Raw genomic sequence first — 55,333 nt, 5'->3', positions numbered from 1 at the left:
GGGTGCGTGCTCGACGAGTGGGTGGTCTCGACAGGCTCGACCAGCGGTGGGGGCTCGATCAGCGGTGGGAGCTCGACCAGCGGTGGGGCTCTCGACCAGCGGTGGGGTGGTCTCGACAGGCTCGACCAGCGGTGGGGCGCTCGATCAGCGGGTGGGCTCAGCCGAGTTGCGGCGCTTGCGCTCGTAGGAGGAGCCGGCGATCCAGAATGCGACCAGCGACAGCAGATCGGACTCGGTGACGCCGTGTCGCGAGGAGAATGCGATCAGGGTGGCTCCCTCGATGGGGCCGTTCCAGATAATCCAGGCGACCGCGACGCCTGCCAGCACCAGCGACGCACGCCCCGATGGCCTCATGAGCGCCCACAACCCGCAGGCGAACAGAAGATTGAGAAGGACAAGGGCGTGGAAGAAGTCGGGGACGCGCACTCGATAGATTCTGCCGCGTAATGATAACGACGAGCCGATCTGACGTCGGTAAATGCTGTGAATCCCCTATGTGTCTCACATAGTCGATAGTCTGAGCGCGTTGCACCGCCGATACGCATGGGGAGAGTGAATGGCACGCATTACGCGACCAGTTCCGATGATCCGTGCGGCGGTCGTTGCCCTGATTACGGCGGGAGCCTTGGTCGGCGTCATGCCTGCACATGCTGACGCCGCGGTGCGCACCTTGACGGTCGCGCAACCCGGCGGAACCGGTAAATACGGCGCGGGTTGCACCTACACACTCACCGCGCGGGTGACAAACGATGACCCGGTGACATTCTCTGTCCGGCAACCGACGCGGTTGGCCAATGGAAAGCTATTGCGATTCACCTTCGACGTCGTGCCGCGCAAACACGTCGCGATTTTCCACTGGAGTCCTGTTGTGGAAGGACGCTTCGTACTCGGTGCGCGGCAAGGGAATTCGCCTTGGAAACTGCGCGGTGCCGACGTCGGACGGCGGTTGGATCTGGGGAGTTCGTGCTCGGGGATCTGAGCTGATCCCCGAGCGTGGTGGCTCAGTGAGCGGCTTCGAACGCTTCTACGATTTCCTTGGGAAGCCGTCCACGCGGGCCCACCTCGTAGCCTTCTTCGATTGCCCACTCCCGAATATCGCTCGTCGACGCCGCCGACTTGGACGAGCCGGATGACTTCTTGGTGGTCACCCGAGGCGCCGTGGACTGCTTGCGGCCGCCGATCCTGGTGGAAGCCTCAAGGAGTTTGGCGACAGTGACACGGCCGTTCTCGACCTTGTCGAGATTTGCGCTGGAAATATCGAGCTGATATTCAACGCCGAGCCAGGACCAGAGAACCGTGTGGACGTCGTCGAGGTCGATCTCCCGACCGTCCAGATCATCAACAAATGCGACTGAGCGGATGGTTGCCATGTGTTGAGGTTAACTGATGCTGTCGGACGTTCGAGCGACAGACACGTGACTCGCGCACAAATCTGCGGGAGTAATCGTCCGAGAGATCCGAGTTTACCGACGACTGCGCGAGGAAATTCACGATCAAAAACCCCGTATGCGGAGGCGATAGGCTGAGCGCATGGACGCGCTTTTCGTATGCACCGGCAACATCTGTCGTTCGCCGATGGCGGAGCGGATCTGCCGTGCTGTGGCCGCAGAACAAGGGGTCGAGTTGACGGCTTCGAGCGCAGGAGTCGGAGCACTCAACGGCCAGACGATGCACCCCTTCGCCAGCGAAGTACTCGCCGAAAATCGCGTCGATGCAACAGGTTTCGAGTCGAGGTATCTGCAACCGCGCATACTGGCGCCCGCAGACATCGTGCTCTGCATGACTCGCGAGCATCGTGCCGCCTGTCAACGAATGCTGCCGGTCCGTTGGAAGCGGATGTTCACGCTCATCGAGTTCGTCGAATTGGTGTCGACGCTCGACGGCGACACCCCGACGACCGACGCGTCGCCGAGTATCGACGCGATCATGGCGGCACGTGGGCGAATCGACACCAACTCCGCGCACCTCGACATCCTCGACCCGATGGGCCGACCGAAAGCCGATTTCGAGCGTGTCTATCGTGAACTGTCGCCGCAAGTCGGTGCCCTTGTGCAGTGGGCTCGGCGGTCCGTCGTAGGTCAGTAAGCTCCATCGCCACGGGCAACCGTGACGACGGTACGCAAGAGAATTCGGACGTCTTGCTCGATCGACCAGTTCTCGACGTAGTACATATCCAACTCGACGCGCTGCTCGTCGGTGGTGTCCGAGCGGCCGGAGACCTGCCACAAGCCGGTCATTCCGGGTTTCACGAGTTGGCGTCGCTCGACGAACCCAGGGAACGTGTGTCCTTCGCCGTGCACGAGTGGCCGCGGCCCGACAAGACTCATCTCGCCGAGGATCACGTTGATCAGTTGTGGGAACTCGTCGATACTCGTTCTGCGGATGATGCGGCCGACCGGGGTGATCCGCGGGTCCTTCTTCATCTTGAAGAACATGTCATCCGCTTGGGGGCCGCTGCCGCGCAACTCGGCCAGCCGCTTATCGGCGTCCTGATACATCGAACGGAACTTCCACATTCGGAACGACTCGCCATCACGGCCGATCCGTTCCGGACGGTAGAAGACAGGGCCGCGATCGGAGACCTTGATAGCGATCGCAATGACCAGCAGTATCGGCGAGAGGAGCAGAAGTCCGGTCGCGGCGACGAATCGATCGAACAGCGCTTTACCCCACCCGGAACGACTGCTGTAGCCAGGCTCGTCGACGTGGATGAGCGGGACGTCGGCGATGGATTCCAAGGTGATCTTGGGACGTGCAAGTCCGACCAATGACGGAGCAATCAACAGGCCGATACCGGCTTGGGACAAGCCAAAACGCAGCGCGCGCAACCATTCTGCTTCAAGCGGGGTGGACGAGGCGATGACGATGTAGTCTGCTGCGGCACTCAGGGCGGCATCGACGATATAGCCGGGATCCTCGATCATCGTCGGATCCTGGATGGCGGGAGCGGGCGGCTCGACAGTTCCGACCGGAATGTAGCCCAACGACGGGTTCTTCGTCATCGTGTCGCTCATTCGAACCGCGGACTCCGGGCCGCCGACAATCAACACACGCGTCGACGACGCCCCGTCGCGTCGGCGCCGCGAAGCGATGTACAGCGAGCTCACTGCGTGCGCGGTCATACACCCCACGAAGCCGGTGATGATGGCGATCAGAAGCGTCTGGCGAGGAATCGGAACCCCGAGTACGAGCACGACCACGGCGACGACCGCCAATAGTTTGGCGGTGGCCACGAACACGCGAACGAACTCTTCGAGACCACGCCCGAGTATCCGTTGGTTGGTCGAATCCTCGCGTGCCATCAGCAGCACCCAGCAGGCCCCCATGCCGATACCGAACACCACGCGCTCGACGACGGACTTCGCCACCGGAACGTCGTTGCTGATCGCGACGGCGAAGGCGATACCCCCAGCGATGGAGAGTATCTCGGCGGCTCTCACTACGCGTGCGTGAAAGCGGGTGGTGACGTTACCGCGTGCCGACCGAGACTGCGGCCGTTGCGACTCGTCGCGCGACGCTCTCGGCAAGGCGAGTCGAAGAGTTCCAGCTCGTGACGTCTGGATAGAGCTGAGTGGTTGTGGCGATACTGAGTCTTGTGTTTGGTACATGGCCATCCGAAATCTGTTGTGACTGACCGACAAACGGGATCGGCTCTACGAAGGGGGCGGCGAAGACCTTGGCTGCCAGGACGTCGTCGCTGGCGATACGGTCTGGGTATAGGGCGCATAGCTGGCTTGTCCAGCGGGCCGCAATCGCATCGGAATCCTCGCTGAAGAGAGGCGAGTCCCGAGTGGTGTACTTCATTGTGTAAACCAGCGAATGGTCGCCGTAGCGATGGGTTCCAGACAGCGCGGACATCTCGATGACGCCGTCGAACTCTGTGTCGCAACCGATCACAGGGCTCCAGTAGTGTCCGTCGAGCGGCTTGCGAAGCAGGAACGCAGCGTTGACGACGCCCTGATAAGTGTGCTCGGCCGGGGGAAGAGCTGCTCGGAGGCTCTCGTCAGCGAGCTGATGGAGCACCGGAATCGGAACGGTCGACACCAGGAAGTCGCTGGTGATCACGCGGTCATCCAGCGCTACCTCGACGCCGCTGGAGGTCTCTGTCACGGCGGTTACCCGAGCGGAGGTCTCGACGATGCCTCCGCGGTCGCGTATCGCCTGACAGAGCGCTTCAACGATTGATCGGTATCCGCCACTCGGATAGCCGCGAACGGCTACGTTCTTCTCTCTGCCCAGGCGCTCGTAGATGTAGCGAGCCGGCACGAGTGAGAACGCATCCCCGAACTTTGCGCCGAGCATGGGCTTGAGCAGCTTGGCCCAGACAGCGGGACCGTACAGTTCCGATAGCCATGCCTCGGTGGTCATGTGGTCAAGGTCTTTGCCTCGCCCGAGGTACCGGAGCGTCACCGACACCGCACCGAACCTGACTCTCTCGAGAATGCTCAAGGCGCGGAACCTGAGCAGATCGAGCGGAGTATTGAACGGGTAACGGTGACGATCTACCAGCATTCCCATGGTGGTGGAGCGCCATTCGATCGATTCGCGAAGGCCCAGGTCGTCGAGGAGCTCGAGCAACGCGTCGTCGCTGGGCATGATGCAGTGGTAGAAGCGCTCGATCGGATGACCTCCGATTTCGCCCTCGACGCCGAGTCCGCCGAGCTGCGTGCCCTGTTCGAGCACGGTCACCGGAACGTTGCGTTGGGCCAACCGGTACGCGACAACCAGACCGGCGATGCCTCCGCCGATGACGGTGACGCCGGTCGAACTCTGGGAGATCAATTTCGTGCTGCCAGATCAGGCACAGGCGTGATCTGTTCGCGCAGTACGAGTTTCGCGTACTGTCGCAGCGTCAGCGCGAGTTTGAGTTTGGAGGCGCCCTGTTTGAGGTCGTACTGCAACACCATCGGGACCTCGACGACGCGTGGCTGGAGATGCCGGAGTTTCATCAGCAACTCCACCATGCAGGCGAAACCTTGCTCGGTGACAAGACTGTCGCCCCAGTACTCAGTTGCACGGCGCAGCAGTGAAACTCGATAGGCCCGGTACCCGCAGGTGAAGTCGTGGAGATCTTCGATCGCGATCAACCGGGAGAACACGGTCGCAGCTCCGCGCGAAAGCAGACGCCTGAAAGGGGGTGCTGTGGTGTCGTCGCCGCCGGGGGTGAACCTCGATGAAACGGCCAGGTCGGCACCGGCGTCGATCGCTGTGATCATGGCATCGAGCAGCGCAGGATCGTGAGTGTTGTCGGCATCCATGATCGCGATGATGTCGTCCGACGAGGCGACCCGGAGTGCTGCACGGATGCCCGTCTGGACTGCCCGCCCCAAACCTTGATTGACCGGGTGCTTTACGAGCTGAACATCGAGTCCTTCGAGCCCTTCGGAGGCGATGGCGGCTGTTTGATCGATCGATCCGTCGTCAATCACCCACGCCTTCAGGTGGATTGGCAACTCCGTTCGGCGTAGCCGCTCGAAAAGTGGTCGAAGAGAGTCTTCTTCGTTGTAGGCCGGAAGGACCAGATGGAGCGTTCGTGTCTGAACCAGGCTCTTCGGGCCACGGCTCTTGAGACCCACGCTCTGGGCGCTGTTCGAATGAATGTCATCCGAATGAATGACACTCGTGGTCTGATCCGGAAAGGATTCAATGACCATACTTCCCCCCAAGGAATGATCCGACTTCCCCGTGTCGGATAACGAATGGTGGATTCACATTAACACCACTCTGTCCGGAATGCCATGGCGGCGTCTATTAGCCGATCGACGAGTGATGTACGTTTCTTCGGTTTGCGAAGAGTTATGTGGCCTGTTGCGCGTTCATCGAAAACTCGGGTGGGAGCTCGACCCGTGCATCGAATAACTGCGCGATCGCCTTCGCGCTCCGGAATGCTGCCAGTCCGTCGCCGAAGGGGTTTCCGCGAGATGCCATGGAGGAGCGCAAGTCTGGGCTGTCCAGCAGCTTGCGCGCGGTCGCGAGGATCGTGTTCGTGTCAGTTCCCACCGAGATGGCGCACCCGTGCTCGATCGCTTCGATTCGTTCCGTAACCGTCCGTGCCACCAGGACGGGCACACCGAACGTGGGTGCCTCTTCTTGGATTCCGCCGGAGTCGGAGAGGATGACCGTAGCAGCTTTCATCACTCCTACGAGCGCCTCGTAGGGGAGGGGATCGGTGAGCGTGACACGGTCGTGTCCGCCAAGTACCTGGTGAACCTGTTGCCGGACAGAGGGGTTGGGATGCGTTGGGCAGATCACTTCCAGGTCGGGGTACTCGGTCAGCAGCTGCGCAACCGCCCTCAGTACCTGGTCGAGGGGCGAGCCCCAGGACTCGCGGCGGTGCATTGTCAGCAGAACCACGGGCCCAGTGGTTGCGCTGGCCTCCGGAAGATCTGCCGCGATGCGGATCACGGCGTCGACGACTGTGTTGCCGGTCACGTAGATCCGGGCTTCGGGGACTCCGTCGGAAATGAGATTGTCTTTTGCTCGCTGCGTCGGCGCCAGGTGCAGATCGGCGACTTGTCCGATCAGCTTGCGGTTTGCCTCTTCGGGAAACGGCGAGTGGAGATCATGTGACCGCAGACCTGCCTCCAGGTGTGCAACCGGGATCTTTGCCCAGAACGCTGCAAGTGCTCCGGCCAAGGCTGTCGTGGTGTCGCCCTGTACCACAACAAGATCGGGACGCTTCGCCGCCCACAGTTCGGAGAGGCCGGTGATCAACGCCGCGGTCAGGGTCGGTAGACCGCCGTCACCACGGTCGATCTCGAGTGCGAGGTCGGGGGTGATCCCGAATGCCTGCAGTGAGTCCCTCACCATTGTCGGATGCTGCCCACTTGCGACGAACTGCACATCGAACGATAGTTCGCGGAGCTCACTATAAAGAGGAGCCAGTTTGATGGCTTCCGGGCGGGTTCCGGCAACTAGATGAACGGTCGGCACGCGCGCTAGACTACCCACATTCCCGAGTTCGGGATAGTGAACGGGGCGGATTCGAGTTGACGTGATAATCGACTATTTCTACCTTGCTGCAGCGGTGGGGGCCTATGCAGCCGGGTTGCTTTGTCAGAGTGTGGGCGCAAGACGTTCCGCTCCTTCCGGAGCGGGCGTTCGTGGGCTCACCCGTCTGATTGGTGATCCGGTGTACATCGTCGGATTCGCCTGTCAGGTAACGGGTTTTACACTTGCCTTTCTCGCTCGAGCGCATTTGCCCCTGTACCTCGTCCAGGGTGCCGTGTGCGCGTCTGTGGCGCTAACGTCGCTCCTGGGATTCGTGCTTTTGCGGCGGCGAACCTCCGCAAGCGAGTTGGCGGTATTCGGCGTCATGGCGAGCGCGATCGTTCTGTTGTTGGTTGTCTCGCGTCCGTCGAACAGTTACGAGATCGGCGGTCTGGCACTTGTCGGTCTCGTGACGGTTGCGTTTGTAGTTGCTGGAGCGACGTGGTTTGCATCACGGAGTGCCGGCGCGGTTCCGCTTGCGTGTCTGGCCGGTGTGAGCTTTGCGATTCTGGCGGTGGCGGGGAGACCCGTCGCGTCGCACGTCGGCTTCGGGCTCCTCGCTGATCCGCTCGCGTGGCTTGTGGTGGTGACCGCAGTGGTCGGGCAACTGCAGATGGGGCTCGCGCTGGCGCGGGGTTCGACGACCCTCGTCGGCTCGGTGATGGATGCGGTGACCCTTCTGGCTGCGTCGAGCGTCGGATTTCTGCTGCTCGGCGACCGTGTAGGCGATGGTTTGGCGGTGTGGGTGATCGTCGGTCTTGCGGCCTGTGTCGGTGGGGTCATAGCCATGGCAGCAATTGAGAAGAGCCAGGTACGCGCGATGTCGAAAGACGTTGCGGCGCGCGCTGGTCGACTTCAGACCTATGTGCCGGAAGGATGACATGAACTCGACAACCCTCGCGAGTGTGTCGGTCGATCTTGACAACGTGTGGTCGTACTTGAAGACACACGGAGATCCCGAGTGGGAAGCCCGACCGAGCTATCTTCACGTGGCGGTGCCGCGGATCGTCGAGCTATTCGGTGAACTCAACCAGAGCACAACGGTTTTCGTCATCGGCGCAGATGCAGCTCGCGATGACGGCGCAGAAGCTGTCTCGTCGTTTGCTCGTTGTGGACACGAAGTGGGAAACCATTCGTACGAACATGAGCCGTGGCTGCAGAGGTACGACGCGCAGCGGCTTGCCGCAGAGGTCGATAGGACGCACGAAGCCATCGTGGCAGCAGGAGCCCCTGCGCCAGTTGGTTTTCGAGCCCCTGGCTACAGCCACACTCCGGAGTTGTTCAAGCTGCTCATAGAGCGGGGCTACCAGTACGACGCGAGTGTGCTGCCGACGTGGATCGGTCCACTCGCGCGGTATCAGCACTTCCGCAGTACCGAATTGTCAGACGAACAACGAGATGATCGTGCCGACCTGTTCGGCGGATTCGGGCAGGCGCGATGGAGCCTGCATCCCCAGCGGCTGCGGGCCGAGGGCGGTCAGATCGTAGAACTGCCGGTCACAACCCTTCCGGTTGCTCGTGTGCCCATGCACGGTTCGTACCTCATTCAGCTGTACTCGATTTCGCCGAGACTTGCGCGCGGCTATTTTCGTGCCGCGGTGCGCCTATGTAGGGCGCGCGGGGTCGGTATGTCGATGCTCATTCATCCCACCGACATCCTCGACCGGCGGGACGCACCCGCGATGGAGTTCTTTCCCGGCATGGGCGTCGCGGCGTCGGACAAGGTCGCGTTCATCACCTGGGTGGTCCAAACGATGCAGGCGAATTTCGACGTGGTGGGTACCGGCGATCACGTGGCGGCGATGTCGGCGCCCGGGGTATCGCTTGCCTCCGCGGAGATCGGGCGAGCATGCGTCGAATGAACCCGAGGATCGACGTCATGCGGCGACAAGTGCGGGTGTTGCCGGGTCCGGAATACTGTCCACAGTCCGGCGATCAGCAGTACCGTGCCCGCGTACAACGTCACGCGCATCAGCCAGATGGAGAAGTGCGCGACACCGAGCTCGTTACCGAGTCGATCGAAAATGTAGTAGTGCGAAATGGCTGCACCGAAGAACAACAGGGCCAATCCCGGTGCAAGTCGTTTGCGCAGTCGGGGATCGGACGCTACTTCGAGAGAACCGAGCACGATCGGCGCGATCAGCCACGCTGCGTCGTAGCTGAGGTGGTAGAGCGTCACCGTGACAAGTGTCAGACCCAGCAGGACGGAAATCGATTCGAAACGGTACGACGTTCGTCGAACCAAGAAGTACGCGGCAACAACACCTGCGATGGCGATGGCGACTGTGGTCGCGGTCGAAATGCCCAATCCGGCGTGCTGGAGGCTCCCGACGATATCGATTCGCTCATCGAGCCAATCCGCCGTTCGTCTCGACGACGACTCGCTGATGTTTCCGATGAGGCTGTCGACCCAGCGGGGCACTCCGGAGACACCGCCGGCCATCACCAAAACTGCGGCGAGGGAGAGGGCTGCGCTCAATCCGACGCCGAGCAATGCTCGTCGCCATCTGCTTTGCGCAATCAGAACGACGACCACGGCCAGCCCGATATGTGGCTTCATGCAACACAATGCGACGAGTATCACGCCGATGTACTTGTTGCGCACCATGATTGCAGGGACTGCAAGCAAGACGTAGACGATACTGGGCTGACCGAGGTAGTAGGCCAGGCTCACCGGACGGGAGAGCAGAAGAAGAATCACTCCCCACGTCGCCAGCATCCCGCGCCTGATGGCGCCCTCGCGTCCGGCCGGGATCAGCGTCGCGGGGATGTTCTCGGCCACGCGCAATCCGAGCCAGCAACCGGTCGCGATGATCACGGTCATCCCGATTATGGCAGCGACGACGCTGGCGGTATTCCAATCGGCCCATCCAAGGGGAGCCCAGAGCAACAGATGGCCCGGTGCGTACGTCGGGTAATCGAGAGAGTGGGGGAAATTTTGAAGGTACGTCTGAGTGTCATAGGGATTATTGCCCATGACGAACCAGGAAACGGGGCGCCACGTAGCGTCGCGGAAATCGACGAAGGACAGATGGCAGAGGTTTTTCCCGCAATCGACAGCGCCGTCGGCGTCGATCCGGTCTGCCAGCGCCTTCCTCATGAGCGAAACGGCGAGCGCAATCATTGCGGCGATGGAGACTACGAAGAGAGGGATCTCCCAGCGGGCGTCGAATCGGCGTTTCAGCGGCATCGGGTCACCTCCGTCCGATCAGGGCGCAGAACTGCGTGCTCACTTTACACAGCGAATCCGCTCATGCACCTGTCTGGCTATACATGGTGACCGCCGCCGAGAAGCCCACGACCGAGGTGCGCCGTAGTTTCAGCCTCCGGTTCGTAGCCGCCGGCGCAGGTTTGTTATGCACCTTCTTGATGACCATCGTTGCGTATCGAGCGCTCGATGCAAGGCAGGCCGCCGTCTTCTTCGCGATCCTCGCAGCTTTGTCGATCGGCCCCATGGTCGGTCGATTGGGGTTGGGGCCAAACGTTATACGGCTACTACCGGCGGCAAAGACAGCAGATGAGGCCAAACAAATCGCCTCCGACCACTTGCGGGCAACCGCGGTGCTGTCGCTGATCACGGCACCCTTCATCGGACTGATCGCGACGTGGCCACTACGCGGTGATTCGCAATACTGGCCGGTGCTGCTACTCACGGTAGCGGTGGTGGTCGTCGAGTCGATGCGGCTGACCCTCAGCGATATCTTCGCTGCTCACGGGCGGGTGGGAATGGCCGTGTTGACCACTCACCATATTCGCAGCACGATCGTGCTTCCCGCGGTGGCCTTGCTGCTTTTCGCGTTCGACAAATCATCGCTGACGGAGGTTCTCGGCGTATATACCGCCGTGGCCACGATCCAGTTGGCAATTGCGCTGACCGTGGGTCGCGCAGAAGTGTCGTTGACGACGCGTGGTCATTTGCGCGCCCTGCGCGATCCGATACGTCATGGCGCCAAACTCTTCGTTCTCGACCTCTCCGCATTCGTGTGTCTTCCGGCTACGATTTGGCTCGCTAACTTCGCGTTCGCACCGCACGACGCGGCAATCTATGCGGCCGCAGCCACTTTGGCCCTGCAGGTGACGATCCTGGAGAGTCTCGCATCCCTCGCCGTGACGCCGGCTGTCGCGCGGGAGTGGGTCTTGGGGAATCGTGAGCGAGTGGTGTCGATACTTGCGGCGGTGGCCACACTCGGTTCACTCGTGACGCTCGTGATCGTGGCATTTCTGGCGATTCTCGGAGAGACCGTTGTCTCGTGGGCTTACGGCCCCTCGATGGCCGCTGCGGGACCGTTGCTCCTGGTCCTCGCCGCAGGTGGGATCGCGAAAACAGCGTTGGGCGGGAACATTACGATGCTGGTCATCAGTGACAACATCGATCGTGCCGCGTGGTCGGCGTTCGCCGTGCTGGTAGTGGCCGTGCCCGCAGGCATCGCGGCGGCGTTCGCGGGTGGCCCGATGGCTTTGGCGATCGTCTCGGCGTGCGCGGTGACGTTGACCGCCGTAGTCCAATGGCTCAGCGCGCGTAGCGTTCTCGACGACACGCCACGACCGAGCCTCGACGTACGCGCATCATTGGCGACGTTCCGCTGACGGGTTGCCGGCTTGGCCGGTCAGCCGCGCTGATGTCAGCGGGACGAAGGCGAAATGGCCTCTAGTACGCGCTCTGCGGAGAGGTGCCACGAGAATCGCTGCGTGTTCTCGTGCCCCATGCGAATCAGCTTCGCGCGCAAGCCACTGTCTTCTGAGATGCGGCGCACACCGTCAAGCATGGCCTGGGTGTCGTTGGGAGCGAAGTAGATTGCAGCGTCACTCGCGACCTCGGGGATCGCGGCGGCGTCACTGCAGATCACGGGACATCCCGAAGTCTGCGCCTCGATAACGGGGAGACCGAAGCCCTCGTATCGGGAGGGGAAGACCAATGCGCGGCAGTGGCGATACAGGTATGCGAGCTCGGCGTCGTCAAGACGACCGGCGACTGTCGCGCCGGTCGCGAGTGGAGAAGCATCGCTGAAGACCTGGGGATTTCCGGACGCTCCCACGACGATGGTCGAATAGCCTTCGGAGACAAGCGCATTGACCGGGTCGGAAAGGTTCTTGTGTTGCGCCAGCGTACCGACGACGACGAAAGAACTGCTCACGTCCGTTGTGTCCGCCAGCTCAGGCGCCCGCTCTGCGACTGTGTCGAAACCGTCGGCGGCACAGTGCGCCACAGTAAAGCGCTCGGCAGGAACGCGAAGGTACTCGGCGAGTTCGCCCGCGCTGAACCGGGACACCGTGACGAGATGTGCTGCTGTGCGTGACAGCAGGAAGTACATCACGGCGTAGAAGGCCACAAAGGACCGCCGGAAGGTGGCCGAAAACCGGAACGGCGTGGCGTCGTGCATCGTCACCAACTGCTTACGTTTGAGCAGCGGTGCAGGACCGGCGAAGTTGAGCAGAAGCGCGCCGCGACTGGCGATCGGCAGATGAAGCTGTTCGAAAGCGACGCCGCTCCAGCGAGAGCGATCCACCCGGGCACCGCTGTCTGTCAGCCACTGCGGAACCGATGCGTCGGCGGGAACGTCGACGACGAATCGGCGTTCTGGCGCAAGCGTCAAGAGCGCACGGACCATCTCATTGGCATACCGCTGAGTACCCGTCAACGATTGCGCGAGCCACTTGCCGTTGATGTGAATCTCGTTCATGTCATGTTTTCAAATAGCGGATCGTAGAGTCGACGCAGTGCTGTGCGTTGCGCGTCGTCGGTGTTGTCGGCGATTGCACGTCGCGTCAATTCGGTCTGCTCGGTGTAGGTTTCGGGATCGCCAAGAGCTTTCAGCAGAGGTCCGAGTTGCGACGGGCGTTCGATCGTCATCGGCATGTCGAATCCATGGATATACGGCTGAGCACGTGCGATCACCGGAAGCCCGGCCGCCGCTGCCTCGAGGATGGAGATCGGAAATCCCTCCCATCGAGCGGTGTGGAGATAGACATCACCCGAGGCAAGCGTCTTCAGCGCCTGTTCACGATTGAGCCATCCCGTCACATCGACCTCGGCTGCGCGCAGCAGGTCGACGTGCTCCTCGTCGCCGCCGCCGATCCACGTAGCCTCGACGTCGGCACCCGTCTCGCGAGCGGCTTTCACCGCTTCCGCGAAGAAGCGCGCGTCTTTCTGCGGACCCAGCCTCCCGTTGCCGATGATGCGCAGGCGTTCCGCGGACGTTCGTTGATGACGTGGGATGTGCGCGGGCGTCACATTCGGCACCATGACGGCTCGCGGCCGCGAGATCGGCCATTGTGACAATTCGCGTTCGCGCGGCGAACATGCGCCTATTGCGGAGGTGTTGAAGGACAGAAGCCATTCGGCGAACCGGAATCCGGATCGAACAACGGTGGGTACGTCGCGTCGCTCGAACGCGTAGCAATGTGGTGTGTAGACGATGGGTGAGCGAGGTGAGTTGCGCAGCGCCAACCGGACATACACCCCCGCCTTACTGGAGTGAGCATGAACGGCAGCTGGGCGCCCCTCGCGCAAGGTGCGGTTGAGGAACCGGATTCGGTTCGGGGTGCCCGCCGGAAGCTCTGTCGCTGAGGCGAACTGGGTCAACGACGCCGTGTCGACTGTTGCTTCGGCGCGTGTGGAGTACAGGAGGTGGTGCTCGATATCGGGATAGTTGCGCACGTAGTCGCCGATGGCGGCTGCCGTCCCGCTCGCGAACGACTCGGTGACGTGGAAGAGTCGCGCGTTGCTCGTGCTACCGGTCACGGAACCTCGATCGGGGTGCCGTTGCGCGTCCAGCCAGAGGTGGATGTGGCTGAACGGGGTGCATTGGTCACGAAGGGCTGAACCGAATCATTGACCAGCGTGATCTGAGTGAAAGAGATGTTGCTGACGGTTCCGCCACTGTCTGCGAGCACAGCGACGTCGCGTCCCGCTTTTGCCGGTGTCGACGTCACTGTCACACCGGACACCCGCACATTGCTCACACTGCGGCCGGCATTTCCCGAATAGACAAGGATCGAACCGTGCACAACGGTTCCGATATTGGCGGACGTTATCCGTCCGTTCGATGCAGACACCTGTGAAACCGACTGGGTGTAGTAGGGGTTGCCTTCGCTCGCGATATACAGGCCCGCGCCGGAGGTGTTGGACACGTTGAAACCGGTGATCGCGACGCGGGTGCCTCCGACAACTGTGATTCCTCGACCCCAGCGGTTTCCGTTGACGGTGATGTTCGATTCCTTGATGTCCGAACACAGGCCGTTGTCGCCGTAGCTCACTACGGCGACCCCGTCATCGCCGGTGCCCGAGGTCGTCACGTTACTCACAGAGCCGCCACTCGCTCCGTTGGTCATGTGGACGCCGTCGGCGAGTGTGTCCGACACGTTCACCCGGTCGATGGTGAATCCCTTTGCACCGTCGACGAAGAGTCCGGCCGCTGCGGAGCCGCGGATGTTCACGTCGCGGACGGTGTCATTCGTGCCACTTATCACGAGCTTGTGCTGATCGAGTCCGGACTGGCGTGTGCCACTGGTCGCGCCGGCGAATGTGATTCCTGAGATGGACACGCCGTCGGCAGTCACCTGGACTGACGAAGTCAGATCATTCGTGGCGGCAAGGGTTGTGCCGTTACCTTTGATCGTCACGTTGGGCACTCGGATCTTGAGCACTCCGGAATGGCGATACGTTCCGCTGTCCAATTGGAGTGTCGAACCGGGGGCCAGCGCGTCGAACCTGCTCTGCAGTTCCTGGGTGTGGTCAGTATTCGGTGGCGCAGTGGCAGCCGAACCGCATCCCGTAATCATGAAGAGCACCGCCAAACCTACTGGTAGGACGGCACGCCGCCACGAAGCCCTCATCTCGTCACCCCTCCTGGCTGAGAAACGGTCAGATAGGTTGACGAATCCGGGGCGTCAGATGGTCCCGGCTTTCTCGACTTGTTTACCCTCGTCGCGAGATACGCGACCAAAAGCAATCCCACCCAAGCGGGCGCCGCTCGGCCTTGAGCCCAGTAGAGGTAGCGGGGCATTTCGAGCAATCCTGTGAACATCACCGGGTACATGAGCATGCCAATCAAAGATCCGTTGCAGAAGGCGCGATATGTGACGCCGACAATTATGCCAGCGATCGCGAAATAAACGAGGCCTCCGAAATGTCCGTAATCGGTAAATGGTCCGGTATATCCACTGGGATTGTTGAACTCTGGATTGCCGTGCTGTGCGAGGAGGGGCCTGTAATCGGACGGACCGAGAGGGAAGGCGCTGCGGTGTGGAGGCAGCGTGCTGTACACGTGTTGGATACCAGGTGCCGTCCACACGACCTCGAGTGTGTCGTAGGGCACCCGCCCTGGCCACCGCATGTTGTCGTAGATGATCTGACCGTTGTTGATCGCGGTGGCGTAGTACCCGGCGAGTCGATCGGCGGCGAACTGGACGAAGCTGTTCGAGGTGCGTGTGCGATAGAACGACCACGATCGGAAATATTCGAACAATCCGAAAACGAGAAGCAGCACGGGAAGTGAGGCGAGCGGAATCCACTGGGCGAGGACATTTCCGCGCCGGCTTCGGTTCCCGAGATACGCACTACCGATGACAGCCAGCGGGACAACCAGCTCGAGCACGGCGAGTCTCTCGGAGAAAACGTAGGCGCGTCCGATCGCGAGAAGCATCACAGCCGTGATGATGCCGATCTGCCGTCTGCTCTTTCCCTGTGTCAGTACGAGTGCGGCCACGACCACCGCGGGCACGCCGAACTGGGTGAGAGTCGTGACCCCAGCAATTGTTCCGATCGCATCTTTTGTGGGTGTTCCGTCTGCTGCTGTCGCGTTCAGGAGTTCTGCAGGCGTGATGCCCGATTTGGCGATCAGATAGCCGAAACCGAGATACCCGAACACTGTTAATCCGAACATCACCGAACTCGCTCGAACCAACAGAGCAAGTGTGTTCGGCTGCATCGGGGGCCACTCACCGCGCGCCACGGGCCGGCGCCGTACGAGTGTCATCCCGATCAATGCGGCCAAAGCCAACACGAGGACGCCCGAGCCGAACATCGCCACCGTTGCGTTATCGAGCGTCCGTGCAGACCGCCAGAGGGCACGAAACTCCTGATCGCTGATGAATACGGTCGGTATCAGTGAAAGCGAACCAACCACCAGCGCGATGGCTGTCGGCGATATCCACCAGACTGCCCGCGAACTCTGCGAACTCACCTGTCCCTACCGAAGTAGCCGACGAGTTCGCCCCTGAGATAGGCGAGATCGGCTCGCGCGTGGACTCGGTCACCCCGAACGTCGCGAACCGCGCTGCCCACCACTTTGCGCGCGCCGTGGTATCCGAACTGGGCAAGCGACAGCCGATGACGACGCCAGAGGTGGCCGTTGCCGACGCCGTATTTGAACATCTTGTCGACGAATGCCTCGGTGATCGCGTGACGATCATCGTCCTGCAGGATCTGTACCGACGGCTCATAGGAGAGCGAGTGCCCGGCGGCGATGAGGCGAAGGACGAGGTCTGAGTCTTCACCTGCGCCGCGGAGACCGGGTGCACCGACGCCGATGCTCTCATCGAAGGGAGCGCGTGACGGCAGCGCCTCCGTGCGGAAAAAAAGGGTGCTCGAAATGCTGGTGCGTGGAAAATTCAGCCGTGTGACAGTCGTCGGTCGTCGAAGCCACCGCTGCATCGACGGCTGACCATCTTCGGTGACCTGCATGCCACTGACCCCTGCGAGTTCGGGCTGCTCGTCGAGAATCCGAGCCACGGCTTCCAACGTGTCCGGCTTGTACCAACAGTTGTCGTCCGGGTACGCGACCACGGGCGCGGTGACAACTTGGGTACCTGCGTTGCGTCCGGTGGAAACTCCGCGTGGGCTTCGCGCGGCATGGACAGGGCCCGGGAGCCCCGCAGATGTCAGCATGGCTGCGCATTCCTGCGCATCGCTTTGATCGACGACGATGAACTCTACGTCTTCGGCAATCGTCGAGTTGGCGACGGAGTCGAGTAATCGACCGAATTCACGCGGTCGACCAATCGTGCTGCACACGAGTGAAATTCTTGGCGAAGTCATTGCGATCAGATCGAATCTGCAGCTGCGACTTCAGTGCGGACACGGTCACGCAACGTGCGCACACCGGCCCCGTTGGAGCCTTCTCCGTCCCCGTTGGACGTGTCGCGGGGATCTGCGTCGTCGTCGTTGTTGTTGTCGCCGTCCGCGTGGGGCGAGACCTTTTCTTCGTGTGGGCCTTCTTCGTGCGGATCGATGTCGCTCTGGTCAGAAGTGACGTGGTCCTGTGACACCGCAGAGTCTGCCGACGCGGATGGTGCGGATACGACGCCGCTCGTCGTGGCATCGGTCGCAGTCTGGAACTGCTCGCCGTCGACGACCGCCGGCGGACGCGCGGTGGTCTCGTCGGTCCGCGTATCGGACTTTCGCGGCCACCATCGGTGGCGCGTGATGGCGATGAATCCTCGCGAGGGGTCGGGCAACAAACTCAAAGTGGATGCCAGCGTCGGGAGGCGGTCGAGATACTGCTGGGCGACGACTACGACGTAGTCGGCATGGCTGAGGTGATCGGCGAGGTCGGGGTCGGTGCCGAGCGGTAGACACTCGAGTACCTGCACGGCGTCGTGATGCGCAGATGCGCCCGCGAGCAGTTCGCCAACGCGACGTGCTCCTGACCCGGTTGATAGCCCAACCACGGCAATTGTGCCGCTGTCGGGTGAGCCCAATTGTGCGAAGAGGCTTCTGGCCGCCTCTTTCTCAGCGTCCGAGGGAACACTTCCAGATCGCTGCGGCACGATCACGGGAGTCATCGTCTTGGCGTTATCGCTGACGTCAGACGCCGACGTGATGAAGCGCTTTCGGTTGCGCCAGATCAGTGCGCTGCCCAGCCCGAGGATGGCGCCGACTACACCGCCGATGATGGCCATGACCGACCAGTTCGACGCTTTTCCTTCGGTTTCGGTCGCAGGCTGAACGACGGAAGCGGGAGCGCCTGCTGCCATCTGCAGTTGCAGCGCTGAGGCTTGGGTCCGCAATTCTGGGATGCCTGCGGTACGACCGGCGTCTTGCTGTTGGGTGATCAGCGCATTGATCGAGTTCAGTGCCGCAGTATTGCGATCTCGCAGCTGCTGTGACGTGTGATCCAGGTAGGTCGAGATCGCGGTGTCGACGGTGCGTTGGGCTTCGCTTTCAGTCGGCGACGACGACGAGATGGTCACCACGGCAGAATTACTGTTCTGCACCGCGCTGATCGTCGGATTGGTCGCTGTTCCCAGCTTCGCTTTCACGCTGTCGCGGAATCCCGAACCCGAAAGATACGCGATCTCGCCACTGACATAGCTCTGCAGATCGTCGGTGGAAGTCGGCTGTCCGCTGATCACAGCTGACACGCTCGCAGGCTGTTCTAGTCGAACCATTGCCTCCGCCGACTGCGTGGTGTCCCCCGTCTGCGACAACGCTCCCACCAGCGCACCTAGCACGGCGCACACCAGAGTTATCGGCCACAGTGCGACGACCCCACGCGTCAACTGGGCACGATTTAATACGTGCATCAAACTAACTCCCCCTATTTACTCGATGCTACCTTATCCGAGATCGCCAACTACACCGAGAATAATCCCCCCAGGCGACGAAACTCACATCGATTCCCCAGGATTCCGTCGGATTCGTCGTTTTTGAAAGTGGGGGTTAAGGACCTCAGTCTCCGCGTGTGAGGCTTGTTGTGTCCAGGCTTGGCACAACGGAGGGCGTCAAGGACTTCACCGGGAAAGGGTAAAGGCGAAGGCGACGAGTCGCGGGCTGGGATGTCACGCCTGAACCCAGGTCAACTAAAGCGAGCGCGCAATGCGCGTCGGTCGATCTTGCCCGGACCGCGCAGCGGAAGTTCGTCGACTTCGATGATGTCGCGGGGAGCGGCGTAGCGGTCGAGTCGTTCGACGACGGCGCCGCGGATGCGCTCAGCGTCGAATCTGCTTGTGTCAGAGGGGATGACGAAGGCGACGACCTTCTCGCCGAGACGGTCGTCGGGTAGTCCGACGACTGCGCACTCGCGTACGGAGTCGTCGTCGAGGATCACGGCCTCGACCACCTGAGGTACCACCGTGAGTCCGCCGGTGGTGATGGCTTCGTCGGCGCGGCCGATGATGCTCAGGACCCCGTCGTCGAGGCGGCCGAGGTCGTCGGTGATGAAAGTCCGTGCGCCGGGCGTGAGTGTGAAGGCCGGGTGGTCGGGGAGGTTGCGGTATCCGTGGGCGACCATCGGACCCGAGAGTACAACGCGCCCAACGCCTTCGGGGTTCGGATTGATGAGGGTGATGGTGACGCCGTCGAGCGGGATGCCGTCGTAGACGCAGCCGCCGCCGGTCTCGCTCATGCCGTAGGTGCGCACGATGGGTAGCCCGGCGTCGAGGGCGCGGCGCAGGAGCGGTGCGGGAGTCGCCGCGCCGCCGACGAGAAGCGCGTCGGCGGTTCGGAGCGCTGCGGTGGCACGTGGGGAGTCGAGGACTTTGATCAGCTGGGTGGGGACCAGCGAGGTGTAGCGGCGCGGACCGTCGAGGGCGTCGAGGGCGTCGGCGAAGGCGTCGGGGTCGAAACCGGACGAGACGTCGAGGACGCCCGGCGTGAAACCTGCTGCGAGTGCGCGGAGCAGGACTTGGAGTCCGGCGATGTGGTGCGGCGCGAGCGCGAGGAGCCAATTGCCTTGCCCGCCAAGGTAATTGTGCGTCGCTGCCGCAGATGCGGCAAGGGTGTGGGGCGTGTGTTGCGCGCCCTTGGGGGTGCCGGTGGTGCCCGAGGTGGAGATGACGAGCGAGATGGCGTCGTCGATGGGGGTGTCGGCGGCGAGAGCGTCCGCGAGGCGCTTCGCGTGGGCGGGGTCTGCGGTTGGCACTGGCAGGGCGGCGGGGGTGGTCTCGACAAGCTCGACCAGCGGGTTGAGCTCGACCAGCGGTTGGGGCTCGACCGGCGGTGGGGTGGTCTCGACAAGCTCGACCAGCGGTTGGGGCTCGACCAGCGAAGCCGGCGGGGAGGGGAGCTCGACCAGCGCGAGCAGCTCGTCGCGGAGGTCCAGGACCGTCGCGTCGGCGGGCAGGGGGAGTGGTCGCAGGATGCGGGTCACCGCAGCAAAACTACTCCGGCTCGGGGGCGTCGGGCGGTGGCGGGTCGAGGGGGTGGTCGTCGAACGGCCAGCCGCGTGACTCGAGGTAGGTGCGGACGCGATCGATGTCGGCCTCGTGGGGCAGCTCGTGGGTGACCTTGGAGATCTTGACCCCGGCGTCGATCTTGGAGATCGGTTCGGGCGGAGGCGCGGACTCGCGGATGAGCTCGCCCGAGACCTCGTCGACTTCTTCCTCACTGAGCTGTCGGCGTAGGAGAGCGACGAGGGGGATGTAGTCATCGGTGGGTACGCCGTCGGGATAGCCGGCGCGCAACCAGTCGATGATCTTCTTCAGAAATTGCGGCCGATCGGCCACGCGGTCCCCCTCTCGCACACGCAGACGCCTTACGCGTTCTGGTCTGCGATTCTAAGCGGTCCGCGCCTGCTCGGGGCAGGCGCGGACCGGTGTGGCTTGTGATGGCTGAGCAGCCTCAGCTCACCGTGATCTCAGTTGGGTCAGTTCAGATCGTGAACCTGATCCTTTGACTCCGCTGCCAACGGCCAGCCAACCGCGGCAAGTCGAGACGCGACCTGGTTGACCTCGTATTCGGTTGGCGGTTGGTCGGAGACCTTCGCGATTGCGTTAGAGATCTGCTCTTCGGTGAGCGGAGTTCCGATTCCCTGCTCGGCGGCGAGCTCCATGCAGATGCGCATGATCTGATCTTCGTCGAGCACCTTGGTCAGCAGTGCGAGCAACGGCGGGAAATCGGTGGCTGGGATGCCTTCGGGGTAGCCCTTGCGAATCCAATTGACGGCGGACTCGAACAGCGAGGTGTTGGCCATGATGCCTTTCGGTTCGAAATCGAAGTGTCGCGTTGCGCGGGGGCTACTTCTTATATGCCCACGAGGGGAAGATCTTGATATCGAAGTAGTAGTTGAGCGTCTGGCGGCAAATCCACAGCAGGCCGATCACGATCACGGCCGCGACGATCGCGAACAAGACGTAGCCGAGTGCACGTAGTGCCGGATTGGGTGCCGAGGTGGTGCCGTCGGCGTTGAGTCCGCCTTCGCCGCGCGACTCGCACACCATGCCGACAGCGAACAGAGCGGGCAGACCTGCGCCGAGAACCAGACCGATCGCGAAGACCTTGAAGATCGATTCGAGGATGTCCATGAGATTCAGCTTTTCCTTTTGTCGTCCGTCGTCGTCTCTGGTTGCCTACGTCATTGCTGTCGGATCGGGGAGCTGACGAGGTCCGTCCTGGCCTGCCGGCGGGATGATCGAGTTGGTCTCTTCGTCCCAATCGTCGTTCACGTTGTTGGAATCGACCTTGTTCTGCTGTGCGCGCCAGTACATGTAGGCCGACGCCGCGACGAGGACGAGGAAGATGACGACTGCGCCGAGGACGTCGCCGAGCAGGTGGCCGAGGCCGTAGCAGATCGCACCGATGAGTCCGGCTGCCGGAAGGGTGGTTACCCATGCGATCACCATGCGTCCGGCGACGGCCCAGCGAACCTGTGCGCCCTTCTTGCCGACGCCGGAACCGAGGATCGAGCCGGTGGCGACCTGAGTCGTCGACAGCGCCATGCCTGCTGCCGAACTGGTGAGAATGATTGCGGCGGAGCTGGCTTCAGCAGCCATGCCCTGCGGCGAGCTGATTTCGACAAGGCCCTTGCCCAGCGTGCGGATGATGCGCCAGCCACCGAGGTAGGTACCCAGTGCGATGGCTCCGGCGCAGCTGACGACGACCCAGATCGGCAGGCCGTGTGTCACCGACGACGCGCTCAGGTGACCGGTGCTGATCAGGGCGAGTGCGATGACACCCATCGTCTTCTGTGCGTCGCCGGTGCCGTGGGCGAGCGACACCAGGGAGGCGGTGACGATCTGGCCGCTGCGGAAGCCCTTCTCCTGCTTGGAGACGAGGACCGATGCGGTGATCTTGAAGATCAGCCAGGTGCCGACCGCGGCAACCGCGCAAGCGATGAACGGCGATGCGAGCGCGGGGATGATGACCTTCGACAGCACGCCGTGCCAGTCGATTCCGCTCATGCCGAGCGCCGCGATGCCCGACCCGATGAGTCCGCCGAACAATGCGTGGCTCGAGCTCGACGGTAGGCCGAAGAGCCAGGTGAAGAGGTTCCAGAGGATACCGCCAACGAGGCCGGCGAAGATGATCAGCAGCGCTTGGTTGACGTCGATGCCGGGGATCAGATTTCCGGACTTGTCTTGTAGGTGAAGGATGTTCTTGGTGATTGTCGCCGCGACCTCGACCGAGAGGAACGCGCCGACAAGGTTGAGGATGGCCGCGATTGTGACCGCAACCTTGGGCTTGAGGGCGCCGGTGGCGATGGACGTCGCCATGGCGTTTCCGGTGTCGTGAAATCCGTTAGTGAAGTCGAAGCCAAGTGCTGTGATGACCAGCAACACGAGGACAAGCATCTCTCCGCTCATGGGCAATATCATGCGACCCGCCTTAAGGTTTCGCATAAATTACGTTCGACTGCCGTAAGTTTGTGACCTGCGGGTTTGCCTACCCGCACACTGTGTTCACCTAGTGTTCACCGAACCGACCGTGGGCAGACACCATTTGCGCAGCTAATGTCCGATTTTTGTGTGTCGGGGGTCTCGACCAGCGGAGGGCGCTCGACCGCGGGCGGGGTGGTCTCGACAAGCTCGACCAGCGGGCAGGGCGCTCGACCAGCGGGCGGGACGCTCGACCGCGGGGCAGGTGGTCTCGACAAGCTCGACCAGCGGAAGCCGCGCTCGACCAGCGGTGAGTGCGGCCGACCAGCGAAACCTCACCCCGCTGGTCGAGCGGGCGCGAGCGCAGCGAGCACCCGAGTCGAGACCACTCCCAGTGCCGGGGTGGTCTCGACAAGCTCGACCAGCGGGGGCCGCTCGACCAGCGGAGCGGCGACGGTTGAACGAGCGCTCGGGCGGGCCTAGTGCGGCGTCGAAGCGCTGTGGAAGAATCCGAAACCATGACCGCTTCTGCCATCAAGCTCGGTATGCCCATCAACTACGCCGGCGATTTTCGCGAGACCATCGACAACCTCGTCGACTTCGAGGCGGCCGGTGTCGCTCGGATCGCGGTGCCTGAGGCATACAGCTTCGACGCCGTGAGCCAGCTGGGGTACATCGCGGCGCGCACCGAGAAGATGGAGCTGCAGTCGGCGATTCTGCCGATGTACTCGCGCACGCCGTCGAACTTGGCGATGACCGCTGCGGGCCTCGACTTCATCAGCGGTGGTCGCTTCGTGCTGGGCATCGGGGCGTCCGGCCCGCAGGTGATCGAGGGTTTCCACGGCGTGAAGTACGACTACCCGGTGGGGCGCGCTCGCGAGAACGCCGACATCTGTCGACTGATCTGGCGTCGGGAGAAGACGGAGTACCGGGGCAAGCACTACACCCTGCCGTTCACCAAAGAGGACGGCGGAACCGGGCTTGGCAAGCCACTGAAGATCATCAATCACCCTGTGCGTGAACGTATTCCGATGCTGCTCGCTGCTATCGGCCCCAAGAACACTGAAGTCGCGGCCGAGATGTTCGAGGAGTTCCAGCCCTTCCTGTTCCACCCCGAGCATGTCGACGTCGCGTTCGGTGAACCGCTCGCAGCGGGCAAGGCAAAGCGCGATCCGTCGCTGCCCGAGCTGGGCATCGTGGTGCAGGCGACCGCGCGAGTGACCGAGGACGCGGAGCAGATCGAGAACGCCTCGCAGATGGTTCGGCATCAGGCGGCGCTGTACATCGGCGGCATGGGCGCGCGCGGAAAGAACTTCTACAACCAGCTCGCCGTGCGTTACGGCTACGCCGACGCGGCCAAGGAGATCCAGGACCTCTACCTCGACGGCAAGAAGGTCGAGGCCGCCGCGGCGGTTCCCGCAGATCTGGTCGAGGCGATGAGCCTGATCGGTCCGCGTTCGCTGGTGGCAGAGCGCGTCGCGGCGTTCCGCGCGGCGGGTGTCACGTGCATCCTCGCGGCTCCGGTGGCGCCGACGCACAAGGAGCGGGTCGAAGACATGGCCCAGCTCGCGGAGATCTTCGCGAGCTGAGCCAGCCTTCGTCCGCATTCAGCGGTCAGTTGGTTTTCGCTGATGTGCTCGACGAGCTCTTAGTAGCGGTCGCTGTTGCCGTGGGCGTTGCTGTGGCAGTTGGCGTCGCGGTTGCCTTGGGTGTGGCCGAGGGCGTTGCGGTTGCCGTGGGTGTTGCGGTCGCTGTTGCCGTCGGCGTTGCTGTTGCCGTGGGCGTTGCTGTGCCTGTCGGTGTCGCAGTTGCCTTGGGTGTGGCCGTAGACGTTGCGGTTGCCGTAGGTGTTGCGGTAGCCGTTGGCGTGGCGGTTGCGCTCGACGACGCCTTGGATTGTGTCGTCGATTGAGTTGCTGCCGACGGCGTGGTTGTCGCTGGCGGTGTGGATGTTGCGGTGGCCGTCGAGGTCGTTGTCGCCGCCGCTGTTGTCGCGGTCGTCGTGACCGGGGCCGACGCGGTACTTGCCTGTGCGGCAAGCTTTGTGACAGTTGTGGTCGTGGCGGCATTGGCGCCGTACGCGTTGCCCAGTGCTGCTGCCAAGTCGTTCAACATCTGCTGGAACTGGGCAGCCAATGCGGCCATCATCTGCTGGAAAGCATCATTGAGCGCTGCCCCGGGGTCCGTGGTTCCGCCGCCGGTGTTGCCACCGCCCGTGTTTCCACCGCCTGTATTTCCACCACCTGTGTTTCCGCCGCCGGTCGACGGTGTGCCCGAATTGGATCCGGATGCGTACTTCGCGATGAGCTCGGCCAGGACCTGGGCCGCGGGTTTCGCGGTCCAGTCGGTATGGAAGAGCCCGAAGTTCTCCTCAGTACTGCTGCTCCCGGTGTTGGTGTCGCGCGTTTCGTAGATATAGATAGGTCCGGCGCCGGCCTGCTTCTGCCAGGTCTCGATGAAGTCCCGGATGAACTCAGCTTGTCGTGCTTCGGTGTACGCGCCGGTCGTCGGCTGGCCGTATTCGGTGATCCAGATCTTCTTCGCGGAGTCGCCATACTGCGCCATGAGCGCGCGGATCGCCGCGATCTGCAGCGATGGCGCGTCGGGGTGGTCATTGGTCGAGTACGACGCGTCGTATTGATACGGGTGGTACGAGAGGGCGTTGAAGTATCCCGCCGCGCCCGCCGCATACATCTGAGAGATGAAGTCGACCGGGTTCAGCGTGATGCCACTCGTAACGGCCGCCCCGACGACGCCGGCGATCACGACGGCGTTGGGGTCCGCCGCCTTGATGGCGGTGTAGGCGGCCTTCAGCATTGCCGTATAAGCAGCGGGATCGATGGGGTTATAGAAGAGCGTCGAATTGGGTTCGTTCCACACTTCGTAACCCGAAATCTTGCCCTTGTAGCGCGTTGCGATGGCAGTGGTGAAGCCTGCGTACACCGCCGGATCGGTGTGACCGCTGATGATGTTGCCTGCCCACCACGGTGTCGCGGCCACCGTCGCCACCAAGCTGATCCCTCGGGATTGTGCGGCGTTGACAAGTTGATCGAGCTGGGTCCAGTCGTACACGCCCTGACGATTTTCGACGCTGGCCCACGGGACGAGTACTCGCACGCTTGTCACACCCAGCGATTGGATTTTGTCAAGGGTTGCGTTCAGGTCGGCGCTGCTCATCGAGTACAGCGACGAGTCGGCTATGCCTATGGTAGTTGACGATTCATCGATAACTGCTGCCATAGTGTAAGGCAATGTGACGGTGCGAATCTGGGAAACGGAAGATTTAGCCGCCGGAGCGATGGTGGGAAACTCTGTGGCGACCAAACCTGTGCCGAGAAGTGCTGCGGCACAGAGTGTTAAAGACCTGGTGCGGAGACGTGATGCGGGCATCGGGCAGATTCCTGTCAGTTGCCCCCCTAGGCTACAGAGTAGATACGAAAACCGATTCGGTCGAGTTAATGGGGGGTAACTAAGAAATGCTATGAGGATTCTACCGGCGGATTCACAGAGGGGTTTCAGGTTGGCTGCGCACTATACGCTTACGGCTCGTGGACCGGTCCCGAAATCGGAAGGTCGACACCTTGTTCGGCTCGACGGGCCGCTCTGTGCGATGCGAGATCGGGGTCGGCAAGGTCGAGGTTCGCGGCTACGGCGCTCACGGCGGCCGACGCTTGGCCGTGACTGCCTGTTCGTCGACGCTTCCGCCGCGTCGTCGGGTTGGGTTGGGGCGGGCTCGGACCCGTGCAGAAAGTAGGGGAAGGGTTCTTTCCCCGAGTTGTCGACGTTTCTCCGCGAAACTACCCACGGAAACCCACAAAACCCGGGGAAGAACTTCTTCCCCGGGTTTCTGCACTGGACGGACCAGGATGGCGACCGAAGTGTCAGCCGGCGACGTGTCAGATGGCGACGGCGGGGCTGGGCGCCTCGATGGCGACGTCGGACTCCACCATCATCCGGACCAGTGACTTGAAGTCGACGCGAGGTTTCCAGCCGAGCTTCTCGTGTGCCTTGGTGGAGTCGCCGATGAGGAGATCGACCTCCGCGGGGCGGAAGAACTGGGGGTCGGTCTCGACGTAGCGCTCCCAGTCGGTGATGCCGACGGTCTCGAAAGCGACGTCGAGCAACTCGCGGATCGTGTGTGTCTCTCCGGTCGAGATGACGTAGTCGTCGGCCTCGTCCTGCTGGAGCATCCGCCACATGGCGTCGACGTAGTCTCCGGCGAAGCCCCAGTCGCGCTTCGCGTCCAAGTTGCCCAGCACGAGCTTGTCCTGAAGGCCCAGGCTGATGCGAGCCACAGCCTGTGAGACCTTCCTGGTCACAAACTCGGGCCCGCGTCGCGGTGATTCGTGGTTGAACAGAATGCCCGAGCTCGCGTGCATGCCGTACGACTCGCGATAGTTGATCGTCATGTAGTGCCCGTAGACTTTGGCGACGCCATAGGGCGAGCGCGGCCAGAGCAGCGTCGACTCACGCTGGGGTACGTCCTGCACCTTGCCGAACATCTCCGAGCTCGACGCTTGGTAGAAGCGCACGTCCTTGCCGGAGTCGTCGGAGTAGAAGCGCACGGCCTCGAGCATATTGAGAACACCGAGACCCGTTACCGCACTGGTCAATTCGGCGTTGTCCCAGGAGTACGCGACAAACGACACCGCGCCAAGGTTGTACACCTCGTCGGGCTGAGCCTTTGCCAGTGCCCTGATGAGGCTGGCCAGGTCGAGAAGGTTGCCGCTGAGGATCTTCACGTATGGGTGGCTGCGTCGCAGTGCCGGCAGCTTGGGGTTGTTCTGCCCACGGATCAGTCCGTAGACCTCGTAGCCCTTCTCGTGCAGCAACTCAGAGAGATAGAGCCCGTCCTGGCCGGTCACGCCCGTGATCAGTGCGGTTTTCAACGTGTGTTCACCTCAATGCTTGCCAGCAGCCGTAGCGATCCGGCGTCTGAAGGTTTGGACTAGGCAGGAGCAACAGGAGAGTCTGCATAGTGTGCGCGCTTGAATTACAACCGATTTTCGCCACCTCGGCAAGCGCAGTGGCAGTAGTCACAGGAGATGGCAAAACCGTATCAGGAAACCTGAAACATTCGCGACTATCGCGACGATATGGACTTAATGCCTAAGGCACGTTTCGTATGCTCAGGTGGGCCTGGGGTGGCGAATTCGTGCACTCAACCTCACAGAAAACTTGCGGTATCGGCGCCTGGGCTTTGTGTTTGGCTTGTAGCTCGCGACGTCGATCGGGCGCGCAACGCTCGGCGCGTCGCACCCAAGAAGTTTCCTCCCGTTCACCCGATGGAAACATGCGGTGAGCTGGTTCGACGCGTCGCGTGCGGACTTCGTTTGCCGATGTCAGTGCTAAATAGTGACGGTGCGCACATGGCGGTAACGAACTCCATTCTCGTGCCGAATGGTGTGATAGACACGTGTAGATGGCCATAATGTCCGATTCGTTCGGCTGCGCGTGTCAAGCATTTTGGGCGCCGGGCTTTTATGGCGGAGCCGCTTGCTGGAGCGAATAGTTTCCACGACTGGGTTACGCTTGCGCGGTGTGTATCGGGAGATGGTCGGCGGTTTCAACGATGAAACCGTTCTGAACACTGTGTATTCCGCTCTTGAAGTCAACGTCCACGAATGGCGGTTTCTAAGAAATCATGCGCCTCGCAATAGCCCACGACTACCTCACGCAAAGGGGTGGCGCCGAGAAGGTTGTCTTGGCTCTGGCAAAAGCGTTCCCTGACGCGCCCATCTACACCACCCTCTTCGACGCGGATGGTACGTATCCGGAGTTTTCCTCCATGGATATCCGGCCGAGCTTCCTCAACCACGTTGGCCCGTTGCGTCGAAACCATCGAGCGGCACTCCTCGCGTTGCCGCCTGCGGCACGGTCGGTAAAGATCGACGCAGATGTCGTGATCGCGAGTTCCAGCGGCTGGGCACACGGATTTCAGACGACCGGGCGCAAGATCGTGTACTGCTATTCGCCTGCCCGATGGCTCTACCAGACCGATGCGTATCTCGGTGACGGGGCCGGACTGGCAAAGCGTGTCACGCTGGCACTCATGGCGTCGTCACTACGTCGCTGGGACCGTAGAGCAGCAGCGCAGTGTGATCAGTACCTCGCCATCTCACGCGCCGTCGCCGGCAGAATCAACGACGTGTACGGACTCGACGCGGCCGTACTGCCAGCGCCGGTCACACTCACCGCACTGCCGGATTCCGCGATGGAAACGGTCCGTGAGATCGAGCCGCTTGTGCGAGAAGAGGACTCGTACTACCTGTGCGTGTCTCGATTGTTGGCCTACAAGAACGTGGACAAGGTGCTCGATGCTTTCGCCGGCAGTGGACGCAAGCTCGTCGTAGTCGGTCGTGGGCCTGAACGCGACGCGCTTGTGGCAAAAAATCTTCCGAATGTGACCTTTCTCCAGGACCTTTCGGACGCGCAGATGTCGTGGCTGTATCGACACTGCCGAGCAGTGGTTGCGGCGAGTCTCGAAGACTATGGACTCACGCCTCTCGAGGGCGCGATTTACGGAAAGCCCTGCGCTGTGCTGCGTTGGGGCGGCTTCTTGGACACCGTCGTCGAAGGTGTGACCGGCGTCTACTTCGACAATCCCGATCCGCGCTCGATTGCTCAGGCGGTGACCGCGTTGGAAGAGATCGAATGGGATCCACGCGTGATCGCGAACCACACGTCCCAGTTCAGTGAAGAGATGTTCAGTTCGGAGATGCGGCACCACGTCGACAAGCTGGTGCAGTACGCATGAGTACGTCAGCGCCGATAGCGCTCATCACGGGTGTCGAGGGCCAGGACGGCTGGTATCTGAGCCAGTTGCTCAAGGCCGAGGGATTCGAAGTGCACGGTACGGTTCACCGCGAGCCGAACATCGGGGACGAGACCGTTGAACAACTGATCGCGAACAGGGTGGGCGTCCACGTCGCCGATGTGGTCGATGGCGACAGAATGCGAATGCTGTTCGACGCCGTGCGGCCCGATCACGTCTTTCACCTGGCCGGCGTGTCTTCGGTTGCGCGGTCGTGGGAAGACCCGGTTGGCACGACTCGCACCAACTCCATGGGCACGGCTGTTGCGGTCGCTGAGGCACTTCGGTTTCAGGAGGTGTCGGGTAAACCCGTCACTTTCGTAAACGCTTCGAGCGCAGAGGTGTTCGCGGGATCTGGCCGCGTTCCGATCGACGAGACGGCCCCGATCGCACCGATCACACCGTACGGCGCATCCAAGGCGCTCGGTCACACACTCTGTGTTGCCTATCGAGCCAAGGGGCTCGCCGCGTCGAATGTGATCTTGTTCAACCACGAATCGCCCAAGCGCCCCAACACCTTTGTGACCGGCCGGATCGCGGAAACAGTTGCACGGATCGGGGCCGGAAGCCCCGAGACGCTCTCACTGGGCAACCTGAGCGCTCAGCGTGACTGGGGGTGGGCGCCCGACTACGTGGACGCGATGCGTCGGGTTGCACTGACCGGACGCGGCGAGGACTACGTGGTCGCTACCGGAACGCTGCATTCGGTCGCCGACTTCGTTGCCGCCGCCTTCGCTTCCGTCGGTATCGAGGATTGGGCAGAGCGAGTCGAGGTGGCAGACAACCTCGGGCGACCCAACGACGCCGCCGTGCTCGTCGGCGACTCGACGCGGTTGCGTACCGAGTTGAATTGGGCACCGACGCGGACCTTCGAACAAATCGTTGAGTCCATGGTCAATCACTACGCGCAGAAAGAGATGGCATGACGGTGGAAAGCGCCCGGCAGGACGAATCAACGGGTTCTGAGCAGAGCGAGCCGACGATCACGCTGCCGCAGCGAGACGACTTCACGCCGCGCTACGACTTCAACGACATCAGCAAGTTGGGCAAGGCGCGCAACAGGATCGGCATCCTGCTCTACAACTCGTTGATCACGCACATCCCGTCGCACACTGTGCGGCAGGGCTTTCTGCGAGCCTTCGGTGCGAAGATCGGGAAGGGGACGTCGATTCTTCGTGGCTGCCTCTTCTTCGACATCGACCAGGTGCGGATCGGCGACTACTGCTCCATCGGATTCCGATGCCTGTTCGACGCTCGATCGGGCATTCTGATCGGCGACAACGTGGTCATCGCGTCGGACACGCAGATCATCGCCGGGCACCACGATCCCAACAGCCCCACCTTTGCGCCGATTCTCAATCCGGTGCGGATCGGCGACTACGTGTGGCTGGCAAGTCGGTCGACCGTGCTCGCGAACGTCGACATCGGCCGAGGCGCGGTGGTTGGTGCCTGCGCGCTGGTGACGAAGTCGGTGAACGACCTCGAGATGGTTGCCGGTGTGCCTGCGAAGGTTCGCTCTATGCGCGATCCCGATGCGTTGCAGTACCGGCCGTTTTATCGGCCGCTGCTGTACTGACGGTCGGACCGGAGAGGATGCCGCTGCTGTGAACGCAGGACTACGGGTGATCTATGTTGCGCCGGAGACGGCTGCGGGTGGCGTCGGCGCATTTGCTGATCTCTTGTTGCCTGCGATTCGTGACCTGGTCCCCGACGTCGTCGAGATCCGCCACGGTAAGCCGGGATCGGACACAGTCGCACAACTGCGCGCGCGTCGTGCACAGATCGTCGAGGCGATCGCCGGTGCGGGTGGTCGCGACGTGGTCGTGCACAGCGAGCTGTCCGGCGGTTCCGTCGAATCCCTGTGGCCAACTGCGCGTCTGGGCGTTCGCTCGACGGCCGTTGTCCATGATCCGCCGAATCTGGTGTGGTGGCCGTTTCGGACGAAGTTCCTTGCGGACCGCAGGGTGCTCAACCACGGCCTGCATTTCGGTGCGCGCCCGGTGTCGCATCAGATCGAGAAGTACCTCGGCGCTCGACGTGAGTACTTTGCGCTCAGTGAGATCGGCGCTGAGTCGATTCGCGGCCGCTTCCCCGGGGCAACCGTGGCGCGGACCTACCATCCGACCACCACGAGCGTCGAACTCCCCGAGCCCTCGTTGCGTCCGCGTGCGGTGGGGCTCTTCGGGATTGTGTACCGAGGCAAGGGTTTTGAACACATTTCCCGAATCCGCGAGGTGCTGCCCGACGACATCGAGGTCCGCATCGCGGGCCGTGGAACGGAGTCGATTCCGTCGTCACCGGGCGTCACCGTCCTCGGCACGCTCGATGAGGACGAGCTCGCAGACTTCTTCGGCTCCATCCAGGCGCTGCTGATGCCGTATGGGCGACGCAGCCCGTACGGAATCGCATATCCGGCGTCAGCTGTTGCGGCACAGAGCATTTCCCATCAAACGCCCTACGTTTCGACCGATCACGGCGCGCTCGGTGAACTCGGCGCCGAGGGTGGAGCCATCGTCGTCTCCGGGGAAGCGGACGACCTCGCCGGTCTCATGGCTCAGCAGGCCGCACAGTTGCTCGACGACCCGGCCCGAATCGGAACCCTCCACGATGAGCTCGTGCGCCTGTGCAAGGAACGCACGCCCAAGCAGATCGCGGAAGCGCTCGTGGAAACGTGGTCGCGGTGAGCCGGTTCGCGGCGGCTCGCACACTGGCACAGTCGCATTCGCATCTCACGAAGGCACTCGTCGCGGCGATGTGGACGTACGGCGGGCGTGGGATCGGACTGCTGTGGACGTTGATCCTGATCGCCAAGCTCGGCATCGGCGGATACGGGCAGTACGCCATGGCGTTCGCCCTTGCCGCTATCGCAGCGGCTCCCGTCGACAACCCGTTCAGTGTCCGCGCCATTCGCGAGAGTGAGTCCCGCTTCCTTTCGGAACGATCGGGCCGGGTTCTGGTCGGTCTGACGGCAATGGCCGCCGGAGTGGCGCTCATCCCGGTCAATTACCTCGCATGGTTCGCGTTGCTCGTCGGCGGCGGCGAGATCGTCTTCAACGCCTACAAGAGCCGTGCCTTCCGCGACGGCGACCCGCACCGCGTCATGCGGATGGATACGATCCGGCAAACGACCAGTATCGCGCTCGGTACGGGCTACCTCATGCTGGCTCCGCAGCCAAGCCTCGTCGGCGCCAGTTTGCTCTATGCCGCACCGTATCTGGTGATCGCCTGCGCCTCGATTCGGATGGTCTGGGGCGTCGCGCCGAAGGCTCCCGGCACTCCGCGCATCATCGCGGTGCTGTTCACCGAACACCTTGCCAACGCGGTGTACATCCAGGGCGACATCCTGCTGTTGGGATTCCTCACGAACAGCGATGTGGCCGGCTACTACTCGGTGGCGAGCACATTCGCCTGGGCGGTCGCACAGGTCGGTCAATCGTTCGGCGTGACCTACCACGAGAAGCTGCGAGCCGCAGGAGGACACGCATCCGCCGGGCCGCCCAAGAAGCACGTGTTGGTCGTGGCAACAGGGGCGTCGCTGGTACTTCTGACTGTGGGCGTGGTGCTCCTGTTCACTCCGGTGGCCACCCAGCTGGCCGTGTCAATGATCGTGATGTCGGCGTTCGTGTTCCTGCGAGTGTTCAACTTCGTCTATACGACGCTTCTGTATCTCCAACGGCGCGACGCCGTGCGCACCATCTCGGCAGGCGCTGTCGCGCCGGTCAAACTCGGACTGGTGGCCGTCTTGGCGATGGCTGGGCTGGGTGCTGTCTCGGGCGCGATCGCGTCGGTCGTCGCCGACGCACTGCTGCTCGTGGTCCTCAGCCGGGCCTCTCGTTCTGGCCCACTGGAATTGGGCGACACCCCAGAGATGCTGGAATCGGGCGACATCCCAGAGACGCCAGCGCCGGAACGTGGCGGTCGACATCGTCGTGAAGAGCTTGAAAACGAGAGGGGGGTGCTATGGAGCGGGTAACTTTTCTGCTCTCCAAGGATCCGACGACCGAGCATGGTGGCGACATCGCACTGTCGCGCATCTTGCTCGGGATCGCGTCCGAGCACTACGACGTCGAGGCAGTGTGTTTATCCGGGGAGACGGGCCCGGCTGAGGACCGCAGCGTGACGCGCGTGCCCAAGCCGCCCGTCAGTGCTCGCTCGCTGCTGGCTCGTAGCGCGCGGCGTATGCAGAGCCTCTGCCATGTGCGTTACGACGTCGAAGCGCTTGTGGCCGAGATCAACTCGCGCGAATCGGATGTCTTCATCGCTGAGCACAGCTATATGGCCGAGTCGTTTCTCCGCTCTCGGCATGCGGGCAACACCCCGTTCGTGGTCAACACGGTGAACACCGAGTCGGAGGTCTGGAAGGCGACCCGCGGCTGGGTTGGGCGGGTGGAGGCGCCACGAATACTGCGGGACGAGGTCCGTGTGGCGAGGGCTGCGGACGCCGTCGGAACCTACGATCGCGAAGAGGCCGAGTTCTATCGGAGCCAGGGAGTTCCACTGGCGCGCTGGATCGACCTGACATTGCCTCCTGCGCCCCGATTGGATCTGACGAGCACCGCGAGGCGATTGGTGTTCATGGGAACGAGAGACTGGCCTCCCAACCAGGAAGCATTCCTCACAGCCCTGCGACTGTGGCCGAGGATCTCTGAGGGCATCAGCGACGCCGAACTGTGCATTATCGGGGCGAAGAAGCCGGGCGCTGCCGATCCGGAGTATCCCGACGGGGTTCGGGACCTGGGTTTCGTCGACGATCTGCAAGAGTTCTTGGGTACGTGCCGCGCGCTGATAGCGCCGGTCTCGACCGGTGGCGGTGTGCGGGTCAAGATCCTCGAGGCCGCGGCCAAGGGCCTCCCCGTTGTGGGGACGTCGGCCGCGATCGGATCACTCGGGCCGGTGCTGGGCCTCGACCCGTGTGATTCTGACGACGAATTCATCGCCGAGTGTCGACGGTTTCTCCTGGAAACCGATTATTCGACGAAGAACGGGTCGGAACTGTATGAAAGGAATGCCTCGCGGTGGGACGCGGGCGTGCCGCAGGAGTCCGTGCTCGGTTTAATTGCTCGTAGCCCCGTGCCCGCAGGCAGATGAGATCATGGAACCACCACAGTCACGACCGGCCACAGTCACGAACCCCTCACATTCACGAACCTCTCACATTCACGAACTCCTCACATTCACGAACAAGGACTGGATATCGCAATGAAGGCGATCGAACGACGAGATCACGAAGGCCCTTCGGCGTTGAAGAAGGGGGGTGTCTCCCGTGTGGCCCCTCGCTGGGCACGGCCGATGATGGTGATAGCGCTCCTGGTCGCAGTCGTTGGTGCCCTCACGACTGCCACGTCCGGCCAAGCACACGCCTTCCCGCGAGCCGAGTTCGGTTTCAGCGAGGGCGGGTATTCGCTCAAGAGGTCGAATGCGCAGTTGTCTGCGACATACGACTCGGCATCCGAGTTGGGAGCTACGTGGTCGAGGATGGTCGCGTACTGGCCCGATATCGAGCCGTCGCCCGGCAAGTTCGATTGGTCCAACACCGACCGACTGGTGAATGGCGCCAAGGCGCGCGGATTCCGGGTCGACATCATTCTGCTCGGCGCGCCGACGTGGGCCGGCGGTAACGGTCTACCCGGCACTCCGCCCAATGCGGCTGCCTTCGGCAACTTCGCTGCGGCTGCGGCGCGCCATCTCGGCAACAGGGTCGATGCGTACGAGATCTGGAACGAGCCCAACCTCGTCAACATGTTCACGCCCGTCGATCCCGCGCGCTATGCGTCGCTACTGCGCGCTGCCTACCCGCGGATCAAGGCGATCGATCCTTCCTCGACTGTGCTCAGCGGTGGACTCGCGAGTACGACGGCGTTGAACCTCGGTGCATATACGACTCCACCCGTCGAGTTCCTCAGGCAGATGTACGCGGCGGGCGCTCGAGGCTTCATGGACGCTGTTGCCGATCACCCGTACACGTTCCCGTTCACCGCTGACCGAGACCCGAATGCGCGGTGGGCGCAGACTGCCCAGATGTACGACATCATGCGCGCCAATGGCGACGGTGGAAAGAAGATCTGGATCACCGAATTCGGTGCACCGACAGGTACCGGTAACGGCGCGGTGAGCGACGCATCGCAAGGCGCGATCCTCACGAGTGCGCTGCGCGAAGGGGCGTCGAGGCCCTACATCGGTCCGATGTTCCTGCACTGCATCCAGGATCCGGGTTCCAACCCGTCGAACGTCGAAGACAACTTCGGTGTCACGCGTATCAACAACTCGAAGAAGCCGGCGTTCTGGGCGGTCAAATCCCAGATCCGGTGAGCCGGGTATCGCTCCCGCGTCACCTTCTCGTCGCACTCGCAGCGGTGGTCGCTGTCGTGAGCTCGGTGTCGTGTGGAGCGGTGGGCACGTCGAATCAGACGAGCGGTTCGGAGAAGGTGCACGTGCAGGCGCCGCCGCCCACAACGCCCGAAATGGCGTTCTCCGGAGGCGGACGGTTGCTGTGGGCATCCGACGACGAACTGCGGCGGTACGTCGCGACGGTTGTCGACTCCGGCGCTCGTATGGTGCGTTTGGATTTGTCCTGGCCGCTGCTGGAACCCGCTGAGGGAGTATTCAATTGGGCTCCGTTGGATCGCGTGGTGAACGCTCTGAGGTCGAGCGGTATCGACGTGTTGGGCATCATCGACTACACGCCCGCATGGGCATCGGGGCACAGCGACCTGGTGACGTATCGCCCCAACACCGCGGCCGAGTACGGCGATTTCGCGGGAACCGTGGCGTCGCGCTACAAGGGACGAATCAAGGCGTACGAGATCTGGAACGAGCCAAACGGAACGCCCTACTTCCGTCCCGGACCGGACCCAGAGTTCTACACCTCGATGCTGCGGGCTGCCCATACCGCCATCAAGACGGAGGATTCGGCGGCATTGGTGATCGGGGGTGCCGTGGGATTGGCGCCAGACACCGAGGTCAGCATGAATGCGCGAGTGTTCATCGATCGCATGTATCGGGCGGGCGCCGGAGGACACTTCGACGCGTTGTCGGTGCATCCCTACAGCTACCCCAACGGGCTGACGGCCAACGCGGACAACAGGGACTCGCTCGTGTCGATGCTCGCTGACATTCGTGCCGAGATGGTCGAACGCGGCGACGGTGGTCAAAAGATATGGGCCACCGAGGTCGGCTACCCCTCGGGGGGCCCGGGTGGCAGTGAATCGCGCCAGGCAGGCCTGATCACGGAGTTGGCAGCAGACTGGGCGCAACTGCCCTACGGCGGTCCGGTCTTCATTCACGAACTGGTGGATCGTGGGGTTTCGGACGTCGACAACGGGTCGACAACGGACTTCGGCTACACCACGGTTGCTGCGGAGACATCATACGGAGTCGTGCGCTCGGACTTCACGCCCAAGCTCGCTTTCGCCAAGGTGAAATCGCTTGTCGCGCAGGACACGATCAGCAATCCGACGGTCGACAGGGTGCGCTCCGCCGCAGCGGAAGCCGCAAGCATGCTCGGCGAGGCGAGAACACCCGTGTATCAGACGACTTCGCGCAGAGGAATTGCCCAAACGGTGCAGCGGTACGCCTCGGGACGGGTGATATGTGGGTCAGCGGGCTGCTACGCGGTGCCTGCCGTCCTGGTCGACTACGTTGCGCTCCTGGGTTACCCGCCGTCGGGCGCGTTCACGGGGACAACGCAGGACATCGATTCGCCCGGCGGCACAAGGGTGTTCTACAAACCCGGAACCGGAGTCCACTCGCTGTCGGGTGAGATGCTGAAGGCTTGGTCGCCCGACGTGGGGTATCCCGTCGCCGAACAGCAGGTCATCGACGGCGAGACGATCGTGCAGTGCGAGAACGGTTCCATTGTGTACAGGCCCGGAGGTAAAGCGGTGGTGAGGTTTTCGTGAGGAAATGGGTGCGTAACCTTCTCATCGCGGTGGTGGTGCTCATGGCCGTGTTCGGGCTGCTCATAGTGGTGGCAATCGCGCGGCCGCTCCTTCATCGTGGGAGCAACGATCTGGGAATCCACCAGACCGTCGACGCTCCCGGCGCGGTGATCTCGGCGCGCGAGGTCTTCGATATTCCGCTCAGGCTGAAACTCGCCAAAGTCCATGCCGTGCACGTTCTCTACGCCTCGCGTGATGCCTCCGGCGTGATCCAGCGGGTATCCGGGACCGTGTTCAAACCAGACGGCGCCGCCCCGGCCGGGGGTTGGCCGATCATCGCGTTCGGCCACGGGACGAGCGGAATCAATCAGCCGTGCGCGCCGTCGAGCAGCTCGGGTATGGATGGTGCTGCGGCGCTTGCGCTGGGCCTGACAAGTGCGAAATACGCTGTGGCAGTGCCTGATTACCAGGGTCTCGGAGCGCCGGGAGTGCACCCTTACCTCGACAACGTCACCGAGGGCCACAATGTGATCGACTCGGTGCGTGCATTGCGCACGGTGTTCCCGGAATCGTCGAAGCGGTGGGCGGCATACGGCGGATCACAGGGAGGCGGTGCGGTGTGGGGGGCGGCAGATGCAGCGCCATCGTATGCGCCGGAACTCGACCTGCTCGGAGCGTCGGCGCTCGTACCTGCGGCAGACCTCACCGGGCTCGTCGACAAGGCGCTCGCCGGGACCCTTACCCGCGACCAACAGCTTGTGCTGCAATGGATCGTCGAATCCCGAGCGCGTATGGACCCGAACTTCCATCGCGACGACTTCCGCAAGGGTGCAGCTGTCGAGGGCTGGAACACGTTGTCGGCGTGCGACAGGTCGCTCGCCAAACGGCGAGACGAGATCGCCAAGAACCTCGGACCGCACGATATCGGTCCGCAGAATCCGGCTGCGGCACAACAGTTGCGGGATGTACTTGCTGCATACGCGCTGCCGAAGAACCGTTCCGCGGCACCGCTGCAGATCACCTACGGGACGGCCGACACCTTCATCGACGTCGCGTGGACCGACGCCGCCATCCGGCGCGCGTGTGAGTTGGGAGATACGATCACCATCGATCGGCAGCCGGGCAAGGGGCACGGAGACATCAACGGCGATGCTGTGATCCCTTGGCTGCTCGACCGATTCGCCGGAAAGCCGGCCCCCAACAACTGTTGATCGGATGAGACCGTGCAGGAACCGAACACAGCCACACCCGCATTCGATCTGACGCCGGGTTCACCCGATCAGTTGGCGCGTCACGGCGATTCCGGTCGACGAGAACAGGCGGTGCGCCGAGCCAAGGACAAGGTGCTGCGGCTGCTGGCGGCCGGCGAGCCTGCGCCACAGGTCGACTCCCCGTATCTGGTGGTCCCGATTCTCGGCCAGTCGAATGCGGTGGGCGACAACGAAGTCCAGCCGGATGACATGTCGCCGGGAACGCTACCCGTACACCAGTGGCCTGGGTGCGGAAGACGTAAGGGACAAATCCTGCTTGCCACAGACCCGCTACTGCATGAGATACCCGCGGGCGGCGTCGGTTTCGGCCGGTCGTTCGGCGAACACTTGGCGGCCGACACCGGTCGGCCGGTGCTGCTCGTTCCGTGCGGGCGTGGTGACACGTCGTTCTATCCCAAGAATGGTTACAGCTGGGACCCTGCTGATACGTCGGCGCGGGTCAACCTGTTCACGTTCGCGGTGACGCAGATAGAAGGCGCACTGGCGGCGGCGGGGCCATCCGCTCGGGTAGCTGCGTTTCTCTGGCACCAGGGCGAGTCCGACGTCCCGCTGCTGGCGCCCGATGCCTATCGAGCGCGACTCGAGTCCGTTGTCACCGGGCTCCGGTCTCGCTTCGGCGATGCTCCATTCGTCCTCGGCCAGATGGTTCCCGAGGAGATCGAGAGTCGACGCGCCGAGTATGCGGGCATCGACGACGTGCACAGGACCCTGCCACGGACAGTCGATAGCTGCGCTTTTGTGCCGGGACCCATCGGTATGGCCAAGTTGCCGACCGAGATCATCCACTACAGCCGCGCCGGTCAGCGGGAACTGGGTGACCGAATGTATGCGGCGTATGCCGAGCTGTCGTCGATAGGAGAGTCTCGCTGAAACCGGCCTGTCGGCTGGGTTTCAGTACGCGCCGTCGCTGGAGATCACAGCGCGAGCCGTCCTCCACATGATCATCAGATCGTGTGTGATCGACCAGTTCTCGACGTAGGAAAGGTCGAGGCGGACGGACTGCTCCCAGGACAGATCCGACCTGCCGGACACCTGCCACAGCCCGGTCATCCCCGGACGCACGAGCATGCGGCGCGACGTCGGGTCGTCGTAGGTGTCGACCTCTTCACGCAGGGGAGGACGCGGCCCGACGAGGCTCATGGAACCGAACAAGACGTTGAAGAGCTGCGGGATCTCGTCAATGCTGTACCGGCGTAGGAACGCTCCCACCCGGGTGACCCGCGGATCGTCCCGGATCTTGAACAGCACCCCGTTCCCTTCGTTCTGGTCGGCGAGTTGGCTACGCAGCCTGTCGGCGTCCACGACCATCGACCGGAACTTCCACATGTGGAACGGAATGTTGTTGAGTCCTATGCGTTCTGCCCGATAGAAGACGGGACCGCGAGAGTTGAGCTTGATTGCGATCGACACCACGATCAGCGCGGGAGTGAAGGCCAAGAGCAGAAGTGCGGCACCGACCCTGTCGACCGTCGCCTTCAGCAGGCGGTTGGCGCCGTGATACTGAGGCTTCTCGATGTGCAGCAGCGGAAGGTTGGCCACCGGACGGACCGACATCCGAGGTCCGGCGACGTCGGTGACGCCCGGGGACACCAGGATATCGACGTTCATCCCCTCCATGCTCCAGGACAGCTCCCGCATGGCGGAGTGACCCAGAACCTCGGCGGACGTGACTGCCACTGTGGTCGCGCCGCACAGTGCCACGGCCTCACGGGCGTCGTCGAAGGTTCCGATGATCGGAACCTTGCGCTCGCCCACTTCGAGTGACGACGCGTGCGCTTTCGACGAATCCTCGGGAACGCATAGCCCCACCACCTGGTAACCGAGCCGGGGATGAGCGGAGAGGTGTTCGATGAGTGGCGCGGCGGAGCGACTCGATCCGACGACCAACACCTGGTGCTGGTCGACGCCCTTCTCCCATCGCCGCGCGATTGCTTTGCGCCACACCCAATGTGCGATGAGCAGTGCCAGAGTGCCGAAGGGGAGGGCGATTGCGATGAAACCACGCGCCACGTCGAACTTGAAGACGAGGTCGAGCATGGCGATGATGCCGAACGCAATCACACTCGATTTGAGAATGCGGGTGTATTCCGCGTGTCCGGCGCCGATCACCCGTCGGCTGGAGGTACCCGAAACCTTGAGAACAGTACTCCATAGTGCAATGAGAGCCAATGGAAGCACGATGAATGGAAGGTTAATATCTCCCACCGGATTCAGCAGTCGGGGCGCGCCGTATTCTGCCGCCGGGCCGCCATACCGTGCGACGGTCGCGCAGGCCACGCTGATTGTGACGATGATCAGCTCGGTGGCGCGAAGTCGGGACGAATACCGATCCAGCCATGACCGGTCGCCGGGAGATGCGGCCGGACGAAACACCCGAAGATACCGAGGGTATGGACTATCCGTACGGGGTGATGAAGGCAAAGGACGAATGGCCACAAGTCCTCCGACGGGTAAGTGGTTGTTACTGACACCTGCTGACGGTCAGGCGGAAATTTGTTGCAGGCGCAAATTCATTGAAGGTCAGGATTTGGTGCAGAGCGATCGAGTGTATGTGTGATCGAGCTTTTAAGGACTTCATCAACGCCGAGCGTCCTCTCAGTAAATCCTAACGATTCGCGCTCACGGTGCAAGTCGGAATTGGTGTGAAATAGGACGCGTAACGTTCTCTGTCACTATTTCGATTAAGTGCTGCGCGGTGCGCTCGGCGGGCCGCACAACCTGAGATCGGGTAGCCTGACCCGGTGGTGGCATCGCGATCTAAGCCGGTGACGAATGCCATGCGAAGGCAGGCCGTGCTGGTGGGTGTCGGTGCGGCGTGCGCTGCGGCCGGGCGATATCTCATCGATCGGTACTTTCCGGTGTCGCCGATCGTAATTGCGACGGTAGCGCCCATATGTGCTTGCTTCATTTATGCGCTTGTTCGCATGTCCGGGCAGCGCTCGGAGTTCTTCGTGACGGGAATCGCGGTTGGGCTGTCGGGTTTTGCCTCGACCGCAGTGCTCGGGCTGATGTACTACCCCATCTGGCAGGGGCTGGTGGTCCTCGCGATTACTCCACCTGCGTCGGTGATTGCCTACGTCGCCGGCCGGGTGGTGTCGCAGCGATGATCGTCGAAGTGTCGGGACTGCTGCTCACGGGTTTCGTTGCGGCAGTGGTGTGGTGGTATTTTTCGGCGTCGCGAGGCGAGTCCGATGCGCTCGGCAGAGTTTTACTCCTCGGCGTGCTCGCCGCCGCCTGTGCAGGCGCAGCGTGGGGGCTGCCGTTCTCCGGCCAGGTGCGTTCCGTTCTGGTGCTCGGCGGATGTGCCGTTCTCGCGCCCTACGCGTTGGTTGTGGCAGCGGCAGTCGACGCAACGACGAATCGCGCCCGTCGCCAATCGATGGACTCGGGATCCCGACGACGCGATTCGGAGGTCACGCAGTTGCTGTGGTCGACACTGAAGTCCGCGGCACTCGTGATGCTGTACATCCTCGCGGTAGCGTCTGTTGCCGTCCTCGTATACGTCGTTGTGAGTCAGGGTTTCTCCGGAGTGAGGTGAGGACCCGTCAGTCGGGCGGACACCCGGTCAGCGCTGCCCGGGTGGTTCCGGCGAACTGGTAGGCGTAGACGAAAGCCCAAGCCCCCAGCGAGAAGTGGTAGGTGCGGGGAACTGCGACGAGCTGTACGTCGATGCCGAGGCACTGCCGGAATATCACACCGGCGCGAAACAGATGATGGCGCCAACTCACGACCGTCACTCGGCTCCAGTGATGGGCCCGCGCCTGCTCGCGCGTGAACAGCGCCTCGCCGGTTGTCGTCGACGGCCGCGGCGTGAAACACACGATCCTGACCTGGCGGTCCGACGACTGGCAGGCCGCACGCATCGTGGGGTCGTCGTCCGGATACGGGTTGGAGAGCAGTACGGTGTCCGCGAAACCTGCACGGGCGAGGTCGATTCCGAAAGCTTCGCGGCCATCATGCTCACCGCCGAGCACCACAATGGCGTCTGAATGGACCGGCGGCTGTGTGGGTGGATCGGTGAAGAGGCGATAGCCGACGACGGCGCCGCCGAGTTGCACGACCATCAGCGCGGCCACCAGGATGCCGATCACCCGCACCCCGCCGCTCACGGGACCGGGACCATCTCAGCGACGTCGGGCCCGAATGGCGTAGTTGATCGCAGGCTTCTCGACGAAATAGAACGACAGCGTCGCGAGCGCGATGCTCACCGCACTGACCACAACGAAATTGAACGCCAGGCCCGACCAGGTGTCGCCGTGCATCCATCCCCACCTGCCCAGGACCAACAGCACGGGAAAATGCCACAGGTAGATGCTCAGTGATACCCGGCCGCAGTACTCGAACGGGGCCCAGTCGAGTGCCCGGGCAAATGCTGAATCCTCGCCGCGCGCAAAGGGAATGACGATGAACAAGATGATCAAACCGGATGCGAGGGCCGTCGCGGTGCTGGAGAAGGGCGAGCCCATGGCGATGAGCACATAGGTGATCGGAATCAGCGGGAGGATGGCGAGTCCGGTCCATGGTCGCACTCGTTTCAGGCGACGACGCGAGATGAGTCCGGTCTCTGCCCCGACGAACAGAATCGCGGCGATCATGCCGAATGCGAAGTTGTCGGACGAAGCGATGAAGCTGCGCAGCACGACGGCAACCCAGTTGGGCCCCCAGTTCTGCATGATGATGTCGGTGATGCCGAGTCGGCTCGCGAGCCACAGGGCAAAGAACTTCCCGACGGTACCCAGAATCACCAGGACAACGGGGCCGATGAGGGCCAGCAAGAGCGGATTCCACCCATATCGGCGTCGTAACGTGAAGACCAGCAGGCCGATGAGTGGCAATGCCACGTAGAACACGATCTCCATGGTCAACGACCATGACGGGTTGATGCCCGTTTGAAGCATCGACGGGATGTAGCTCTGCACGAGCGTGAGGTTGGCCGCGATCATGGCCGGATCGGTCATCATCCCGATTCCGGCGAACTTCCCGCTTGATTCCGCGACCGCAGCGTTCTCCAGATATACCGCCCGCATGAGATAGCTCGCGACGAGGAAGATGACCAGATATGCCGGGAATACCCGCAGTATTCGGTGTCGGGTGTACGACGCCACGTCAGGCTGTGACTGGCCACCGGTGAACAGGCGGCGAAGAATGGGCAGATACAGCAAAAATCCGGAGAGCGCGAAGAAGAAGATCAGGGATTGACCGAATATCTGCAAGTGGCCGGAAAAGAACGTGTTCGGAGAATAGTGGCCACCGACGTGTTGGGCCAGCACGAGCATGCACGCAATTCCGCGGGGACCGTCGAGTCCGCGAATTCGTGCTCGAAAAGGCTTGGCTTCGGTGGTGTCCTTAGCCTCGGTGACCTGCGGGTCCCGCATCTGTGGGGGATTGTGCGTGTTGTTTTCAGGCATGCGGTGACGACCTGATGATGCGCTCTTTTCGACAGACTCCTCAGGTGCTGTCGCGGAGTGATCACTCACTTGTCAACGATACAACGAGAGCGGAAACGTGTCGCGTCAGATATTCGTGCATCCCGATGGGGTCCTCGATCCTTGCATTCGTTGCTCGAGCCAGGAGATGGCAATGCCGGGATCGACGTCGGCATGTCCGCGATCGGGTTGGAAGGACACGACGAGATTGGCTCCCGCTGAGCAATTCGCGCCTATGACGGCGGTAGTCCAGTCGGCGTCGATCAGGGTGTCTTTTCCGCCGTACATGACCAGAATCGGGGCGGTGGGTAGGCCCTCAGGGAGGCCTCGCTCACGCAAGAGTTGTTCGAGTTGTTCGCGGCTCGTGGTGGAGTCCGGACGGAGGTCTGCATCGGTGAGTGCATCAGCGGCCTGCTGTCGCTCCTGGCTGTAGCGGGCTGCGCACTGCGACAACGCGTTCCAGTTCGTGGTGGCGGAGCCTCGCCGATAGCTGTCGAGGTCGAGGTCGGGGTTCTCGTGCTTGAGTGCCAACAGCAACCACTGGTACAGCCCGTACTGATCTTTGGTCAGATTCGACGACCAGGCCTTGTCCGACAGCTTCGAGATGTCGGCGGGAGGCGAGATGGCGACGCTGCCGACGAGGTCGAGGCCTTTACCGTAGGAGGCGGCGAGAACGTTCGACGCCCACGCGGCTTGGCCGCCCTGCGACACCCCGAATCCCGCCCACTTGTCGGAGGTATTCGACGGCGACATCTGCCTCATCGCGCGCACCGAGTCGATGATGTTGTGTCCCTCGGTTGTCGCGTCGAGGTACGGGTGCGTGGGTTCTGCGTCGCCGGGGGTGCCCAGCCCCTGGTAGTCACTGACTGCCACCGCGTATCCCTGGGCAAGCAGAACGTAGACGAGATCGGCCGCGCCACGAAGGCTCGAGTCCAGCGTCGGCCCGCATTCACTGAGAACACCGACAGTCGCATGGCCGAATCCGATGATCGGCCATCCGCCCTGGGGTGCCTGGCCTGCCGGCACGAATAGGCCGCCGGTGACAACGGTCGGATTGTTGTCGCGATCGGTCGAGGAGTACTCCACGCGCACAGCGAGACTCGTTGCCGCCGAGATCCGGCGGTCGAGGATCGGCATGGTTTGCGCCCACGACACCGTTCCGGGCCCGGTGGTGGCGGCGCGTGGCACTTCCACCGGAACGCCGGGAGGACGTCCGGGCGATGTCGTCGCAGACTGCTCGTCGGAGCCGCAGGCGGTCACTGCTGCCGCGACCGCGATGGCCAGCGCCAACCAACTCACGAACATCCGCACGCGTACGGTCGGGCGATTCACTGCGATTTCTCCAACTCTCGGGTCGCTCTGAGGGTGTTCGACACACCAAGCGCATCGTCGACTTTGTTGCGTAGCAGGCTGAATGCGAGGAGTGCCACCGCGGTGAACACGACGGCAATGGCGGCGCCGAGGCCTATATAGGTGAGCAACTTCGGCGAGCTCACGCCCATATCGGTGGCGGCGTCGATCGTCTTCAGCTCGTAGGGTGCGCGGCCATTCAGGTTGTCGACTTCGACAACCAGCTTGGGCATCTCTCCGGCGAGCGCCGCGGAAAGTTGTTGTGCGGCTTGTGGTGTATCCCCAGTTGTCGTGATGGTCAGCACGGCATTCGTCGGTTCTATCGACGCGACGACGCGCTCGCGGAGGTCGGCAGGGGGAGTCCCCGGATCGATACCCGGCCACTGTGCGGCAGCGACACGCATCAACAGTTGGTCGCTGGTGGCCAGTTCACGATAGGAGGATGCGCGTAGCTGTCCGGCGAGACCACTCGTGCGGGCGCCGGACACGGTTGCCGAACCGGGGGCAACGATGAACAAGCGTGCTTGCGACTCATAGGTTTTCGGTGTCATCTCGGCTGCCAGCCAGCCTGCGAGTCCGCCTGCGATTGCGGCACAGATCAACACAATTCCGCCGCGCAGGAGGATATGTGCGTATTCGCCGACGGTCCGCGTCGATGGTGATTTCATGGGCGGTTGTCGCAATTGCTCTCGGGTTTGTCGCCGTTCAATACGCCCTTCATCCAGGGAATTGCCTGCGCGGAATCGAGTCCGGCGTGGGTATCCCCAACGCGTTTGACGATTGTGAGGTTTTCACCTGCCTCGCAGGACTTTCCGATGACCCGCTCCGTCCACTGCGGAGGGATGAGCGGGTCATCGGTGCCGTACATGACGAGAACGGGCGAGTTGGTGCGGCCTACGGGCAGGGCGTAGTCGGCGAGTTGATCGCGCAGCGCGGTGGTGGCAGCAGCGCTCTTGGGCATCAGGTCTTGCGGTGTCAGTTCACTCAGGGCGCGCTGGGTAGCCGTCAGATCTCCGGTGGAATCGGGAACGCACTGGACCAAGGTGTCCCACTCCGACTTGACCCGCTCGGAGCGGTAGTCGTCGAGGTTGAAACGGTCGGGGAATGTTTTCGCCAGCGAGTCGAGTGCATAGACGAGAAGCGGGTATTGATCGCGTGTCAGTGTCCCCTGCGCGGCTCGGTCGGCGAGGCCCCTCATATCTCCGACGGGAACCAATGCGACGGTCGCGTCGAGATTGGTGTCGCTCCCGTAGTCGGGTTGGCGGTCTCCGGCAGCCCACGCCGCCATGCCGCCGAGCGAAACCCCGAATGACACCCAGTGATTGCTCACGTCGGGCGCGATCGCCTGTGCAGCTCTGACGGCGTCGATCTGGTTGTTGCCATACGTCTTCGCGTTGAGGAAGGGATGGATGTCCTTGCCGTACCCGAGGCCCTGGTAGTCGGACATGACAACGGCATAGCCGTTGAGTCGGAACGCCTCGATGATGGTGTCGTTGCCGAGTAGATTGGCGTATTCGGAAGGGCCGCAGGTGCTCTCGATGCCGGAGTTGCCGTGGCCGAATGCGACGAGTGGCCAGCCGCCTGCGGGCGGGGTGCCCTTGGGGACGACGAGAATTCCGGACACCTCGGTTGCGGAGTTGTCGATTCCGGAAGTCGAACGGTAGACGATTCGCTTGACGACGGCGTCACGATTGTTGATGGCCTTGATCGGTCCGCGGGGCGGATCCTCGACGGCCAGAACCGCCCCCGGTTTGCCGGTGTCGCGGGGCGTCGTCAGCGATGCCGATGGCAGCGGTGACGCGGGGTACGCAGCAGCCGCCGGTGAGAGCGTCAGCGGGGTGTCGTCGGTCGATCGTGCGCATCCCGACACTGCGATCGCGAGAACGCAGACCAGGCCGACCGCGAGCGCAGACGTTGCGCGACGGCGCGTGATGAAGGTCGAGACTAGTGCGGCAGGGCTCACGAGTCCGCGTGCACCTCGGCTGCGTCGACCTTCGATGCCGACACCCGCTCGGCGGTGAAATCGCTTGTCGGTGAACCGCTGTTGTTGTCCGTTGCCGCGCTGTCAGCCTGCTTGCGAGTGACCTTGGCCGTGAACGTGAGCACGACGCCGAGCAGCGGAGCGTTGACACTCTCGATCGCCTTCGTCGATGTGCGGAGTTGCTTCCTCGTGGTGACGCCGCGTCGAGTCACGAGCAGTGCGCCGTCGGTGCGAGCGGCGATCGTGAGGGGCTCCGGCGACGCGGACAGCGGGCCGGCATCGATGATCACGTAGTCGTAGGAATGGATCGCGGACTGAACGACGGCGTCGAAGCCGTCTCCGCCGATGGCGCCCCAGGGGTCAGACGTAACCGGCCCACTCGGTAGGAGGTCGACGCCGTCGTGGAGACTCAGCGTCGCATCGTGAAGGGAGACCTCGCCCACTGCCACGGTCGTCAGGCCTTCGGTCGGCGACTGACCGAGGTCGGCGGTGAGGGTCGGATCGGCGAGGTCGGCGTCGATGATCAGCACGGTTTTCCCGCGCGCGGCGAACGACGACGCAAGATTCACCGCGGTGGTCGTCGTGCCGACGCCGCGGGTAGGGCCGACGACGGTGATCGCCGACGGCGCGGTGCGATGTCGAGTACTTCCCGAGGCGATGAATCGGAGGTTGGCGTCGAGGCGGCGGTACGCGTCGGACGTCGGTCCGGTGGCGGGCTCCAATGACGAATGGTCGGTGAGCTCCGGGTCGGTGGGGATCACGGCGAGAATGCCGGACTTCTCGGTGGTATCGGCGATGTCGGACTCGCTGTCGATGCGACGACGTTGGTAGATGCCGATCGCCACGGCGACGAGCACGCCGATCAGTAATCCGCCAACCGCTCCGATGATGAGCCAGAGCCACCACGACAGACCGCTCTTGGATGACGGGAGGCTCGCGTCGTCGTAGAGAACCGCTGTCGCGGAAGGGGAGTCGCCGCGACGCGACGTCTCGAGTTCCTGAACCACTGCGGTCGTGGAATTGGCAATCGCCTGGGCGTACGCCTGAGCTCGCTTCGCGTCGTCAGCGGAGGCGGTGATCGTCAGGATCACGGTGTCCTTGACCGGGACGGCCGTTACGCTCCCACGAAGGTCCCCGGCGCCGACCTGGCCGCCGAGAGTTTCGGCGGCTCGCTGCGCGACCTGATCGCTCGTCGCAATTGTTGCGTAGCTGTTGACCCGGTCCTGGGCGAACAGGTTGTTCTGGTAGCTCTCGCCGACTGACGTTCCACCCTCCGCGGTCACGAACAACCGAGCGGTGGATTCGTATTTTCCGGGAGAGATCCACGTGCTATAAGCGAAAGCCGCGAAAGCCCCAACCAGCGCTCCCACTACGAGAACCCACCAAAACCGCACAATGATGCGCCAGTAATCGCCGAGTGGCACCTGACCGGTTCCCTTCTCTGGGGCAGCGCCGCGCGGGCGCTTCGTTCAACCGTCGAACAATGGACAGTTGATTGGATCATGGTTCTTGGGCAATTGCTGTGTGGGATTGCCCTCAGCCATTGGTCGATCGCGACGAGCGCAGTGTTACACGATCGGGTGTGTCACTATGTGGCTCGTGGAATCAGCTAGGCGCTCATGGATCCTCGGCACCCTGTTGGTGCTCAGCGCCGCCGTGGTGGCGTTTGGTTCGTTGATGGTGGGAACCAAACCCGCATTTCTTGTCATCGTGTTACTGCTGGTCGTTGTCGGTGCCTACGTTGGCCTGGCGCATCCGACCTGGTTTCTCTGGGCATTCGCCGCTGTTCTCGGATTCATGCCGGTCGCGCATTTACCTGGTGTTCACGTTCCGTTGACATTGGCGTTCGCTGTCGCTGTGATATTGGCGACCGCGATCCACCCCATCGAGGTGCGCTCGCTGACCACAATGGACTGGTTCGTGATCGTTCTCATTGTGGTCAGTGGAATCTCGATGTTGGCAACCTACGTCGGTTTCGCCGACATAGCCCAATATGTGAAATGGTTCACGGTAACTATTCTCATCGTCGCGCTTCTGCGCCTTCCGCGACTCCAGCTACGGACGTTCGGTCGCGTGTACGTGGTGGCCAGCGCCGCCTGCGCGATTGTCGCAGCAGGGGTGCTGGTCTATCCGGGAGTGATGAAGCCGTTCAAGCTATTCGGCTACGACCCCAGTGCGCTGCGCTTCGTCTATCACTCCGGAGGTGCGACGCAGCGGCTTGCAGGGACGTATATCGACCCCAATGCCGCCGGAATCGGATTCTTCGTAGCGCTGGTCATGTGTGTTGTCCTGTTCGACGGGCGCGCACGCAACGTGCTCGGTGTGATTTTGGCGTTGGCGCTTTTGCTCACGCTGAGCCGTGCGGGTCTGTTCTCGGTGATCGTCGGTGTCGTGCTCATGCTCATGTTCCAGACGATGTCGAATCGCAAGCGGCTTGCCATCGTCGGACTCGGTGTGGCCACCTTTGCCGCGCTGGCTGCGGTGCCGCAACTGCGCCAGCGCGTGTTCTCGTCGTTCGGTAGCCAGGACGAGGGGTCGAGTGCGCGTCTGGATGCACTGAAGGAGTATCCGAGTACCGTCGCCGGGCACTGGGTTTTCGGAAAAGGCTGGGGACTGGCCGAGTTCATCGATCCTGAAACGTCATTCACCACCAACTACGTCGCGAACGCACCCCTGCTGGCTGTCTATCGTGGTGGAATTCTGGTCGGTCTGGCATTTGTCGCGATGCTCATTTACGGCTGCTACCTCGGTTATCAGTGCCTGCGTTCGCGCCGCTGGGAATGGGGTTTCTACGGCGGCGGATTCATCGGATTCTCGGTGGTCGCATTGCAGCTCGACTTTTCGACGATCACCATTCCGGTGTCGACCGCAGATCTGTCGCTGCTCATCGTATTTCTGGTCTACACGTCAGAACTCGCGCGAGCCGACTCGCGCACTTCGACGTCAACAGCCGAGGACGGCAGCCTTGGCCAAGCCGACGTACTGGTAGGCGAAGGTCGCCGTCCATAGTGGGATCGACCGGCCGTAGTCGCGCGGCACGGACCGCATGACGACGTCGCCTGCGAAGCACTGGCCGAAGATGTAGCGGGCGCGGAAGAGGTGGTAGCGCCAGCTGACCACTATGACCGAGCGCCAGTGTCGCTCCTTCGCCATCCGCTCCGTGAACATGGCCTCACCACGCGTCGTCGAGGGATCCGGGTTGAAGCAGATGACTTCGATGGATTCGGTGCTCGCCGAGCAGACGCGTTCCATCAGTTCCGCGCCGCCCCGGTGATAGCCGTCGTTCAGGTAGGGGTCGGAGATCAGCACCGTGTTGGCGTAGCCCTCGCGGGCGAGTTGTAGACCGTAGTCTTCGCGGCCGTCGTGTTCGCCGCCGAGCACGACGATGGCGTCGACCTTGCGTAGCGGGTCGGAATGATCCCGATAAAAGAGTTGATAACCGACCCCGTCGAAGGCGAGTACGACCACAACGACAATCACGAGCACCCAACTGATCAGACGGCCGGAGAGTCGTCGTCGACGGCGGGGTGTCTCCTGTCCGCTGCGGGGCTCGGAGACGCAGGAGTCCGTTGGGTCGGGCGACGTCACGTGGCAAGTCCTCCGGCCGGGAATCTGACGTCGTCGACCTTAGTCGAGGCTTCCCTGATTGGCTCGAACCGAGGACGGACGGCCACAAAAAAGCGCTTGATGGAGGGCTGAAAGCCATGATTCTCGGGCGACAAAACCGCAGATCAGACCCTATATTTGCTAGACCAAAGCGGTGATCAATTGAACTTGAATAGCGGTACTTGGATCCAATTCACACCTGCCCGCTTGGATAATCGTAAACTGCACGCGTGGAGAGGGCGGCGGACAAGTACGGGGGGCATGACGTTCCCGGAATTGTCGTCGCCATCCTCGCCGATCCGCAGCGCCGGGCGTGCGCGGTCTTCGGCCGTAAGCAGACCGAGGCGGCAGCGCGCACGGTGGTTTCTCAACTCGTGGAAACGCTGGGGCGCGACGTCGGTCTGGACACCCGAAACCGATTCGAATGGCTCCTGCGGCTACCGCAGGACCCCGGCGTCGACGCCCTGCTCGTCGCTCTACAGGCGGGCCTCACCGCCACGACGGCCGAAGTCGACGGGGTGAGCGTCTTCGTCGACTTCGCCTATGGCATCTCGAGTGGATCGGTGTCAGGTGCCTCGGCGTCAGACGTTGGGGCCGACAGCCTCGTCCGGTCGGCCGACGCCGCGCTCTGCCTTGCTCTGGAATCGCAGCGTCGAATGGCAATCGCCGGACCCGAAATCTATGAGCGGCTTGAAGACGACCTCGACCTCGCGGTGAGGCTGACCAACTCGTCGCAGGCAGAGTTCCGACAGTTCTACCAACCGATCGTGCGGATTGCTGATGGCGCGACCGTCGGGTTCGAGTCATTGCTGAGGTGGATCACCGCCGACGGAGTGCTCTTGCCCGGCGACTTCCTCGCCGTCGCCGAACAGACGTCGACGATCCTGCCCATCGGTCGCAACGGGGTGACTCAGGCTGTCCGAGCGCTCCACGAGTCGATCAAACCGATGTGCGGCCCGGACGCGTTCGTCAGCATCAACCTCTCGCGGCAGCAGCTCGTCGACGAGACGATCGTCGATCACGTGGTCACCGAGATCGACAAGTACGGCCTCGGCCCTGGTCAGATCTGGATAGAGGTCCAGGAAAACGAGGTCATCGACTTCGACACGGAGGCACAGCGTGCCGTCGAACGACTACACGAGAGCGGCTGCACCATCTCGATCGACGACCTCGGCTCGGGATTCTCGGCGCTGCGATACGTGCGGGACCTACCGGTCGACGTCGTCAAGGTCGATCGGGCGCTCATCTCGGCTATCGCAAACAATCCGACCGACCGAGCGGTGGTGCACGCAATCTGCGAAATGGCCGAGACGATGAACATCTCGACGGTCGCGGAGGGCGTCGAGCACCACGCCGACTTCACCGGCGTCGAAGAGTTGGGTTTCCAGTTCGCGCAGGGCATCTACTTCGGCGCACCCGAGCCGTTCGGGTCGGCGCCGTAGTAGTCCTCCGGGTGCGGGTTCAGTAGTAGTACGGGAAGGCGTCCCACTCCGGAGAACGCTTCTCCAAGAACGCATCTCGGCCCTCGACGGCCTCGTCGGTCATGTACGCCAGGCGAGTGGCCTCGCCGGCGAAGACCTGCTGGCCCATCAGTCCATCGTCGGTGAGGTTGAACGCGAACTTCAACATGCGCTGGGCCGTCGGCGATTTGCCGTTGATCGCCCGTGCCCAGTCGATGGCTGTGCGCTCGAGGTCGGCGTGGTCGACGACGCGGTTGACCGCGCCCATGCGGTGCATGGTCTCGGCGTCGTATGCCTCGCCGAGGAAGAAGATCTCGCGGGCGAACTTCTGGCCGACCTGCTTGGCGAGATAGGCGCTGCCGTATCCGGCGTCGAACGAGCCGACGTCGGCGTCGGTCTGCTTGAAGCGGGCGTGCTCACGCGAGGCGAGCGTCAGGTCGCAGACGACGTGCAGCGAGTGCCCGCCGCCGGCGGCCCAACCGTTGACCACGGCGATCACGACCTTGGGCATGGTGCGGATGAGTCGTTGTACCTCGAGGATGTGCAGTCGGCCGCCCTCGGCCTTGACGCGCGCCTCGTCGACCCCGGTGGCGTCGGCGCGAGTGACGTCGGAGTCGTGGCTGGTCGCGTACTGGTAGCCCGACCGTCCACGGATGCGCTGATCGCCGCCGGAACAGAAGGCCCAGCCGCCGTCCTTGGGGCTCGGGCCGTTGCCGGTGAGCAGGATTGTTCCGACGTCGGGGCTGCGTCGAGCGTGGTCGAGGGTGCGGTAGAGCTCGTCGACGCTGTGGGGGCGGAACGCGTTTCGAACCTCGGGCCGGTTGAAGGCGATGCGCACGATTCCGTCGGCGCGGCTCGTGCCGACGTGGCGGTGGTAGGTGATGTCGGTGAGGTCGTCGAAGCCTTCGACTGTGGTCCACTGGCTGGGGTCGAAGGGCTGGTCTGATGCGTGCTGGGTCTCACCGGAGGTCATGAATATTGACCTTAGTTGTCCGATGAGTGGCCTTCGCGAAGCCCCATCTGGCACCCTTGATGCATGTCATTCGAGGTGATCGCGATTGTGATCGTCGCCTGGGTGACGATCTCGGTGGTCGTCGCCCTGGTGGTCGGTGCCGTGATCAGGCAGCGTGACCGGCGCGAAGCGCCCCGTCCGACCCAGCTCGCAAGCGGTTCCGAATCCGACAAGCACGAGGGCTGACCGGCCATATACGGTGGCCAGATGGCATCTGACACGCGCGACGGTTGGGACATCCGCTCCGAAGAGGAGTCGCCCCACGAGGGCGGATTCCGCGCAAGGATCGAGGTCACGACCGACCGCGGCGGACCCCGATACGCCGAGCTCAACGAGCAGATCCGACGGCTCATGGACCTCGCCCGCTACGCGAGTCCCGAGGGCGCGGAGACCGACGAGCTACTCGAGCAGATAACCGCCCTCAACGAACGACTGGAGAAGGTCCAGGTCGACGAGTGGCACACTCCCGCGGGAACCCGCGTAGACCTTCCTGCACGAGGCAACATCACGCTCCCGCCGTACGTGATCTCGTCGGCGAGCGCCGACGGAGTGGTCGCAGAGGTCACCTTCAGGCCGTTTCACCTCGGTGGCAACAACGCGGCGCACGGAGGGCAGGTGGGGGTCGCATTCGACGATCTCGGCGGCATGGCGTCGGCGCTCGCGATCAACGGGGTCACCCGCACCGCATATCTGACGGTCCAATACCGCTCGCTGACACCGTTGTCGACGCCGCTGACGTGCCGCACCTGGGTCGACAAGCGTGAAGGGCGCAAGGCCTTCGTGAAGGGCACCCTCCACGACGGCGACCGTCTGTGTGCCGAGCTGGATTCGCTATTTATTGAGCTGAAGCCTGGTCAGCCGTAACATTTCGAGGTACCAGGGTCGGGGGCGTCTACGTCGGGGGTTGTCCATATCCCAGGGGTCATGAGTACCAGGGAGATTGACAGGCATGGACCGGCATTCGGTGGTCGACGACCGCCTGGCGATCACCGTCGCGCTGGGAGCACTCCTGTTCGCGGTGGTTACGTTTGTGCAGGTCACTCTCGACACAACGCCCGGAGCACGTCCTGCATCATCGGTTGCGGCGGTCACGGCCGTCGTGCTCGGCGTTGCCGCGTGGATGATCTGGCGGCGGCCGGGGGCGATCACGTCGCGCACCGCTCCGGTGCTGGTCACTGCGGCTGCGCTGCTTGTTGCCGCGAATCCTCTCGCTTACGTGCTCTGCACGCACGTCGCCTACCCGTCGATCGGAACGCTGCTGGTCATCGTCGGGATCGGGGCACTCGTCCCGTATCCGCGCATCGCGCTCGCGCTGATCGTCGGGCTAAATGTGGCGGCGCTGCTGTTGGCGTGGCGCTATCCGCAGGCCGCTCCGCTGGGCGTCGTAGCCGTGCAGTTGCTCAAGGCTGACGTGCTCGCGCTCGTGATCGCGCTGACCTGGCGACGCACCGAGCGTCGCCTCGGGGCGGCCACCGAGACCATCGCGCATATGGCGGTGACCGACGAGCTCACGGGTCTGCTCAACCGTCGAGGACTGACCGAGCGCGGACAGACCTTTGTCGACGAGGCCCTCGCGTCGGGAGACCATGTGATTGTCGCCTTCATCGACGTCAACAACCTCAAGGGAATCAACGACTTTCACGGACACTTCGTCGGTGACAGTCACCTCTCCGGTATCGGCGAGTCGTTCAGGTGGGTGCTCGACGGTGGCGATTTGGCCGCCCGGGTTGGAGGCGACGAGTTCGCGTTGGTTGCGCGCGGCGGACCGGATGAGGTCTCGCAGTTCCGATCGCGCGTCGAACTTCTACGTGCACGAGTGCCGCACTTCGGCGTCGCGATCGGGTGGGCGCAGTGTGGGCCGGATGACGCCAGGACGCTGCGGACCCTGTTCGACGAGGCGGACGGAATGATGCTGCGCCACAAGCGACGGCTGATCTAGTGTCGCGTTTCGTTAGTTGGTTTTCGGTTGAGCTTTCTTGAGAATCTCCTCGACCGGTTTCGTCCACACGAAG

General features: G+C 62.8%; 52 protein-coding genes. 23 read left to right on the top strand and 29 right to left on the bottom strand.

Annotation, left to right across the window (positions count from 1 at the left end):
- Positions 1–144: 144 nt before the first annotated feature.
- Positions 145–426: a hypothetical protein gene (locus A5788_RS02585; protein ID WP_064867086.1), complete on the bottom strand. Its 282-nt coding sequence runs from the start codon at positions 424–426 to the stop codon at positions 145–147.
- 130 nt (positions 427–556) lie between these two features.
- Between A5788_RS02585 and A5788_RS02580 the strand changes: the two genes are divergently transcribed.
- Positions 557–979 (top strand): hypothetical protein, encoded by a 423-nt coding sequence (locus A5788_RS02580; RefSeq protein ID WP_064867088.1) that lies wholly within the window; start codon positions 557–559, stop codon positions 977–979.
- 22 nt (positions 980–1,001) lie between these two features.
- Here A5788_RS02580 and A5788_RS02575 read toward each other — a convergent pair whose 3' ends face one another.
- Positions 1,002–1,370: a histone-like nucleoid-structuring protein Lsr2 gene (locus tag A5788_RS02575; RefSeq protein ID WP_049700822.1), complete on the bottom strand. Its 369-nt coding sequence runs from the start codon at positions 1,368–1,370 to the stop codon at positions 1,002–1,004.
- Between the two features lie 160 nt (positions 1,371–1,530).
- Between A5788_RS02575 and A5788_RS02570 the strand changes: the two genes are divergently transcribed.
- Positions 1,531–2,085 (top strand): arsenate reductase/protein-tyrosine-phosphatase family protein, encoded by a 555-nt coding sequence (locus tag A5788_RS02570; protein ID WP_064867090.1) that lies wholly within the window; start codon positions 1,531–1,533, stop codon positions 2,083–2,085.
- Here A5788_RS02570 and A5788_RS02565 read toward each other — a convergent pair.
- The 4 genes from A5788_RS02565 to wecB form a co-directional block, all read right to left on the bottom strand.
- Complete coding sequence (locus A5788_RS02565; RefSeq protein ID WP_064867092.1) at positions 2,079–3,440, bottom strand: sugar transferase; 1,362 nt, start codon at positions 3,438–3,440, stop codon at positions 2,079–2,081. The two genes, A5788_RS02570 and A5788_RS02565, sit on opposite strands and share 7 nt — an antisense overlap.
- Positions 3,441–3,468: 28 nt before the next feature.
- The gene (locus A5788_RS02560) at positions 3,469–4,782 is read right to left on the bottom strand and encodes an FAD-dependent oxidoreductase (protein ID WP_064867094.1); all 1,314 of its coding nucleotides are present in this window, start codon (positions 4,780–4,782) and stop codon (positions 3,469–3,471) included.
- The gene (locus A5788_RS02555) at positions 4,779–5,654 is read right to left on the bottom strand and encodes a glycosyltransferase family 2 protein (RefSeq protein ID WP_082938045.1); all 876 of its coding nucleotides are present in this window, start codon (positions 5,652–5,654) and stop codon (positions 4,779–4,781) included. The genes A5788_RS02560 and A5788_RS02555 overlap by 4 nt, the downstream gene beginning before the upstream one ends.
- A 142-nt stretch (positions 5,655–5,796) precedes the next feature.
- Positions 5,797–6,933, bottom strand: coding sequence for a non-hydrolyzing UDP-N-acetylglucosamine 2-epimerase (wecB, locus tag A5788_RS02550; RefSeq protein WP_064867095.1), 1,137 nt, complete (start codon positions 6,931–6,933; stop codon positions 5,797–5,799).
- Between the two features lie 382 nt (positions 6,934–7,315).
- Here wecB and A5788_RS02545 point away from each other — a divergent pair, with 382 nt between their 5' ends.
- Both A5788_RS02545 and A5788_RS02540 read left to right on the top strand, forming a co-directional pair.
- Positions 7,316–7,870, top strand: coding sequence for a hypothetical protein (locus A5788_RS02545; RefSeq protein ID WP_049700827.1), 555 nt, complete (start codon positions 7,316–7,318; stop codon positions 7,868–7,870).
- 1 nt (position 7,871) lies between these two features.
- Positions 7,872–8,852 carry a polysaccharide deacetylase family protein gene (locus tag A5788_RS02540; RefSeq protein WP_064867097.1) on the top strand — a complete coding sequence of 327 codons (981 nt, stop codon included), beginning with the start codon at positions 7,872–7,874 and terminating at the stop codon, positions 8,850–8,852.
- Here the strand turns inward: A5788_RS02540 and A5788_RS02535 are convergent.
- Complete coding sequence (locus A5788_RS02535) at positions 8,780–10,180, bottom strand: glycosyltransferase family 87 protein (RefSeq protein ID WP_064867099.1); 1,401 nt, start codon at positions 10,178–10,180, stop codon at positions 8,780–8,782. The two genes, A5788_RS02540 and A5788_RS02535, sit on opposite strands and share 73 nt — an antisense overlap.
- Positions 10,181–10,359: 179 nt before the next feature.
- Here A5788_RS02535 and A5788_RS02530 point away from each other — a divergent pair, with 179 nt between their 5' ends.
- A complete protein-coding gene (locus A5788_RS02530; RefSeq protein WP_231894261.1) occupies positions 10,360–11,577 on the top strand; it encodes a lipopolysaccharide biosynthesis protein in 1,218 nt (405 codons plus the stop codon).
- Between the two features lie 35 nt (positions 11,578–11,612).
- On the opposite strand, the gene A5788_RS02525 is transcribed toward A5788_RS02530, so the two are convergent.
- From A5788_RS02525 to A5788_RS02475, 11 genes are all read right to left on the bottom strand, one after another.
- Positions 11,613–12,671 carry a glycosyltransferase family 4 protein gene (locus A5788_RS02525; protein ID WP_064870170.1) on the bottom strand — a complete coding sequence of 353 codons (1,059 nt, stop codon included), beginning with the start codon at positions 12,669–12,671 and terminating at the stop codon, positions 11,613–11,615.
- Positions 12,668–13,732 (bottom strand): glycosyltransferase, encoded by a 1,065-nt coding sequence (locus A5788_RS02520; protein WP_064867103.1) that lies wholly within the window; start codon positions 13,730–13,732, stop codon positions 12,668–12,670. The genes A5788_RS02525 and A5788_RS02520 overlap by 4 nt, the downstream gene beginning before the upstream one ends.
- Positions 13,729–14,772 (bottom strand): right-handed parallel beta-helix repeat-containing protein, encoded by a 1,044-nt coding sequence (locus A5788_RS02515; protein ID WP_156525431.1) that lies wholly within the window; start codon positions 14,770–14,772, stop codon positions 13,729–13,731. Before A5788_RS02515 ends, A5788_RS02520 begins: the two co-directional genes overlap by 4 nt.
- 50 nt (positions 14,773–14,822) lie before the next feature.
- Positions 14,823–16,175, bottom strand: a complete 1,353-nt coding sequence (locus tag A5788_RS02510) for an O-antigen polymerase (RefSeq protein WP_064867107.1) — start codon at positions 16,173–16,175, stop codon at positions 14,823–14,825.
- The gene (locus A5788_RS02505; protein WP_082938046.1) at positions 16,172–17,029 is read right to left on the bottom strand and encodes a glycosyltransferase; all 858 of its coding nucleotides are present in this window, start codon (positions 17,027–17,029) and stop codon (positions 16,172–16,174) included. The genes A5788_RS02510 and A5788_RS02505 overlap by 4 nt, the downstream gene beginning before the upstream one ends.
- A 5-nt stretch (positions 17,030–17,034) precedes the next feature.
- Positions 17,035–18,354: a hypothetical protein gene (locus tag A5788_RS02500; RefSeq protein ID WP_156525429.1), complete on the bottom strand. Its 1,320-nt coding sequence runs from the start codon at positions 18,352–18,354 to the stop codon at positions 17,035–17,037.
- 434 nt (positions 18,355–18,788) lie between these two features.
- Positions 18,789–20,081 (bottom strand): o-succinylbenzoate--CoA ligase, encoded by a 1,293-nt coding sequence (menE, locus tag A5788_RS02495; RefSeq protein ID WP_269449576.1) that lies wholly within the window; start codon positions 20,079–20,081, stop codon positions 18,789–18,791.
- A gap of 10 nt (positions 20,082–20,091) precedes the next feature.
- Positions 20,092–20,436: a DUF3349 domain-containing protein gene (locus A5788_RS02490; RefSeq protein WP_064867111.1), complete on the bottom strand. Its 345-nt coding sequence runs from the start codon at positions 20,434–20,436 to the stop codon at positions 20,092–20,094.
- 140 nt (positions 20,437–20,576) lie between these two features.
- Complete coding sequence (locus A5788_RS02485; RefSeq protein WP_064867113.1) at positions 20,577–20,903, bottom strand: DUF3349 domain-containing protein; 327 nt, start codon at positions 20,901–20,903, stop codon at positions 20,577–20,579.
- A gap of 43 nt (positions 20,904–20,946) precedes the next feature.
- Positions 20,947–21,234, bottom strand: a complete 288-nt coding sequence (locus tag A5788_RS02480) for a hypothetical protein (RefSeq protein WP_049700840.1) — start codon at positions 21,232–21,234, stop codon at positions 20,947–20,949.
- Positions 21,235–21,279: 45 nt separating this feature from the next.
- The gene (locus A5788_RS02475; RefSeq protein WP_231894263.1) at positions 21,280–22,512 is read right to left on the bottom strand and encodes an inorganic phosphate transporter; all 1,233 of its coding nucleotides are present in this window, start codon (positions 22,510–22,512) and stop codon (positions 21,280–21,282) included.
- 530 nt (positions 22,513–23,042) lie between these two features.
- Here A5788_RS02475 and A5788_RS02470 point away from each other — a divergent pair.
- Positions 23,043–24,113, top strand: coding sequence for an LLM class F420-dependent oxidoreductase (locus tag A5788_RS02470; protein ID WP_049700874.1), 1,071 nt, complete (start codon positions 23,043–23,045; stop codon positions 24,111–24,113).
- A 25-nt stretch (positions 24,114–24,138) separates the two neighbouring features.
- Here A5788_RS02470 and A5788_RS02465 read toward each other — a convergent pair whose 3' ends face one another.
- Together A5788_RS02465 and A5788_RS02460 are read right to left on the bottom strand one after the other, a co-directional pair.
- The gene (locus A5788_RS02465) at positions 24,139–25,914 is read right to left on the bottom strand and encodes an endo-1,4-beta-xylanase (RefSeq protein WP_064870658.1); all 1,776 of its coding nucleotides are present in this window, start codon (positions 25,912–25,914) and stop codon (positions 24,139–24,141) included.
- Positions 25,915–26,420: 506 nt separating this feature from the next.
- Positions 26,421–27,413: a GDP-mannose 4,6-dehydratase gene (locus A5788_RS02460; protein ID WP_064865251.1), complete on the bottom strand. Its 993-nt coding sequence runs from the start codon at positions 27,411–27,413 to the stop codon at positions 26,421–26,423.
- 755 nt (positions 27,414–28,168) lie between these two features.
- Here A5788_RS02460 and A5788_RS02455 point away from each other — a divergent pair.
- The 10 genes from A5788_RS02455 (at position 28,169) to A5788_RS02410 (ending at position 39,356) form a co-directional block, all read left to right on the top strand.
- Positions 28,169–29,281: a glycosyltransferase gene (locus tag A5788_RS02455; RefSeq protein WP_064865255.1), complete on the top strand. Its 1,113-nt coding sequence runs from the start codon at positions 28,169–28,171 to the stop codon at positions 29,279–29,281.
- Entirely contained in the window at positions 29,278–30,264 is a 987-nt protein-coding gene (locus A5788_RS02450; protein WP_064865258.1) for a GDP-mannose 4,6-dehydratase, read from the top strand. The genes A5788_RS02455 and A5788_RS02450 overlap by 4 nt, the downstream gene beginning before the upstream one ends.
- Positions 30,261–30,914, top strand: a complete 654-nt coding sequence (locus A5788_RS02445; RefSeq protein ID WP_049700845.1) for an acyltransferase — start codon at positions 30,261–30,263, stop codon at positions 30,912–30,914. Before A5788_RS02450 ends, A5788_RS02445 begins: the two co-directional genes overlap by 4 nt.
- 28 nt (positions 30,915–30,942) lie before the next feature.
- A complete protein-coding gene (locus A5788_RS02440) occupies positions 30,943–32,022 on the top strand; it encodes a glycosyltransferase (RefSeq protein WP_064865261.1) in 1,080 nt (359 codons plus the stop codon).
- Positions 32,019–33,311 (top strand): lipopolysaccharide biosynthesis protein, encoded by a 1,293-nt coding sequence (locus A5788_RS02435; protein WP_231894343.1) that lies wholly within the window; start codon positions 32,019–32,021, stop codon positions 33,309–33,311. Before A5788_RS02440 ends, A5788_RS02435 begins: the two co-directional genes overlap by 4 nt.
- Complete coding sequence (locus A5788_RS02430; protein WP_064865268.1) at positions 33,299–34,426, top strand: glycosyltransferase family 4 protein; 1,128 nt, start codon at positions 33,299–33,301, stop codon at positions 34,424–34,426. The genes A5788_RS02435 and A5788_RS02430 overlap by 13 nt, the downstream gene beginning before the upstream one ends.
- Before the next feature lie 111 nt (positions 34,427–34,537).
- The gene (locus tag A5788_RS02425) at positions 34,538–35,647 is read left to right on the top strand and encodes a cellulase family glycosylhydrolase (RefSeq protein ID WP_231895591.1); all 1,110 of its coding nucleotides are present in this window, start codon (positions 34,538–34,540) and stop codon (positions 35,645–35,647) included.
- Positions 35,644–37,236, top strand: coding sequence for a cellulase family glycosylhydrolase (locus A5788_RS02420; RefSeq protein WP_064865271.1), 1,593 nt, complete (start codon positions 35,644–35,646; stop codon positions 37,234–37,236). The genes A5788_RS02425 and A5788_RS02420 overlap by 4 nt, the downstream gene beginning before the upstream one ends.
- A gap of 8 nt (positions 37,237–37,244) precedes the next feature.
- Positions 37,245–38,426, top strand: coding sequence for a lipase family protein (locus A5788_RS02415; protein WP_231894341.1), 1,182 nt, complete (start codon positions 37,245–37,247; stop codon positions 38,424–38,426).
- Between the two features lie 12 nt (positions 38,427–38,438).
- Positions 38,439–39,356 (top strand): sialate O-acetylesterase, encoded by a 918-nt coding sequence (locus A5788_RS02410; protein WP_049700851.1) that lies wholly within the window; start codon positions 38,439–38,441, stop codon positions 39,354–39,356.
- Positions 39,357–39,377: 21 nt separating this feature from the next.
- Here A5788_RS02410 and A5788_RS02405 read toward each other — a convergent pair whose 3' ends face one another.
- The gene (locus A5788_RS02405; RefSeq protein ID WP_231895438.1) at positions 39,378–40,664 is read right to left on the bottom strand and encodes a sugar transferase; all 1,287 of its coding nucleotides are present in this window, start codon (positions 40,662–40,664) and stop codon (positions 39,378–39,380) included.
- Positions 40,665–41,410: 746 nt separating this feature from the next.
- Between A5788_RS02405 and A5788_RS23770 the strand changes: the two genes are divergently transcribed.
- Positions 41,411–41,593 carry a hypothetical protein gene (locus A5788_RS23770; RefSeq protein ID WP_152930047.1) on the top strand — a complete coding sequence of 61 codons (183 nt, stop codon included), beginning with the start codon at positions 41,411–41,413 and terminating at the stop codon, positions 41,591–41,593.
- Positions 41,590–42,024: a hypothetical protein gene (locus A5788_RS02395; protein WP_049698653.1), complete on the top strand. Its 435-nt coding sequence runs from the start codon at positions 41,590–41,592 to the stop codon at positions 42,022–42,024. The genes A5788_RS23770 and A5788_RS02395 overlap by 4 nt, the downstream gene beginning before the upstream one ends.
- A 7-nt stretch (positions 42,025–42,031) precedes the next feature.
- Here the strand turns inward: A5788_RS02395 and A5788_RS02390 are convergent, their stop codons facing one another.
- The 6 genes from A5788_RS02390 to A5788_RS02365 all read right to left on the bottom strand — a co-directional run bounded on the left by A5788_RS02390 (position 42,032) and on the right by A5788_RS02365 (position 48,667).
- Positions 42,032–42,595 (bottom strand): YdcF family protein, encoded by a 564-nt coding sequence (locus tag A5788_RS02390; RefSeq protein WP_231894339.1) that lies wholly within the window; start codon positions 42,593–42,595, stop codon positions 42,032–42,034.
- Positions 42,596–42,610: 15 nt separating this feature from the next.
- Positions 42,611–43,894: an acyltransferase family protein gene (locus tag A5788_RS02385; protein WP_231894338.1), complete on the bottom strand. Its 1,284-nt coding sequence runs from the start codon at positions 43,892–43,894 to the stop codon at positions 42,611–42,613.
- Between the two features lie 105 nt (positions 43,895–43,999).
- On the bottom strand, positions 44,000–45,244 hold the full coding sequence (locus A5788_RS02380; RefSeq protein ID WP_053117421.1) for a lipase family protein: 1,245 nt from the start codon (positions 45,242–45,244) through the stop codon (positions 44,000–44,002).
- Positions 45,241–45,930: a hypothetical protein gene (locus A5788_RS02375; RefSeq protein ID WP_049698654.1), complete on the bottom strand. Its 690-nt coding sequence runs from the start codon at positions 45,928–45,930 to the stop codon at positions 45,241–45,243. The genes A5788_RS02380 and A5788_RS02375 overlap by 4 nt, the downstream gene beginning before the upstream one ends.
- On the bottom strand, positions 45,927–47,225 hold the full coding sequence (locus A5788_RS02370) for a lipase family protein (protein ID WP_049698655.1): 1,299 nt from the start codon (positions 47,223–47,225) through the stop codon (positions 45,927–45,929). The genes A5788_RS02375 and A5788_RS02370 overlap by 4 nt, the downstream gene beginning before the upstream one ends.
- The gene (locus tag A5788_RS02365) at positions 47,222–48,667 is read right to left on the bottom strand and encodes a polysaccharide biosynthesis tyrosine autokinase (protein ID WP_082938126.1); all 1,446 of its coding nucleotides are present in this window, start codon (positions 48,665–48,667) and stop codon (positions 47,222–47,224) included. The genes A5788_RS02370 and A5788_RS02365 overlap by 4 nt, the downstream gene beginning before the upstream one ends.
- Positions 48,668–48,833: 166 nt before the next feature.
- On the opposite strand from A5788_RS02365, the gene A5788_RS02360 reads away from it, so the two are divergent.
- On the top strand, positions 48,834–50,252 hold the full coding sequence (locus A5788_RS02360) for an O-antigen ligase family protein (protein ID WP_049698657.1): 1,419 nt from the start codon (positions 48,834–48,836) through the stop codon (positions 50,250–50,252).
- Here A5788_RS02360 and A5788_RS02355 read toward each other — a convergent pair.
- Complete coding sequence (locus A5788_RS02355; RefSeq protein WP_049698658.1) at positions 50,187–50,831, bottom strand: YdcF family protein; 645 nt, start codon at positions 50,829–50,831, stop codon at positions 50,187–50,189. The genes A5788_RS02360 and A5788_RS02355 overlap by 66 nt on opposite strands.
- A 248-nt stretch (positions 50,832–51,079) precedes the next feature.
- On the opposite strand from A5788_RS02355, the gene A5788_RS02350 reads away from it, so the two are divergent.
- Positions 51,080–52,291: an EAL domain-containing protein gene (locus tag A5788_RS02350; RefSeq protein ID WP_049698659.1), complete on the top strand. Its 1,212-nt coding sequence runs from the start codon at positions 51,080–51,082 to the stop codon at positions 52,289–52,291.
- A gap of 19 nt (positions 52,292–52,310) precedes the next feature.
- On the opposite strand, the gene A5788_RS02345 is transcribed toward A5788_RS02350, so the two are convergent.
- Positions 52,311–53,282: a 1,4-dihydroxy-2-naphthoyl-CoA synthase gene (locus tag A5788_RS02345; RefSeq protein ID WP_049698660.1), complete on the bottom strand. Its 972-nt coding sequence runs from the start codon at positions 53,280–53,282 to the stop codon at positions 52,311–52,313.
- A gap of 63 nt (positions 53,283–53,345) precedes the next feature.
- On the opposite strand from A5788_RS02345, the gene A5788_RS23995 reads away from it, so the two are divergent.
- The 3 genes from A5788_RS23995 (at position 53,346) to A5788_RS02335 (ending at position 55,260) form a co-directional block, all read left to right on the top strand.
- Positions 53,346–53,507 carry a hypothetical protein gene (locus tag A5788_RS23995; protein ID WP_197494623.1) on the top strand — a complete coding sequence of 54 codons (162 nt, stop codon included), beginning with the start codon at positions 53,346–53,348 and terminating at the stop codon, positions 53,505–53,507.
- Positions 53,508–53,528: 21 nt separating this feature from the next.
- Entirely contained in the window at positions 53,529–54,185 is a 657-nt protein-coding gene (locus tag A5788_RS02340; RefSeq protein ID WP_049698661.1) for a PaaI family thioesterase, read from the top strand.
- 85 nt (positions 54,186–54,270) lie between these two features.
- Positions 54,271–55,260 carry a GGDEF domain-containing protein gene (locus tag A5788_RS02335; protein ID WP_049698662.1) on the top strand — a complete coding sequence of 330 codons (990 nt, stop codon included), beginning with the start codon at positions 54,271–54,273 and terminating at the stop codon, positions 55,258–55,260.
- The last annotated feature ends 73 nt before the right edge of the window (positions 55,261–55,333 follow it).

Source organism: Gordonia sp. 852002-50816_SCH5313054-c (genome assembly GCF_001665925.1).
Lineage (GTDB): Bacteria > Actinomycetota > Actinomycetes > Mycobacteriales > Mycobacteriaceae > Gordonia > Gordonia jacobaea.
The sequence above is the reverse complement of the archived record's forward strand: the minus strand, read 5'-3'. Positions and strand labels throughout refer to the sequence as shown.

Excerpts from the sequence above, each read along its gene's own strand:
- A5788_RS02530 (WP_231894261.1), top strand. The coding sequence starts at position 10,360 with ATGACCATCGTTGCGTATCGAGCGCTCGATGCAAGGCAGGCCGCCGTC.
- A5788_RS02525 (WP_064870170.1), bottom strand. The coding sequence starts at position 12,671 with ATGAACGAGATTCACATCAACGGCAAGTGGCTCGCGCAATCGTTGACG.
- A5788_RS02515 (WP_156525431.1), bottom strand. The coding sequence starts at position 14,772 with ATGATTACGGGATGCGGTTCGGCTGCCACTGCGCCACCGAATACTGAC.
- A5788_RS02580 (WP_064867088.1), top strand. The coding sequence starts at position 557 with ATGGCACGCATTACGCGACCAGTTCCGATGATCCGTGCGGCGGTCGTT.
- A5788_RS02360 (WP_049698657.1), top strand. The coding sequence starts at position 48,834 with ATGTGGCTCGTGGAATCAGCTAGGCGCTCATGGATCCTCGGCACCCTG.
- A5788_RS02395 (WP_049698653.1), top strand. The coding sequence starts at position 41,590 with ATGATCGTCGAAGTGTCGGGACTGCTGCTCACGGGTTTCGTTGCGGCA.
- A5788_RS02385 (WP_231894338.1), bottom strand. The coding sequence starts at position 43,894 with ATGCCTGAAAACAACACGCACAATCCCCCACAGATGCGGGACCCGCAG.
- A5788_RS02340 (WP_049698661.1), top strand. The coding sequence starts at position 53,529 with ATGGCATCTGACACGCGCGACGGTTGGGACATCCGCTCCGAAGAGGAG.
- A5788_RS02445 (WP_049700845.1), top strand. The coding sequence starts at position 30,261 with ATGACGGTGGAAAGCGCCCGGCAGGACGAATCAACGGGTTCTGAGCAG.
- A5788_RS02575 (WP_049700822.1), bottom strand. The coding sequence starts at position 1,370 with ATGGCAACCATCCGCTCAGTCGCATTTGTTGATGATCTGGACGGTCGG.
- A5788_RS02455 (WP_064865255.1), top strand. The coding sequence starts at position 28,169 with ATGCGCCTCGCAATAGCCCACGACTACCTCACGCAAAGGGGTGGCGCC.
- A5788_RS02535 (WP_064867099.1), bottom strand. The coding sequence starts at position 10,180 with ATGCCGCTGAAACGCCGATTCGACGCCCGCTGGGAGATCCCTCTCTTC.
- A5788_RS02450 (WP_064865258.1), top strand. The coding sequence starts at position 29,278 with ATGAGTACGTCAGCGCCGATAGCGCTCATCACGGGTGTCGAGGGCCAG.
- A5788_RS02545 (WP_049700827.1), top strand. The coding sequence starts at position 7,316 with ATGGCGAGCGCGATCGTTCTGTTGTTGGTTGTCTCGCGTCCGTCGAAC.
- A5788_RS02505 (WP_082938046.1), bottom strand. The coding sequence starts at position 17,029 with ATGACTTCGCCAAGAATTTCACTCGTGTGCAGCACGATTGGTCGACCG.
- A5788_RS02475 (WP_231894263.1), bottom strand. The coding sequence starts at position 22,512 with ATGAGCGGAGAGATGCTTGTCCTCGTGTTGCTGGTCATCACAGCACTT.
- A5788_RS02470 (WP_049700874.1), top strand. The coding sequence starts at position 23,043 with ATGACCGCTTCTGCCATCAAGCTCGGTATGCCCATCAACTACGCCGGC.
- A5788_RS02375 (WP_049698654.1), bottom strand. The coding sequence starts at position 45,930 with ATGAAATCACCATCGACGCGGACCGTCGGCGAATACGCACATATCCTC.
- A5788_RS02480 (WP_049700840.1), bottom strand. The coding sequence starts at position 21,234 with ATGGACATCCTCGAATCGATCTTCAAGGTCTTCGCGATCGGTCTGGTT.
- A5788_RS02335 (WP_049698662.1), top strand. The coding sequence starts at position 54,271 with ATGGACCGGCATTCGGTGGTCGACGACCGCCTGGCGATCACCGTCGCG.
- A5788_RS02540 (WP_064867097.1), top strand. The coding sequence starts at position 7,872 with ATGAACTCGACAACCCTCGCGAGTGTGTCGGTCGATCTTGACAACGTG.
- A5788_RS02465 (WP_064870658.1), bottom strand. The coding sequence starts at position 25,914 with ATGCCCGCATCACGTCTCCGCACCAGGTCTTTAACACTCTGTGCCGCA.
- A5788_RS02485 (WP_064867113.1), bottom strand. The coding sequence starts at position 20,903 with ATGGCCAACACCTCGCTGTTCGAGTCCGCCGTCAATTGGATTCGCAAG.
- A5788_RS02345 (WP_049698660.1), bottom strand. The coding sequence starts at position 53,282 with ATGACCTCCGGTGAGACCCAGCACGCATCAGACCAGCCCTTCGACCCC.
- A5788_RS02555 (WP_082938045.1), bottom strand. The coding sequence starts at position 5,654 with ATGGTCATTGAATCCTTTCCGGATCAGACCACGAGTGTCATTCATTCG.
- A5788_RS23995 (WP_197494623.1), top strand. The coding sequence starts at position 53,346 with ATGTCATTCGAGGTGATCGCGATTGTGATCGTCGCCTGGGTGACGATC.
- A5788_RS23770 (WP_152930047.1), top strand. The coding sequence starts at position 41,411 with ATGTCCGGGCAGCGCTCGGAGTTCTTCGTGACGGGAATCGCGGTTGGG.
- A5788_RS02570 (WP_064867090.1), top strand. The coding sequence starts at position 1,531 with ATGGACGCGCTTTTCGTATGCACCGGCAACATCTGTCGTTCGCCGATG.
- A5788_RS02425 (WP_231895591.1), top strand. The coding sequence starts at position 34,538 with ATGAAGGCGATCGAACGACGAGATCACGAAGGCCCTTCGGCGTTGAAG.
- A5788_RS02430 (WP_064865268.1), top strand. The coding sequence starts at position 33,299 with ATGGAGCGGGTAACTTTTCTGCTCTCCAAGGATCCGACGACCGAGCAT.